General features: G+C 37.4%; 48 protein-coding genes and 1 riboswitch (1 of these 49 running past the window's edge). Of the genes, 43 read left to right on the plus strand and 5 right to left on the minus strand.

The window, feature by feature from the left end; translation table 11 throughout:
* Nucleotides 1-177 precede the first annotated feature (177 nt).
* The 4 genes from F8153_RS06505 to F8153_RS06520 all read left to right on the plus strand — a co-directional run bounded on the left by F8153_RS06505 (nucleotide 178) and on the right by F8153_RS06520 (nucleotide 6,249).
* Nucleotides 178-978, plus strand: a complete 801-nt coding sequence (locus tag F8153_RS06505; RefSeq protein ID WP_151865571.1) for a hypothetical protein — start codon at nucleotides 178-180, stop codon at nucleotides 976-978.
* Nucleotides 979-1,012: 34 nt separating this feature from the next.
* Nucleotides 1,013-3,985, plus strand: coding sequence for a diguanylate cyclase (locus F8153_RS06510; RefSeq protein ID WP_192929696.1), 2,973 nt, complete (start codon nucleotides 1,013-1,015; stop codon nucleotides 3,983-3,985).
* Between the two features lie 218 nt (nucleotides 3,986-4,203).
* The gene (locus F8153_RS06515) at nucleotides 4,204-4,614 is read left to right on the plus strand and encodes a hypothetical protein (RefSeq protein WP_151865573.1); all 411 of its coding nucleotides are present in this window, start codon (nucleotides 4,204-4,206) and stop codon (nucleotides 4,612-4,614) included.
* A 171-nt stretch (nucleotides 4,615-4,785) separates the two neighbouring features.
* A complete protein-coding gene (locus F8153_RS06520) occupies nucleotides 4,786-6,249 on the plus strand; it encodes a stalk domain-containing protein (protein WP_151865574.1) in 1,464 nt (487 codons plus the stop codon).
* Between the two features lie 85 nt (nucleotides 6,250-6,334).
* On the opposite strand, the gene F8153_RS06525 is transcribed toward F8153_RS06520, so the two are convergent.
* Nucleotides 6,335-6,796 (minus strand): hypothetical protein, encoded by a 462-nt coding sequence (locus F8153_RS06525; RefSeq protein ID WP_151865575.1) that lies wholly within the window; start codon nucleotides 6,794-6,796, stop codon nucleotides 6,335-6,337.
* 211 nt (nucleotides 6,797-7,007) lie between these two features.
* Between F8153_RS06525 and F8153_RS06530 the strand changes: the two genes are divergently transcribed.
* The 3 genes from F8153_RS06530 to F8153_RS06540 all read left to right on the plus strand — a co-directional run bounded on the left by F8153_RS06530 (nucleotide 7,008) and on the right by F8153_RS06540 (nucleotide 9,265).
* Nucleotides 7,008-8,270, plus strand: a complete 1,263-nt coding sequence (locus F8153_RS06530) for a tetratricopeptide repeat protein (protein ID WP_151865576.1) — start codon at nucleotides 7,008-7,010, stop codon at nucleotides 8,268-8,270.
* Nucleotides 8,271-8,428: 158 nt separating this feature from the next.
* Nucleotides 8,429-8,752 (plus strand): hypothetical protein, encoded by a 324-nt coding sequence (locus F8153_RS06535; RefSeq protein WP_151865577.1) that lies wholly within the window; start codon nucleotides 8,429-8,431, stop codon nucleotides 8,750-8,752.
* A 78-nt stretch (nucleotides 8,753-8,830) separates the two neighbouring features.
* The gene (locus tag F8153_RS06540) at nucleotides 8,831-9,265 is read left to right on the plus strand and encodes a hypothetical protein (protein WP_151865578.1); all 435 of its coding nucleotides are present in this window, start codon (nucleotides 8,831-8,833) and stop codon (nucleotides 9,263-9,265) included.
* An 84-nt stretch (nucleotides 9,266-9,349) separates the two neighbouring features.
* Here the strand turns inward: F8153_RS06540 and F8153_RS16540 are convergent, their stop codons facing one another.
* Together F8153_RS16540 and F8153_RS06555 are read right to left on the minus strand one after the other, a co-directional pair.
* Nucleotides 9,350-9,886: a peroxidase-related enzyme gene (locus F8153_RS16540; RefSeq protein WP_279237119.1), complete on the minus strand. Its 537-nt coding sequence runs from the start codon at nucleotides 9,884-9,886 to the stop codon at nucleotides 9,350-9,352.
* Between the two features lie 48 nt (nucleotides 9,887-9,934).
* Complete coding sequence (locus tag F8153_RS06555; protein ID WP_243136923.1) at nucleotides 9,935-10,282, minus strand: DsrE family protein; 348 nt, start codon at nucleotides 10,280-10,282, stop codon at nucleotides 9,935-9,937.
* Between the two features lie 122 nt (nucleotides 10,283-10,404).
* Between F8153_RS06555 and rbr the strand changes: the two genes are divergently transcribed.
* The 15 genes from rbr to F8153_RS06630 all read left to right on the plus strand — a co-directional run bounded on the left by rbr (nucleotide 10,405) and on the right by F8153_RS06630 (nucleotide 34,524).
* Nucleotides 10,405-10,989 (plus strand): rubrerythrin, encoded by a 585-nt coding sequence (gene rbr / locus F8153_RS06560; protein ID WP_151865580.1) that lies wholly within the window; start codon nucleotides 10,405-10,407, stop codon nucleotides 10,987-10,989.
* 198 nt (nucleotides 10,990-11,187) lie between these two features.
* The gene (locus F8153_RS06565) at nucleotides 11,188-12,513 is read left to right on the plus strand and encodes a B12-binding domain-containing radical SAM protein (RefSeq protein WP_151865581.1); all 1,326 of its coding nucleotides are present in this window, start codon (nucleotides 11,188-11,190) and stop codon (nucleotides 12,511-12,513) included.
* Nucleotides 12,494-13,849, plus strand: coding sequence for a B12-binding domain-containing radical SAM protein (locus F8153_RS06570; RefSeq protein ID WP_151865582.1), 1,356 nt, complete (start codon nucleotides 12,494-12,496; stop codon nucleotides 13,847-13,849). The genes F8153_RS06565 and F8153_RS06570 overlap by 20 nt, the downstream gene beginning before the upstream one ends.
* Nucleotides 13,842-14,552, plus strand: coding sequence for a hypothetical protein (locus tag F8153_RS06575; protein ID WP_151865583.1), 711 nt, complete (start codon nucleotides 13,842-13,844; stop codon nucleotides 14,550-14,552). Before F8153_RS06570 ends, F8153_RS06575 begins: the two co-directional genes overlap by 8 nt.
* Before the next feature lie 20 nt (nucleotides 14,553-14,572).
* Nucleotides 14,573-16,126: a GH3 family domain-containing protein gene (locus tag F8153_RS06580; RefSeq protein WP_151865584.1), complete on the plus strand. Its 1,554-nt coding sequence runs from the start codon at nucleotides 14,573-14,575 to the stop codon at nucleotides 16,124-16,126.
* Between the two features lie 38 nt (nucleotides 16,127-16,164).
* The gene (locus F8153_RS06585) at nucleotides 16,165-17,496 is read left to right on the plus strand and encodes a B12-binding domain-containing radical SAM protein (RefSeq protein WP_151865585.1); all 1,332 of its coding nucleotides are present in this window, start codon (nucleotides 16,165-16,167) and stop codon (nucleotides 17,494-17,496) included.
* Between the two features lie 99 nt (nucleotides 17,497-17,595).
* Nucleotides 17,596-18,927 carry a B12-binding domain-containing radical SAM protein gene (locus F8153_RS06590; RefSeq protein ID WP_151865586.1) on the plus strand — a complete coding sequence of 444 codons (1,332 nt, stop codon included), beginning with the start codon at nucleotides 17,596-17,598 and terminating at the stop codon, nucleotides 18,925-18,927.
* Nucleotides 18,911-19,981 carry a hypothetical protein gene (locus F8153_RS06595; protein ID WP_151865587.1) on the plus strand — a complete coding sequence of 357 codons (1,071 nt, stop codon included), beginning with the start codon at nucleotides 18,911-18,913 and terminating at the stop codon, nucleotides 19,979-19,981. The genes F8153_RS06590 and F8153_RS06595 overlap by 17 nt, the downstream gene beginning before the upstream one ends.
* A 290-nt stretch (nucleotides 19,982-20,271) precedes the next feature.
* Nucleotides 20,272-20,970 carry a pirin family protein gene (locus F8153_RS06600; RefSeq protein WP_151865588.1) on the plus strand — a complete coding sequence of 233 codons (699 nt, stop codon included), beginning with the start codon at nucleotides 20,272-20,274 and terminating at the stop codon, nucleotides 20,968-20,970.
* 106 nt (nucleotides 20,971-21,076) lie between these two features.
* A riboswitch (cyclic di-GMP riboswitch) is annotated at nucleotides 21,077-21,162 on the plus strand.
* A gap of 64 nt (nucleotides 21,163-21,226) precedes the next feature.
* The gene (locus F8153_RS06605; RefSeq protein ID WP_151865589.1) at nucleotides 21,227-22,636 is read left to right on the plus strand and encodes a GGDEF domain-containing protein; all 1,410 of its coding nucleotides are present in this window, start codon (nucleotides 21,227-21,229) and stop codon (nucleotides 22,634-22,636) included.
* A 163-nt stretch (nucleotides 22,637-22,799) separates the two neighbouring features.
* On the plus strand, nucleotides 22,800-24,176 hold the full coding sequence (locus tag F8153_RS06610) for an MATE family efflux transporter (RefSeq protein WP_151865590.1): 1,377 nt from the start codon (nucleotides 22,800-22,802) through the stop codon (nucleotides 24,174-24,176).
* Nucleotides 24,177-24,718: 542 nt separating this feature from the next.
* The gene (gene abc-f, locus F8153_RS06615; RefSeq protein ID WP_151865591.1) at nucleotides 24,719-26,608 is read left to right on the plus strand and encodes a ribosomal protection-like ABC-F family protein; all 1,890 of its coding nucleotides are present in this window, start codon (nucleotides 24,719-24,721) and stop codon (nucleotides 26,606-26,608) included.
* Nucleotides 26,609-26,731: 123 nt separating this feature from the next.
* Nucleotides 26,732-27,817: an NAD(P)/FAD-dependent oxidoreductase gene (locus F8153_RS06620; RefSeq protein ID WP_151865592.1), complete on the plus strand. Its 1,086-nt coding sequence runs from the start codon at nucleotides 26,732-26,734 to the stop codon at nucleotides 27,815-27,817.
* 164 nt (nucleotides 27,818-27,981) lie between these two features.
* Nucleotides 27,982-28,392: a HepT-like ribonuclease domain-containing protein gene (locus tag F8153_RS06625; protein ID WP_151865593.1), complete on the plus strand. Its 411-nt coding sequence runs from the start codon at nucleotides 27,982-27,984 to the stop codon at nucleotides 28,390-28,392.
* A gap of 297 nt (nucleotides 28,393-28,689) precedes the next feature.
* A complete protein-coding gene (locus F8153_RS06630) occupies nucleotides 28,690-34,524 on the plus strand; it encodes a DUF6359 domain-containing protein (RefSeq protein WP_151865594.1) in 5,835 nt (1,944 codons plus the stop codon).
* A gap of 76 nt (nucleotides 34,525-34,600) precedes the next feature.
* Here the strand turns inward: F8153_RS06630 and F8153_RS06635 are convergent, their stop codons facing one another.
* Nucleotides 34,601-35,896: a helix-turn-helix domain-containing protein gene (locus tag F8153_RS06635; protein WP_151865595.1), complete on the minus strand. Its 1,296-nt coding sequence runs from the start codon at nucleotides 35,894-35,896 to the stop codon at nucleotides 34,601-34,603.
* A gap of 137 nt (nucleotides 35,897-36,033) precedes the next feature.
* On the opposite strand from F8153_RS06635, the gene F8153_RS06640 reads away from it, so the two are divergent.
* The 3 genes from F8153_RS06640 to F8153_RS06650 all read left to right on the plus strand — a co-directional run bounded on the left by F8153_RS06640 (nucleotide 36,034) and on the right by F8153_RS06650 (nucleotide 40,852).
* Nucleotides 36,034-36,843, plus strand: a complete 810-nt coding sequence (locus tag F8153_RS06640; protein WP_151865596.1) for a GNAT family N-acetyltransferase — start codon at nucleotides 36,034-36,036, stop codon at nucleotides 36,841-36,843.
* A gap of 472 nt (nucleotides 36,844-37,315) precedes the next feature.
* Nucleotides 37,316-38,818 carry a glycerol kinase GlpK gene (gene glpK, locus F8153_RS06645; RefSeq protein WP_151865597.1) on the plus strand — a complete coding sequence of 501 codons (1,503 nt, stop codon included), beginning with the start codon at nucleotides 37,316-37,318 and terminating at the stop codon, nucleotides 38,816-38,818.
* Between the two features lie 378 nt (nucleotides 38,819-39,196).
* A complete protein-coding gene (locus F8153_RS06650; RefSeq protein WP_151865598.1) occupies nucleotides 39,197-40,852 on the plus strand; it encodes a PucR family transcriptional regulator in 1,656 nt (551 codons plus the stop codon).
* A 30-nt stretch (nucleotides 40,853-40,882) separates the two neighbouring features.
* On the opposite strand, the gene F8153_RS06655 is transcribed toward F8153_RS06650, so the two are convergent.
* On the minus strand, nucleotides 40,883-41,575 hold the full coding sequence (locus F8153_RS06655) for a cyclase family protein (protein ID WP_151865599.1): 693 nt from the start codon (nucleotides 41,573-41,575) through the stop codon (nucleotides 40,883-40,885).
* 399 nt (nucleotides 41,576-41,974) lie between these two features.
* On the opposite strand from F8153_RS06655, the gene F8153_RS06660 reads away from it, so the two are divergent.
* From F8153_RS06660 to F8153_RS16650, 18 genes are all read left to right on the plus strand, one after another.
* Nucleotides 41,975-43,555 carry a methyl-accepting chemotaxis protein gene (locus tag F8153_RS06660; protein WP_192929697.1) on the plus strand — a complete coding sequence of 527 codons (1,581 nt, stop codon included), beginning with the start codon at nucleotides 41,975-41,977 and terminating at the stop codon, nucleotides 43,553-43,555.
* Nucleotides 43,556-43,606: 51 nt separating this feature from the next.
* A complete protein-coding gene (gene ftcD / locus F8153_RS06665) occupies nucleotides 43,607-44,512 on the plus strand; it encodes a glutamate formimidoyltransferase (RefSeq protein ID WP_151865601.1) in 906 nt (301 codons plus the stop codon).
* A 60-nt stretch (nucleotides 44,513-44,572) separates the two neighbouring features.
* Nucleotides 44,573-45,988: a dihydroorotase gene (locus tag F8153_RS06670; protein ID WP_151865602.1), complete on the plus strand. Its 1,416-nt coding sequence runs from the start codon at nucleotides 44,573-44,575 to the stop codon at nucleotides 45,986-45,988.
* A gap of 31 nt (nucleotides 45,989-46,019) precedes the next feature.
* Nucleotides 46,020-46,622 carry a cysteine hydrolase family protein gene (locus F8153_RS06675; RefSeq protein WP_151865603.1) on the plus strand — a complete coding sequence of 201 codons (603 nt, stop codon included), beginning with the start codon at nucleotides 46,020-46,022 and terminating at the stop codon, nucleotides 46,620-46,622.
* A gap of 51 nt (nucleotides 46,623-46,673) precedes the next feature.
* Nucleotides 46,674-47,258 (plus strand): UbiX family flavin prenyltransferase, encoded by a 585-nt coding sequence (locus tag F8153_RS06680; protein WP_330577757.1) that lies wholly within the window; start codon nucleotides 46,674-46,676, stop codon nucleotides 47,256-47,258.
* 173 nt (nucleotides 47,259-47,431) lie between these two features.
* Nucleotides 47,432-48,787: a UbiD family decarboxylase gene (locus F8153_RS06685; RefSeq protein ID WP_151865604.1), complete on the plus strand. Its 1,356-nt coding sequence runs from the start codon at nucleotides 47,432-47,434 to the stop codon at nucleotides 48,785-48,787.
* 18 nt (nucleotides 48,788-48,805) lie between these two features.
* On the plus strand, nucleotides 48,806-49,072 hold the full coding sequence (locus F8153_RS06690; RefSeq protein ID WP_151865605.1) for a BMC domain-containing protein: 267 nt from the start codon (nucleotides 48,806-48,808) through the stop codon (nucleotides 49,070-49,072).
* Nucleotides 49,073-49,099: 27 nt separating this feature from the next.
* Entirely contained in the window at nucleotides 49,100-49,486 is a 387-nt protein-coding gene (locus F8153_RS06695; protein WP_151865606.1) for a hypothetical protein, read from the plus strand.
* A 25-nt stretch (nucleotides 49,487-49,511) separates the two neighbouring features.
* Nucleotides 49,512-49,889, plus strand: coding sequence for a BMC domain-containing protein (locus F8153_RS06700; RefSeq protein ID WP_151865607.1), 378 nt, complete (start codon nucleotides 49,512-49,514; stop codon nucleotides 49,887-49,889).
* Between the two features lie 38 nt (nucleotides 49,890-49,927).
* Nucleotides 49,928-50,203, plus strand: coding sequence for a BMC domain-containing protein (locus tag F8153_RS06705; protein ID WP_151865608.1), 276 nt, complete (start codon nucleotides 49,928-49,930; stop codon nucleotides 50,201-50,203).
* Nucleotides 50,204-50,249: 46 nt separating this feature from the next.
* Complete coding sequence (locus F8153_RS06710) at nucleotides 50,250-51,038, plus strand: hypothetical protein (protein ID WP_151865609.1); 789 nt, start codon at nucleotides 50,250-50,252, stop codon at nucleotides 51,036-51,038.
* Nucleotides 51,039-51,062: 24 nt separating this feature from the next.
* Nucleotides 51,063-51,347: a EutN/CcmL family microcompartment protein gene (locus tag F8153_RS06715; RefSeq protein ID WP_151865610.1), complete on the plus strand. Its 285-nt coding sequence runs from the start codon at nucleotides 51,063-51,065 to the stop codon at nucleotides 51,345-51,347.
* Between the two features lie 20 nt (nucleotides 51,348-51,367).
* Nucleotides 51,368-53,182 (plus strand): adenine deaminase, encoded by a 1,815-nt coding sequence (ade, locus tag F8153_RS06720; RefSeq protein ID WP_243136924.1) that lies wholly within the window; start codon nucleotides 51,368-51,370, stop codon nucleotides 53,180-53,182.
* Between the two features lie 111 nt (nucleotides 53,183-53,293).
* Entirely contained in the window at nucleotides 53,294-54,613 is a 1,320-nt protein-coding gene (locus tag F8153_RS06725; protein WP_243136925.1) for an NCS2 family permease, read from the plus strand.
* A gap of 186 nt (nucleotides 54,614-54,799) precedes the next feature.
* The gene (locus F8153_RS06730) at nucleotides 54,800-56,137 is read left to right on the plus strand and encodes a 5'-deoxyadenosine deaminase (protein WP_151865611.1); all 1,338 of its coding nucleotides are present in this window, start codon (nucleotides 54,800-54,802) and stop codon (nucleotides 56,135-56,137) included.
* A gap of 56 nt (nucleotides 56,138-56,193) precedes the next feature.
* Nucleotides 56,194-57,114, plus strand: coding sequence for an FAD binding domain-containing protein (locus F8153_RS06735; RefSeq protein ID WP_151865612.1), 921 nt, complete (start codon nucleotides 56,194-56,196; stop codon nucleotides 57,112-57,114).
* Between the two features lie 7 nt (nucleotides 57,115-57,121).
* A complete protein-coding gene (locus F8153_RS06740; protein WP_151865613.1) occupies nucleotides 57,122-57,598 on the plus strand; it encodes a (2Fe-2S)-binding protein in 477 nt (158 codons plus the stop codon).
* Nucleotides 57,598-57,671, plus strand: partial view of a xanthine dehydrogenase family protein molybdopterin-binding subunit gene (locus F8153_RS16650; RefSeq protein ID WP_151865614.1) — the 5' end (the start) only. Its footprint extends 1,189 nt past the window's final position; only the first 74 of its 1,263 coding nucleotides appear in the window; the start codon lies at nucleotides 57,598-57,600; its stop codon lies off the right edge, out of view. Before F8153_RS06740 ends, F8153_RS16650 begins: the two co-directional genes overlap by 1 nt.

A 57,671-nucleotide genomic window follows, 5' to 3' on the forward strand; every position in this document is an offset into this window, starting at 1 on the left:
TTATTTGGTGTAAAACTCGGGAAGTTTAGATGGAGTAAAATTATATAAACTGTTATAAATGGCAGATTATTCTTTATTTATTGTAAAAATTGCTATATTATAGAAGATATGGTGTGAATAATAAGTAATATCTTGTTGACTTTAAAGAAAATTAATTTGATAAGGAGCTACTCTAAGATGAATAATTTAAAATTAAATGATTTGAAACCTGGAGATGTCTTGCTTTGTAGAGGAGAGGGTTGGGTATCTGATTTAATAGCTTTGTTAGATGGAGGACCTTATAGTCATACTGCGTTATATGTAGGTAGTAATGATGGTAAACATTATGTGATTCAGGCAACAGGGCAGGGCATAAGGAGGGATGAGATAACCATACTACAACAAGAAACCTTTACAGATGTTTTTAGGTTTAATAAGAACAATCATAAGCTTGGAGATGAGGATTACCCATATCAACCCTTAGGGTCAAATGCAGAAGAATATGCCTCTGAAGGCATTAAATATGCCTATGACCACTTAATTTTATTGGCAATTTTAGCAGTAACCCGTGATATACCCCTTGATTACATGACAAAAAAGATTCTGAGAAATATAATTGACAATGCAGCAAGCTACCTATTTAAGCTATTAGATAAGGGAAAAACTCCTATGGTATGTTCAGAATTGGTTTATAGATGCTTTAGCGAAGCAGATGATCATAAAAAATATCAGCTTTCTATTACAGGTCTTAAGCTACCAGATTATTCATTAGATTCCCTAGAGGGGAAGACTGAGACTTATAAAAGCAAGGAGCTTAGTGCTGAGGATTTGGAATTAATGAATGCCAAGGAAGCCTTTATAGAATTATGGACTAAGGCGAAGGGATTGAATGGGCAAAACCCAACCTTTATCGGAGATCCCGTAGCAGCTTGTATATCTCCTAAGGATCTATTTCATTCAAAGGATTTAGAAATTGCCGGTAGGCTTAACTATGAATAGAGGAGCTTTAATATTTTTAGTGCAGTGAGGAAAGGTGAAGAATAAAGTGGGTAAGATTAAGATTTTGAAGGGACTAGAAAAGTATACCATCTATATAATACTACTGATTGGAATGATAAGTGTAGTGGCTGTCATTTTACTAATGAACAGTAGTCATAGTCTATACAAAATGCCTAAGGTTGAAAAAGGAGTAGTAGATTTAAATGAATGGTCCTACCAGGATGATGGTATTATTAAGCTGAATGGTCAGTGGGAGTTTTACTATGATCAGCTATTAGCCTACCATGACTTTTATACTAAAGAACCTTTGAAACCTTCGGGCTACATTGATATGCCCAGAAGCTGGGATGGCTATAAAATAGATGGAAAAGAGATTAATAAGATGGGTTATGGGACCTATAAATTAAGGGTTATAAACAGTAGTGTTGAAAACCTAGCAATACGTCTCCCCTATAGGTTTACTGACTATACAATTATGATTGATGATGAAATAATTGCAACTAAAGAACCAGCAGATAGAATAGTGCTAGAAACAAAAAATGTATTCTTTAAGCCCAGTTCAAGGAACTTTGATATTATAATTCAGGTTCCCAGTCAGGCCTTTTTTGATGGGGGCACCCATCTTCCCATATATATAGGCAGTCAAGAAGCTCTTATAAATAAAGAGAAGAAGGACTTGATAAAGGATATGCTATTTTTTGCTAGTTTAATAATAATGGGTTTATACCATGTTGCATTATATGCTTTTCTAAGGCGGATGAAGTATATTCTCTATTTTGGTCTTTTATGTATAGCCGTTGCTCTCCGATCCATACATGTTCATGAGGCTCTACTAATCAACAACTTTATGCCCCTAAGCTTTCAAACCTTTTATTATTTCAATGTAGCAAGCCTTTTACTAATTATTATACTCTTTGGAAGCTTTATCAGCGGTCTTTATCCTTTAGAATCATCAAAAAAAGTTCTAAAAGCATTCCAAGGTTACTCCATACTGATGATTATCATAACATTGGTTTTTCCATACCCAGTGTATGGCTATTTTAGAGGTCTAAACAACATAGTATTAATCGCGTGTGCAGTTTACTATCTTAGCGTAATGTTAAAGGCAGCCTTCCGTAACCGTGAAGGTGCTAATATCATGGTATTCGCAATGGCCTTCATGCTGGTTTCAGTGTTAAATGACGTTCTATATGTGAGTAATATGAAAATCTTCTCTTATCTTTATGGAATGACCACCTATAGTATTGTAATTTTTATTTTTGCTTTAGCAATTATACTTTCTAAAATATATGCGGATACATTTATTTCTGTAGACAATCTTTCTAAAAAGCTTATGTCCCTAGATAAAATTAAGGATGAATTTTTAGCCAATACTTCCCATGAGCTAAGAACGCCTCTAAATGGGATAATTGGAATCACAGAATCTCTAATTGAAGGAGCTGCTGGAGAGATTACTGATGAAGTGCATAAAAACCTTTCTATTGTAGCTGCCAGTAGTAAGCGATTAAGTAATCTTGTTAACAGTATTCTGGATTATTCAAAGCTTAAACATAAGGATATAAACCTAGACCTAAGGCCTATAAATCTTCACCAGCTGGTAGATCTCATTCTAACAGTTTTTAAGATGACAAAAGATAACAACAACATAAGCTTAAAAAATAAAGTGCCCAAAGGTTTACCTTATGTTTTAGCGGACGATGGTAGACTTCAGCAGATTCTATACAATTTAATTGGAAATGCAATAAAGTTTACTGATGAAGGCGAGGTTTCTGTAAGTGCCAGGCTTCACCACAATCTCATTGAAGTATCCATAGAAGATACTGGAATAGGTATAGAAGAATCTAAGATAGAAGACATATTTCATTCCTACGAGCAAATTGATACTTCAATTTCAAAACAGCAAATAGGAACAGGCATAGGTTTAAGTATTACTAAAAATCTTGTAGAAATTCAGGGAGGAAGCATTAGATGTCATTCTACAGTTCGAAAAGGATCAAGCTTTATATTTACCCTGCCTATAAGTAGCCATAAACATTCACCTACTACAGAAGAGGGTTTTAAAGTTATTGAGAAGCAGCTGGATTATCAACAGGCTTCAGCCAGCTTAGACAATCTTCAATTGAACAATAATAAGCCTACAATTTTAGTGGTGGATGACGAACAAATAAATATACAAGTATTGGTTAATCAATTATCCCTGCATAATTACTACGTGGTTACTGCCACAAATGGAGAGGATGCCCTAGAGCTTGTTGATGAAATAGATTTTGACCTTGTTATACTCGATGCCATGATGCCTAAAATGTCGGGTTATGAGGTTGCTAAAAAAATAAGGGAAAGGTTTTCACTTATAGAATTACCTATACTCATTCTTACAGCCAACAATCAACTAAGTAATATATGTTTAGCATTTGACTGCGGCACCAACGATTATGTGACGAAGCCCTTTGAAAAACAAGAATTGTTGGCTAGAATTGATACCTTAATTACAATGAAAAATGCAGTAGAACAGTCTATTAAAGATCCTCTAACGGATATTTACAATAGAAAGCATTTATTTGCTTTGGCAGAATTAATTTTTGAAGACCATAGACGAGACAGTAAAAGCATGGCAGTAATTATGATTGATATAGACAATTTTAAGCTTATAAATGATACCTATGGCCATGTAGAGGGAGATAATATACTAATAGAAATTGTGTCTAGATGTAAAAAAGTGATAAGGGATACAGATTTGTTTGGTCGATATGGTGGAGAAGAATTTTTGATAGTATTACCCAATATAGCTATGGATGAAGCAATAGCATTAGCTGAAAGAATAAAACAGTCTATTAGTAGTAAACCAGTTATCAGTGATGAGGGCTTAGAAATAGAGGTAACCATAAGTACAGGAATCGCAATTAATAAGCCCATATACCAAAATCTACATGAAATGTATAAGGATGTGGATAGAGCATTGTACAAGGCAAAATTAAATGGTAAAAACAGGGTTGAAGTAGCAATGTAGCTATAAAAAGAAAGGTGTTATCATTACATAAATAGGAGATACTCAACATTCTCAGTTGTAAAATACTTGATATTTGTATAAAATAAATATTTTAATAAAGACCCAGTAGTTTATAAGAAAAATTGGCTACTGGCCTTTGTTATGATGAAGTAATGGGTTATAGTGGGACAGTAACCCTGTCCCCTTGTCCCTTAATTAAAATCGAAAGAGGTGCTAGTATGAATACAATAAGCTCAGAAGCCTTTAATCAATGTTTAAAATACTGCGAAAGTAAGGAATTGGATTCAACCAATTACGGAACATTTATTAGATCCTTGGTGTATACCATGATAACAGAACAACCAGTTGAAATTATCGACAATGACGCTAATGCCACAATTAAAGCCAGAATTAAATTCTTTTCCATTGACTATACAGAGGGTCAAGAGGGAGTTTCTGATGTTTTGAATATTGAGTATACCATAGAGGGGGAAGAGGAAAAGAAACTCTTAAAATTTGAGAAGATTGGAAGGGTAGATGTAGTTCAGGATAAGAAGAGCAGCAGCAAAAGTTTCTTTAGATACTATATAAATAAAAATGGTGGTTATCGGTTTACCTTTAATAGAAGAATTTCTAAGGCAGTCCTTTAGTCCAATTATTTCATTGTTGTTACACTATTTTACAATTATGATATTTTGGTTACAGTTCGGCTAAAAGGGGAATATATCAACAGTTTTGGAAATAATGTACCTATATAGCTTGAGAAGTATAGGCTTGTTTTACTAAACTATATAGTAATCATTATTAAGGAGAGTGTTGATATGAAAAAATTTAAAGATGGCCTTAAACCATTGGCTATTTACATGTTAGCAATTCTAGTACTAATATCAGCTTTTTCATTTCCTGTTGGTGCCTACGGAAGTGATGATATTCAATTAGCAAGGCTAGAATATATAGCTCTGCTGGCATCAAATGACAAATATGTTTGTGCAGAGGATGGTGGAGGAAGAGAGGTTGTAGTAAATAGAGATAAAATCGGAAGCTGGGAAACCTTTGAAATCATTTTAGTAGAGGGAAGTACAGTAGCTTTTAAAACCAACAACGGTAGGTATCTTAATCTAGAAGACGAAGATGACGGTGAAATTGATGCTAGAGCTACTAAAATAGGTGATGGTACTAAGTTTACCGTCTATTATCTAGGGGATAATAAAGTAGCCCTTAAAGCAAGTAACGGAAAATATGTTGCCTTAGATGATGATGAACTGGAGGCCCACCACAGTAGAGTTAAAAGTAATTCTACCTTCCAGTTAGTTCGGCTTCAGGATAAGGATGAGGATATTTGTACTCTAGCAGCAACCCAAAGGGACAATGGGATTTTATTTAATTGGACCAAACCCGGAAAAACCAAGGATCTTATAGGCTACAATCTTTATAGGGGAACAGCATCAGGTAAGCAGTCAAAGACGCCTATAACGGATTTTCCCATAGAGGGAACCTCCTATTTAGATAAAAATATTGATCTGGATAAAACTTATTATTATATACTGCGTCCTGTTTACAAAGATAAAGTCCTTGGTTCAGCCTCCAATGAGGTAGAGATCATAGTAAACTCTCAGATAACCTTAAGGGCTGAAGCAGTGGAAAATGGTATTGCATTAGATTGGCATAAACCCGATTATAGTAGTAATATCATTGGATATTATCTTTATAGAGGAACAAAATCTGGGAAACAATCTGCAACACCCATTACTGATTTCCCTATAGAAAAAACCAGCTACACAGATAAAAATATTGAAGATGACACCACCTATTATTATATCTTAAGAGCTGTATATAAAGATAAAACCTTAGGAGTTCCTTCAAATGAGGTTAAGGTGAAATCCAACAAGAGTTATGGAACTATTGTGCTGGAAATTGGAAGTAGGTATATGTATGTGGATGGACAACGAAGGGAAATAGATCCAGGTAAGAGAACAGAACCCATTATTAAGAACGGTAGAACCTTCCTTCCAATAAGGGCTGTGATAGAAGCTATGGGTGGAAGTATAGAATGGGAATCAAGGCAACAAAAGGTCACCATATATTATAAGAAGAATGAGATAGAGCTATGGATTGGAAATAAAAATGCAAGAGTTAATGGTACAAGAAAAATTACTGATGTGGCACCCTATATTTCCGATAGCAATCGAACCATGCTACCATTAAGATTCATCGTGGAAAACTTGGGTTGCGAGGCGGATTGGGATGGAGTTCATAAGAGGGTGACTATTACCATAAGAGACTAAACCCTTGGCTTTAGAAATAGGAAAGCCATTGTAATAGGTATTTTTAACCATTACAATGGCTTTTTGTTGTGTTCTTATATCTAATTTATAGAGGTATTGTATTCAGCTCAGATAAAAAATACTCCTTGTTTTCTGGTTTTGAAATTTCTTTTGATGCCCCCAATGCTAATTCATAGTTTTTTTTCATTAAGTCAAGGTTACTTCCAATAAAATATGCGCGAGTAATTGCTTCATAGGCAAAGGCTAAGTCAAAATCTCCAATATTGTTATCGATACATAGCTTTAAGGAATGCTGGGCATGAAATAATGCACTTTCTGCCATATTAAGCAATGAGTAAACCCTTGAAATTTGCCATTCACCCCTTGCCAATTCAAGGGGAGTACCTATTACTTCCCAATGGTATCGAGAAGCATGGGCTGTGTGGACCATTTTTATGTTTTCTTCAGTCCTTCGATCCTTCTTGTCAATAAGATCCCAAGTAGCATTAAAGCTTTCAACGGCTTGTTTTTTGTGCCATTCGTTTAAGGATAAATTTTTCTCTTCCATATCGGATCCTCCTTACATAATAACCATTTAGCAGGCAAGTTAAAATTATAAGCTCTTTTATTGATGAGTATAATAAAAAAACTTATATAATTCAAGGGACACAGAGGGACATCTTAAGGTTTTATTGACATGAAGGTATGAATTATGGGAAACTTGAGGTATTCAATTAAAATTATTCATAGTTTTATCTCTTATATAGGCGGGTGGAAAAATGCAAGCTAAAGGGAATATAGCTATAAACACACATTTTCTAAATAAAAGAATCATAGAGCTAGCTTTAAAAAGAAGCTGGATCGCTAAAAAATTGGGGGTAGATCCTAAAACGGTTACTCGCTGGACAACTGGGAAGGTGAAACGAGTTTCTATTGAGAGGGTAGAAAGCTTAGCTAAGATATTAGAGTGTAGGGTAGAAGATATTGTAGACAAAGAGGACATTTATGTTTTAGGCACAGATCATGAAAAAGATCATGCTATAGAAAGTATTATATCCAAAGACTTATTACTCCTCTTATCTCCAACAGGAAACTGGGAGTTAATAGAGAACATTATAAAATCAGCTATAAGTCCCAATACAAATAAAAAGGATATCGGTAAGCTGTATAATTGGCTATCTATTACAAAATGGCGGTTGGGAGACTATGAAACTGGTTTAATCTTTGCAAATAAAGCATTAGAGGTTGGACAGGAGTTGGAGGACAAAGGAGTATATTTTAAAGGGTTATTCAATAAGGCTACCATCTTTTCTATGATTGGGAAAAATGCCTTAGCCCTGCAACTCTTCCAAGAATGCTTAAGTATGAAGGAGTACTTTTGTACATCTAGCGATGTAGCCTCTTTATACACAAATCTTTCAATGGTATACAGAGACTTTGGAAACTTTACTGAAGGACTCAAGCATCAAAAAAAGGCTATTGAATTGTTTTCAAAGGACAATAAATACTATAACCTCTCCATTGCCTACCAATGTCTTGGATTTATTTATACTGAGATAGGGGCCTTTCCAAAGGCTATAGAAATCTATGATCAGGCTATAAGATGTGCCGAAAGGTCAAGCTATGAGAAGGGCATTATGATTATTTCCCTTTATAAGCTTGATCCATTGGTATTGAGTAATAAACTTACTACAATAAACCCAGAGGTAGAAGGTACTATAGATGTTTTTTTAAAGGGGGACTATGCTGACCCATTTTGCTATGAGTTTATTGCAAGGTATTACCGTTTCTTTTCTAATACACAAAGGGCTTTGGAGGTAATTCATACAGGGATATCAAAAAGTAACAACAGTCCGATGGTACAAGCCAGCCTATGGCATGAAGCGGCTCGGATTGCCCTTGTAGAGAAGGACTTTGAAAAGGAAAGACTATACAGAGAGAATGGTAATGAACTGTATTCAAAGCTACAGTTATATAATAGAGTTCATAAAGACGAGATAAAAGAGTATGGTGAGGTATTCTCTCATCATAAAACGGATTAAAGACTACTAACTTTTACTAATTGTTTTTGATTCATGGATTTTGTTAATAGGACCTATAACCTACCTATTTTCCCCTTTGTATTAAATAAAATAATTGCTTTATACTAAGTATAATATTAAGCAAAAGATGCAAAGGAAATTGGAGGGAGGGAATGAAATTGGATAAGAGAATAAAAGATAAGGATAAGGGCAATGAAATACTAAAAGACGCCATAATAAGTGAAATAAGAGATCAATTAGTTGATGAAGCGATAGAAAAGGAAAAAACCATCTCAGTTGATATTGAAAAATTGAAACTAGATAATAAAGTGGAAGAAGGTAGTGATGGCGATAGTAAGCCATTGGAAGAAGAAATAACCGATGAGGAAAAGGAAATAGCAGAAAAGGAAAATGCTAAGAAGATCAAGCTGATTGAGGAGGATCTGAATCATAAAAAGATTAAAGAAATTAAAGATGTAGATGAGTTGGAAATAAACCTATAGAAAATGATTTTATCACCTTTTTATTCAATGTCCATATTATAGTACTGCAAAAGGGGACTTTGAAAGGAGGTGAATGTAATGGCTGAAATAATCGATGCTAGAGGCAGATACTCCTTAGATTTTCTAATGATACCAAGGGAGCATATTGGAAAATTTAATGAATTTATGGAGGAGTTCGGGGATGTATCAGATTATGATCTCTACAAACAAATTTTAGATACCAAATCTAAAGTATCCGCTAATGTATTAAATCAGCACATGAAAAATCTAGATGCTTTATCTAGTATGACTGGATTTGTTACCGATTCTACAAAGGGCAGAATAGAATTGGTTAAGAGGGTATTGAATACGGATACAGGCTCATCTAAACCTAAATCGCATGTGGAAAACCAATTTTGGGGTGGAAGTAGCCTATTGCTATGGTTTCTTATTTTAGCAGCTATATGGCGAAGGCCCTTCTTTGGTGGACCAGGTTTTGGCGGAGGTTTCTTAGGCAGAGGCCCCTTCTTCTAGATAGAATAAAATAGCAACTTTAAAATATGAATCCACCTATTTTTATAGGTGGATTCAATATTTAGAAAGCAATCGTTTTATTCATTAATCCTCCAGTACTACCCCAAGACCGTCGGCGATTCGATTAACATAATTGAAATATGCAACCACTTGATTTATGTCAAAAATATCCCGGTCACTAAAGCCTGCTTTTCTTAAACCTTCAACGTCTCTTTCTTTAATGCTATAGGGTTCTTTAGTGAGCTTTTGGGCGTAAAAAAGCATTAGCTTTTCTTCCTTAGAGATATTAGCCTTTGCAAAATCCTTGGCAATTTCATTCATTAGTTCATCTTCATTTGAAGCCAACCGGAGAGACTCTCCGTGGTGTATAGTTCAGTACTCACAACTATTGGAGCTGGATACTACTACGGCAATCATCTCCCTTTGAGCTCTAGATAGGTCTGAGTCACCAAACATAATATTTTCATAAAGATTAAGATGGGCCTCCATAACCTCCGGGCGTACGCTATGGACCTTTAAAATATTAGCCACCCTACCTTTGGTTCTAGTTCCTATACGATCATATAATTCCTTAAGTTTTCCTTCTGCTTCCTGTACTTCTACTTCCTTTATCCAAGCCATACAATCACTCCTATTCATTTGGTACCACCATGCTGGAATTTAATAATGTTATATGGTTATTACCTTCCAATCTTCTTTTAACAGCTCTGTTAAAGGCTCACCCATATACTTCACTTCTATTCCAAGGCCCTCTAGTTTTTCTGAAACCTTATATCCATCGGCACAAGCCCTACAGGCTACAACCTCAACTCCCAATTCCAGCATTTTTTTAATATGATCCTGTAGTTGAACATCTTGGCTTAGGAGCTTTGCGGAGGGTCCCCAGACAATGAAGGTCACATCCTCCCACCAATTTCTGATTTTGGCATTAATCACATACATAAATGCCATATTAAGGGCTACTTCACGATCTTGGCTGGTCCAAAGGACGGCTAGCCGATTGTTTAATATTTCCAAAGTTATCCACCTCCATTTCGTGACTCTATTCAATTTAATTATAGCTCAAATAAGGAGGAATATCATGTGTTATGTCGAATTTGTCCCATGGCCTAAAATTAATCACATAAGGAGGAAAAACTATGAAATCATTAAAGGGAACAAAAACAGCAGAAAACTTGATGAAGGCATTTGCAGGAGAATCACAAGCACGAAACCGTTATACCTATTATGCCTCTATAGCAAAAAAAGAGGGTTATGTTCAAATACAGAACTTATTTCTTGAAACAGCTGATAACGAAAGAGAGCATGCAAAAAGGTTTTTTAAATTTTTCAATGAAAGCATGCAGGGGGAAATGGTTGAAATCACTGCTGCATTCCCCGTTGGTTTGGGAGATACAAAAGCAAATTTAAAAGCAGCAGCAGATGGTGAAAACGAGGAGTGGGTAGAGCTTTATCCAGCCTTTGCTGATGTTGCTGACGAAGAAGGTTTTCCTGAGATTGCGGTAATCTTCAGAAAAATCGCAGAGGTAGAAAAACATCATGAGAAGAGATATAGAAAGCTATTAGAAAACCTTGAAAATAATAGAGTATTTGAAAAGGAAGCAGCAGTTGAATGGAAATGCAATAACTGTGGCTACATACATAGGGGTGCAAAGGCAGTTCAGCTATGTCCAGCATGTGCTCATCCACAGGGGCACTTTGAAGTCTTTGTAGAAACCTACTAGGGTCTAATATCATAATTATATAGAATAATATAGGAAGATTATGTGAAGCTAGCTTGAAATTTTAAGCTAGCTTTTATAGTGGGCCAATAAATACCCCATCCTACCCTCCGTTTAAAATAGTTGTAAAATAGTGTATAATAAAGAGATAAATTTGTCGAAAACCACAAGCTTAATATAAAGCTGTATAGGGAGATTACAATGAAAATTACGATAATTAAAGTAGGGATGTTTGAAGGTAAAGGTTATGATGCCCTTAAGCCTTTAATATTTCCGATTATTGCTGAGTTAACCCCTAAAAACATAGAATTAGAATTCTTAGATGATCGAGTGGAGACCTTACCAGAATCTCTGAATTCTAATATAATTGCCCTTTCCTTTGACACCTTTTCCGCCAAAAGAGCCTATATATTAGCTAGAAGGTACAAAAGACCAAACAACATCATTGTCTTAGGAGGTTTTCATGCCAGTTTGCTAAAGGAGGAAGCCAAAGCCTATGGCGACGTAATTATAGTAGGGGATGCAGAGGATACGTGGCCCAGACTCATTGAGGATGCCCTAAAGGGGACTCTTCAGCCAGAGTATAGATCCTCCTCAGGCTGTACCCTTGGGTATATAGATTTCAATCATCCAGCCTTTGGAGGGAAAAAGTATCAAAGGCTAGGAGTGGTTCAATTTTCTAGGGGTTGTAAGTTCGGGTGTGACTTTTGCTCAATAAAAGCACTGTACCCAGGTAAGGTCCGACAAAAGGAGATTAATCTCATTATAGAAGAAATCAAAACCATTAAAGAAAAGATTCTTTTTTTTGTAGACGATAACCTATTTTTAGATGAAGAAACAGCCATTGCCCTATTTAGAGCTATAAAGCCACTGAAGAAAAAGTGGGCTTGTCAAATTAGTATGGATGTGGCAATGAATAATAAGCTTTTAAAGCTTATGAGGGAAAGTGGATGCGTCATGGTACTTATAGGCTTTGAATCCCTCAACAAAAACAATCTTACCACCATGAAGAAATCCGCTAATTTAGCCATGGATAATTACCAAGAGGCAATTGACAATATCTATAACCATGGTCTATTGATTTATGCCACCTTTGTTTTAGGTTATGATGAGGATACAATAGATAGCTTTGAGGAGATACTAGCTTTTGCAATGAACCATCGCTTTACAGTGGCAAATTTCAACCCACTGATTCCGATGCCTGGAACCCCCCTATATAGCCGACTGGAGGGAGAAGGGCGATTAATTCATGAGAAATGGTGGTTAAGTAATTCTTATTGTTATGGAGATACAGCCTACATACCAAGGGAGCTTGCTCCAGAAGCCCTAATGGAAGGCTGCAAATCCCTACGTTATAGGTTTTATGGTTTTAAAAATATAATAAAGCGTTTGTTTGCCAATAGATTACACCTAAGGCCTTATAACTTTTTTTTATACTTGGCCCTAAACATCATCTCCAATAGGGAGATCCACAGAAAGCAAGGCAGACTACTGGGGGGAATAATAGATGAAGTTAGTACTGATTAAGCCCAATATAGGGAGAAGAGAACATAGCCTATATGTAGATGAAGGTAGGATGGAACCTCTTCAACTGGGAATTTTAGCAGCCTTAACGCCAAGGGATGTTGAAATTGTTATGTATGACGATCGAATGGAGGAAATACCCTATGATGAAGGGGCAGACCTGGTGGCCATAACAGTAGAAACCTTTACTGCAAGGCGGGGTTATGAAATTAGTAAAGCCTATAGGGAAAGGGGAATACCCACCGTCATGGGGGGGATGCATGTTATGCTATTGCCTGAAGAGGTAAAGAACCATGCCGATAGTATCATGATAGGAGACGCAGAAAACTTATGGCCCCAACTTATAGAGGATTTTAAAAGGGGTCAATTAAAGAAGGAATATCGGGGAGAACAACCCCTAATCCCCCAAAAATCTATTATTACCAGAAGGGATATTTTTGAAGGGAAGGGCTACTTACCCATCACATTATTACAATTTTCTAGGGGGTGTAAATACCATTGTAATTTCTGTGCTTCAACAGCCTATTTTAAGGGAAACCATTATTGTCGGGATGTACAGGATGTGGTTCGGGAAATTAAAAGCCAAAAAAGAAAGCTGCTGTTTTTCGTAGATGACAATATTGTTGCAGATTTTGAAAAGGCCAAGGCTCTTTTTACAGCACTAATACCCTTGAAGGTTAAGTGGGTAAGTCAGGGTAGTATGGATATGCTAGAGGATCAAGAGCTTATGGAGCTAATGGTAAAGAGCGGCTGTTTAGGCTTAGTAATAGGCTTTGAATCCATTAATGAAGAGAATTTAGAGTACGCAGCTAAGGGTGCCAATAGAAAAAGGGCATTAGATCATTATAAAAAAGAGATTCAGGAGCTTAGAAAGTGGGGATTACAGACCTGGGCTGCCTTTACTCTAGGCTATGATGGGGATACTAAGGAAAGTATTATTGAAACCTGTAAATTTGCAATAGAGAACAAGTTTTGCTTTGCAGCCTTTAATATTTTAATGCCCTATCCCAATACACCTTTGTATGCTAAGCTTCAAGAGGAAGGCAGACTCCTTTATGGTGGCAACTGGTGGCTACATGAGGATTATCGATTCAATCATGCTGCCTTTATTCCCCAAAACCTCTCACCAGAGGACTTAACGGAGGTTTCCTTTTGGTGCAGAAGGGCCTTTAATTCACCCTGGTCAATATTTAAAAGGGCTCTAGAGCCCCATACAAATTTACGGAACCCTTATAGGTTCTTCACCTATTTAATATATAATCCACTTTTTAGGAAGGAAGTCTTCAAAAAACAGAGTATGCGCTTTGGACTAAAGGAGGCGGAAAAAATCAATGGCTAAAGAGATCAAGGGAAGCATAGTAGAAGTCTATACATTAACCAATGAGGATATAGAAATGATGTATCGGCTTATGGATACCTTCTATGACAATATGACGAGGGAAAACTTTTTAAGGGATTTGAAACAAAAAGATTATTCTATTGTATTAAGGGATGAAGATCACAAAATATGGGGCTTTTCCACCCAGCAAATCCTTCACATTCCCTTGAAAGATCAAGTTATTCATGGGGTCTTTTCTGGAGATACCATTATTCATAAGGACTACTGGGGTAGTATGGAGCTCTTTATTGTCTTTGCGAGGTTCTTTTTTGAGTTTGAAGAGAAATATCAGGACTTTTATTGGTTTTTAATTTGCAAGGGCTACAAAACCTATCGTATGCTACCAACCTTTTATAAAACATTTTATCCCAATTATAAAGAGGACACCCCACAAGATATTCAGGCTATTATGGATGCCTTTGGGAGGTACTATAGCCCAGAGGAATACGACGAAGCAACCGGGGTGCTTTGCTATAAGGGAGTTAAGGACAAGCTAAAGGAAAATGTTGCCGACGTAAGTGAAGAGAGGTTAAGGGATAAAAATATCGCCTTCTTTGTTGAAAAAAACCCTGACTATACAAAGGGTAATGATATTGTTTGTATAACAAAGCTTAGTAAGTCTAATCTGAAGCCTCGGATGAGAAGATTTTTGCTAGGATACTAAGGTATAGATGGGTTGATGAAATGAAAAGATTAAAAACATTTGTATATTATTGTATCAATACCCTCTGTTGTCTTCTATATAGAGGAGAATATAAAAGGTTCCAAGCCATAAAGGATGTTCATGAACTTCAAGAAGAAAAGCTTAAGGAAATTCTAAAGGCCCATGCTGAAACGGTATATGGAGAAAAATACAATTTTAAAAGCATAGATGGGATAGAAGCCTATCAAGAAAAAGTCCCAATAAGTGATTACGAAGCCTTTAGACCCTATATTGATGTAATGGCAGAAGAGGAAGGGTGCTTTCTAACAGCTGAGGAAGTAATAGCCTTTGAGCCCACCAGTGGCTCTACAAAAGCCGCCAAGCTTATCCCCTATACCAAGGGTCTTAAGGAAGAATTTCAAAGGGGGATTAAGCCATGGATCTACAATTTGAATACCTCCTATCCAGAAATTAGATGGGGTAAAAGTTATTGGTCCATCACCCCTGCCACTAGTGAAAGACAATATACTAAAAGGGGGATTCCCATTGGTTTCGAAGAGGATAGTGAGTATTTTGGGAAGTTAGAAAAGTATCTGATGGAAAAGATTTTTGTAAATCCAAAGGATATTCAAAAAGAAAGAGATATGAACAGATTTTATGAAAGGACCCTAGTGGAGCTTTTAAAAACCAAGGATCTTACCATGATTTCTATATGGAATCCTACCTATTTGCTGCTTTTGCTAGATTATCTAGAGAAGAATAAAGAAGGCCTTCTAAAGAAGTTAAGTGAAGGAAGACAAAGGGAAATCTATGAAGGTATTTATAATAAAGACTATAAAAAAATATGGCCAAAGCTCAAGGTTATAAGTTGTTGGTGTGATGCTTATGCTGCTCCCTACGCAGAGGCTTTAAAGAAGCTCTTTCCCAATGGGATAATTCAGCCTAAGGGCTTAATATCCACAGAAAGCTTTGTTTCCTTTCCACTGGTTGGTGAGAAGGGGGCAGTGTTAAGTGTCCATTCTCATTTTTTTGAATTTATTGAGCTGGCCACAAATAAAATTTTGTTAATTCAAGACCTAAAGGTTGGAAGGGAATATGAAGTAGTTGTAACAACCAGTGGGGGTCTTTATCGTTATCGTAGCTACGATGTGGTAGAGGTGGTTGGCTGGTGGAAGTCTTTACCCCTCCTGATCTTTAAAGGTAAAAATGATCGGGTTAGTGATCGATTTGGTGAAAAGCTCCATGAAGCCTTTGTAAGAGAGGTTGTTGAAGAACAATCTCCAAAGGCCACCTTTTATATGGTGGCTCCCCAAGGAGATTACTATGTCCTTTATATAAAGGCCCATCAGCTTCCATCCGCCAGTAAAATTGATGAAGAGTTAAGAAAGAGCTTTCATTATGATTACTGTAGAAAGCTGGGGCAGCTTAAAGAGCTTAAGGTATTTGCTTTAACAGGAGATCCCCAAAAGGAGTATATAGAAGGCTGTTTAAAAGCAGGCCAAAGGCTAGGAGACATTAAGCCTACCTATCTTTCCACAAGGGAAGATTGGCCTAATTTTTTTCAGGGCTATCTTGACGTAAACCAGGAAAAATAGCAAACTTTAAATAAAATACAAGAATTATGGAGGCCAAAATGAAGATAGCGTTATTAGCCCCAGCAGGGGCCATGCATAGGTATAATGGTAGTTTTGGTAAGTCGTTGCATTATGCACCCCTCACCTTAACCACCCTGGCTGCCCTTGTACCAGAAGACATTGAAGCAGAGGTGGTAATTTTTGATGAAACAGCAGATGAAATCCCTCTGGATTTAGAGGCAGACTTAGTGGGAATTACCTGTATTACAGGGACGGCACCAAGATGCTATGCCTATGCCGATTATTTTAGAAAAAAGGGCATGAAGGTCTTCTTAGGAGGTGTGCATCCATCTCTTTTGCCCCATGAGGCAAAAGCCCATGCAGATGTGGTTTTGACAGGCTTTGCAGAGTTTACCTTTCCCCAAATGCTGAGGGATTTTATAAAGGGAGAGCTGAAGCCCTTTTATCATCAAGACTGTAACTTTACAATAGCTAATAGACCCATGCCAAGACGTGATTTATTAAATAAAAAAAGATATATCACCATTAATACGGTAGAAGCCGTTAGGGGCTGTAGTTACCCCTGTACCTTTTGTGCTTATCCTTCAGCCTTTGGAACCAACGTCTATAATCGTCCTATTCAGGAGGTAGTTAAAGAGGTGGAGGCCCTAAGGGCAAAGATTGTGGTTTTCCCTGATGTCAATTTAATTGCTGATAAAGCCTATGCTAAGGAGCTTTTTAAGGCCTTAATCCCCCTGAAGATTTCCTGGTTAGGTCTGGTGACCTCCTATATTGGTGTAGATGAGGAACTTATTAGAATTTTTGCAAAGAGTGGTTGTAAGGGTGTTCTTATAGGCTTTGAGTCCATTTGGCAATCCTCACAGCAATATATTAATAAAGGAGTTAATCAGGTGCAAAGCTATGGTGAGCTTATAAAAAAATTACATGCCCATGGAATCTTGGTTCAGGGCTGCTTTGCCTTTGGTGGAGATGACGAAGACAAGTCTGTTTTTGAAAAAACTGCAGAGATGATTACTAAAATAAAAATTGATTTACCTAGATACAGCATTTTAACCCCCTTTCCCAATACACAGCTTTACAGGGATCTTCATAAATCAGGTAGAATTATTGAAGATCATTGGGCTATGTATGATGTGGAGCATGTGGTTTTCAAACCTGCTAAGATGACAGTAGAAGATCTAGAAGAAGGAATTGTCTGGGCATGGAAGCACACCTATAGTTTAAAGGATATTGCTAAACGCTTGGCTCCCTTCAACCATAGTCCGTGGATGTCTATTCCTCTAAACTTAGGATATAGGAAATATGCTGAAAAATTTAAGCATTTTACTCGGGATATTATGTGCGATAATTCTGATATCCCAATACTATAAAACTAATTTTTATTATTAACTTCGCAATATTTCTCTTTATTTAAGAATCTAGGTGTTTAAGTTAGTGCTATAGATAAGAAGAGTCAAAGGAGATAAAAGATGAAGCTAACATTTATATTGCCAGCTATAGGCAAAAAACTTGGAGAAAAATATATAGGAACTTGGAAGATGGAGCCCTTAACAATAGCCGTGTTAAAAAGTCTGACCCCCAGTGATATTGAAACGGTTTTTTATGATGACCGTGTAGAGCTGATTGATTATGATGATCCAACAGATTTGGTGGTTATTACAGTGGAAACCTATACTGCAAGGCGTAGCTACGAGATCAGCAAGGCCTTTAGAGAGCGGGGGGCTAAGGTGATCCTTGGGGGTTACCACACCACACTAATGCCGGAGGAGGCTATGGAGCATGCCGATGCCATAATGATGGGCAATGCGGAGGATGTATGGCAAGGAATGCTAGCGGATTTTCAAAGAAATCAGTTAAAGAAATCCTATACAGGACAGGTTTCCTTTAGCCCTCTATTACCAGATAAGTCTATTTTTCAAGGGAAAAGTTATCTCCCGGTTTCCCTGGTGGAGACCGGTAGGGGATGCTTTAATCAATGTAATTTTTGTGCAATAGCAGGCTATTATAACTGTCAATATTATGCCAGACCCCATGAACATATCATCAGAGATATTCAACAATCCAAACACAAATATCATTTTTTAGTGGATGATAATTTGGTGGCCAATAAGAAAAATGCCCTAGAGATTTTTGAGAAAATTACACCCTTGGGGATTAAATGGGCTGGACAAGGAACCCTCAGCATGGCCAAGGATGAAGCCCTCCTAAAGGCCATGAAAAAAAGTGGCTGTGAAATTATTCTAATAGGCTTTGAAAGCTTAGAGGAAGAAAATCTTAGGCAGATGAATAAGCCTGTAAATCTCATTATGGAGGAGCGGGATCAGCTAGTTAAGCGGATCCATAACGCAGGCATAGGAATTTATGCCACCTTTGTATTTGGTTACGACTATGATACTGAAGATACCATCGAAAAGGCCCTCCGATTCTCTGAAAAGCATAAGTTTTATACGGCAGCCTTTAACCATCTTTTGCCCTTTCCAGGAACAAGCCACTATCAATACTTGAAGGACGAAAAAAGACTATTGGTGGATAAATGGTGGCTACAGGAGGACTACAATTATGGAGAACTGGCCTTTAAACCGAAAAACATGTCACCAGAAAGGCTTAGTAAGCTCTGTAGAGATGCAAGAAAGGATTTTGCCAATGGTAAAAACCTACTAAGGAGGGGCTTTGCCTCCATGGCAAGAACCAGTCCCCTTTTATGGTTCCTCTTCTGGACAATGAACTTAAGCATTGGGGGAGAGATAGACGAAAAAATGAATGTACCCATAGGGAGGAATTTAGATGAACTTCCCAAATGATAAATATCAGTTGGTTTTAGCTGAAGAAAAGGATTTAGCCGAAATAAAGTCCATTTTTGAAGATGGGCAATTTGACGGTGGAATAGCCGTTCAATATTTAAGAAATCCTAATCCCATTACTTCCTTTGAAAGGGAAGGAGACAAGGTGTTTTTCTTAGTCCTAAAGGATAATATTCATCAGAAACTAATGGGCTTGGGGGCTTGTATCGTGCGGAGGGTTTATAAGGGGGGGGAAGTCTTAAGGATGGGGTATTTAGCAGGTCTTAAGCTTTTACCGGAATATCAGAAAAAGCTTCTTTTTATCCCCCATATCTACCAGCAGCTTTATGAGGCAACCAAAGATCATGTAGATTTCTATTTCACCACTATATTAAAGGATAATGTAGCGGCCCAGACTATGCTGGAAAAGCCCAGAAAAGTCATGCCCCTATACCAGTATTTGGGTGACTATAGAGTGTATTTTTGTAAGGCAGGGATAAAAAAGACCATAGAAAGAGATGATCAGTATAGTGTTAGACGTTGCAGCAAAGAGGAGATAAAAACCTTTTATTTAGAGGAAGCCCATAAGGCTGATTTATCCCTTGAGGCCATAGATGCCTATGATTTAAAAAATGCCACCTATTATGGGTTGTTTAAAGATAATAGTATAGTAGGCTGTGGCTATGTGCTAAATCAACAGGACTATAAGCAGTATGTTGTTAAGAAATATAATGGTGTTTATAAGCTTCTTTCTAAGCTTCCAACCAGATTACTTGGTTATCCTTCTTTGCCAGCCATTAATGAAACAGCCAATTGTGGCAGCGCAGGAATATGGGTAAAGGATCATGATGCATTCCTGGCCCATAAGCTGTGGCAATTTATTCGGCAGAATTCAAAAGAACTGGATTTTCTCATGATAGGCTTTTATGAGAAGCATCCCCTTAGGGCCTATTTTGAAAAAACAAAGCACATTCAATATGATAGTCGATGTTATATTGTAGACTGGCAGCGTAATAGAAAGGTTTATGAGGAGCTTCAAGGGAAAAATCTCTACATCGATGTGGCCTTTTTATAGGTTTCCTTGGATAGAGGGGCTCAAGTTTCATTAAGATTTGTGGTTGCTAAGTTCAACTAGGGGGCCATTGGAATCTATCAAAAATTAGAATTTAAGAAAATTGATGAATTATTTGGGATGTAAATGGGGAAAAGATACTAAATTAATAGTATCTTTTTTCTATCGAGAAATATCTATATATTCTCTTTCTTTCTTTGAATAATTCTTTATTAATAAGCAGAATGGGTATCTTATATTATAGATTAGACTTTAAATAGATCCCATAAAGAAATAAGTAAGGAGGAAGAGAAATGTTAAAAAAGATAGAGAGTAGTAGCTTGGGTAAAAACAATTTAGATTGGCTAAAAGCATCCTTTCATTTTTCCTTTGGAGATTATCATAATCCAGAGCGGATGGGCTTCGGGGTATTGAGGGTCTTAAATGACGATTTAATAGGTGGTAATAAAGGTTTTGACACCCATCCCCATAGAGATATGGAGATTATAACCTATGTCATTGAAGGAAAGCTAACCCATGAGGATAGTATGGGGAACAGTGGCTCAATTGAACGGGGACATGTTCAATATATGAGTGCCGGAACTGGAGTATACCATAGCGAGTATAACAACGAGGATGAAACTATTAGAAGCCTTCAAATATGGATTATTCCAGATGAAAAGGGTCACACCCCCAATTATGGAGATTACAAATTTCCATGGGAATTAAGAAAAAATAAATGGCTTCATATGATTTCTAGTCACAGAGGTGACGCTCCAATAAAAATTAATCAAGATGCAAATTTCTATGTAACTGAATTGCAAAAAGGAAAAGAAACGAAGTTTTCGGTAGGACCCAATAGACAGGCTTATCTTCTTCAGATAGAAGGGATTACTGATATAAACTCGATTAGCTTAAGTACCAGGGATGCGCTGGAGATCGTTGAAGAAGAACTAGTTATTAAAGCTAAAGAAACATCTCATATATTAGTGATAGAAATGGCTAAGCCCTAGGGTATGAAAACTGTAGCAAACGATCACTTTTTAGATGACTTTTCAAAATATTTGTGATACTATATAATAAGAATAGTGCTATAGCACTAGAGACATATCTAAACCAAATCAAAAAAGGCAAACTTATCGAAAGGTAAGGACGCAAAGCCAAGGGCCTAAGATAATGATTTATTAAGGTAGCCGGTTGCTAAGTTATGTAACTAAGCCCTTTTTTTGAAAGGGTTTTTTTATTTCATATCTAAAGGGTGATGATAAAATGTTAAAATCTAAGTTTCGGAAACTAAGGATATTAATAAAAAATAAAACCATACAAGTTTCAATCTTACTATCAGTTATAATCATTGGATTATTAGTAGGAATAGCTTCCCATAGAATCAAAGAATCTCTCACTTCCCAGATGCTAAAGGAAAACTATAAAATCGTAAAACAAGTTAATAATGGGATTCATTTATTCTATTCTTTTGATAAAGAAAAGACTATAAAGAATATTAAAAGCATAGGACAATGGGTTCTTTATAATATTGATGAAATGGATAATGAAAAGCTGTACTTATTGGCTGACACCTTTAATGTAGCTGAAATTAACATTATTGATGAGTCAGGAGTAATCACCAGCTCTAGTGATTTTACTAAAGTAGGAGAAGCTTTAAGTCACAATTCAATTCACAAGCTAGCTAATAGCTTGGACTCTTTAATAATTGAAAATACGGAAAAGGAAGAAGGAACTGGAAGGTATATTAAAAGGGGCTATATTAAAAATTTTACAGGTGGATACATCCAAGTAAGTGTTGAAAGAAATTTTTCTGAATTGCATCTTTATAGTTATCAAATGATTCTTGATGAATTAGTGAAGGATGGTAAGGTGATTTACGGACTATTTGTAAATACAGATTTAGTTGCCACCGCCCATAGTAATATTGATCATATAGGAGAAGAGATTGATAATAAAGGTAGTAGATTGGCTGCAATAGATGGGATGACCTATGCAACGGAGTACTACAACGAAGATAAAGATTATTTCACCTATGAAATATTCTTCCCTGTAAGGATTGATGAAGAATTAATTGGAGCCATTATTTTAGGTGCATCTATGAAGAGGGTTTATAATTTGATTTTTGGTCATATTTTAACAATTATAATAGTGGGAGTAATAATATTAGCTTTGATAATTATTCTAATTGTAAAGCTGTCTAACTATAAGGAATATGCAATTAAAGATACCTTAACGGGAGCATATTCAAGACTATTTTTAGAAAAGTGGCTATCCACCAGTGAAAAAGAAAATAGAAAAGAGGAAAATACACTAGTTGTTATGATAGATATTGACAATTTTAAGGTTATTAATGATACCTATGGTCATTCTGCAGGCGACTTAGCCTTGATTGAGCTGACTAATTTACTGAAGGCATCCCTAAGGAAGGGAGATTTTGTAGTTCGATATGGAGGAGATGAGTTTATATTAATACTTAAGAATTGCAAAAAAGATGTAGCTGAGAAAATCATGGAGCGGATAGAAGAGAGAGTAGCTTTAATAAATATAAAGGGTCAGGATATGGAGATCGGCTTATCCTATGGTATTGAAGAACTAAAGCGTAAAAAAGACTTTGTAGAGTATTTTAATGCTGTAGATGAAAGAATGTATTATTCAAAAAATGATAAAAAATGATAAATAACCAACTATAGTATTGTTGAAGAACCTCTAAATTTTAATAAAATTTAGGGGTTTTATTAACCATAGTTCTAGCGGGAGGTATGTTAGATTTTGTTTTAAATTACATAGTTAATAGGTTATAATCATATTGTAGAAAGATATGGGTAGGGGGAAGGATATGGAACAACAAGCATCATTAGAGCTGCAGGAGGGGAGCATTTCAAAAAATTTAGTTTCTCTTGCTGCACCAACAATATTAGGGTATACCTTTCAAATGTTTTATGATTTAGTAGATATGATGTGGATAGGGAGAATTTCTGCTGAAGCAGTAGCTGGAGTTACAATATTCACAACGATGTTTTGGATTGTAAATGTTTTAAATGAAATCATAGGCACCAGCTCTATTTCTTTGATTTCCCAGAGCTATGGACGGAGGGATGAGGATAGAACAAGTCTATGTGTAGAGCAAACCTTAACCTTTAAGGCGCTGGTTGCAATTATTGCGATGATTATTTTCTCCATTATCTTGAGGCCCTTGCTAAGTTTCTTTACCAAGGACCCTGTAGTTTCGGAAGCAGCCTTGAGCTATGGGTATATAAGAGTTTTCTTCTTACCCATTATGTTTTCCTCCTATACGGTGAACACTGCCTTTAGGTGTGTAGGTGATGCAAAAAAACCCATGATTATTATGGTAATAGCCGCGGTATTAAATATTATATTAGATCCAATTTTAATGTTTGATGTTGTTCCTGGAACATCCATTCCCGGATTTGGTTTAGGTGTATTTGGTGCGGCATTAGCGACAGTGATTTCCATTACTGTAACCTTTATAGTTGGATTTGCATTTATACTATCCAATAAAACTAGGGTAAAGATCAAGGTTAAGAGGCTATTTAAACTCAATTTAGAAATTGATAAGAAGCTTATAACAATTGGTCTTCCCAATGGAGTGGAAGCCCTTTTAAGAAATCTAGTAGGGATTTTTACCCTAAAGTTTATTACCTATTATGGTACAGAAACGGTGGCCGCCATGGGCATCGGCAATAGACTAATTGGTTTCGCTTTTATGCCTCTGTTAGGGCTATCTATGGCCAGTAGTACAATTGTAGGCCAATCCCTGGGTTATGAAAATTTAAAGAGGGCAAAGGCAACAGCTAGAACTGCAACCCTATTTGGATCAAGCCTTATGATGCTGGTAAGTATTATTGTACTTATATTTCCTCAACACATTATGGGAATTTTCATTAGTGATTCCCCGGAGGGTATTGAAATCGGAAAAACCATGATGAGGATTATTTTCCCAGGGTTGATATTGGCAGGGGTATTGATGGGCCATGGAAGTGTATTTTCAGGTTCTGGATACAATGCTCCCTATCTTTTTGCCAGTGTTGCCGGTAGGTGGTGTGTTCAAATCCCTTTAATGTATATAATCGTTAATATGCTAAAGCTACAGGTAGAGTGGGTATGGGTAACCTTTTTAATTGCTGAGTTTGTGGAGGTTCTAGTTATATTATATTTTTACAAACAGGGAAAATGGGAACTTAATAGGGTTTAATCGTAAATAAATTGGATATTATAATTGTAATTAAAGTATACTTGTTATCATATTTACTAGATGCTACCTCTAATGAAAATTAATCATTTCTAAGAGGGAAAGGTAATAGTTGCCAATATGAAAATCATGGTATATAATGAATTAGTAGAGAAAAAGCCATGGGAGTGTTAACAATGAAAAAAATAACTGCAAGCCCATTGGCACGCTGTCTTGGAATTTGCTCCGTACATTGACCAACAATGCATAAAGGCGATCCTTTGTCCGGAGCTTTAATAACCAGTAGCCGTGTCAAAGCAAAATTGGAAATCTGAAGTTTTCAACCTATTTTTGCATATTAGTATAGGTTTATTTCCTATTTCTTTGAAACCGCTAATGAGAAGGTTATTTTAGTATACACTTTTTTGGTATGCTTATTAAGCCGTGGACGATAAGGCTAGTCTGCGGCTTTTTCAATGGATATATCTATTGAGGAGGCCCCTGTGCTGGTGGTCTTTTTTGTTGCCAAAATAATGTATAGGAGATATCCAAGGAGGTTGTAAATAATGAGTTTAATAACTTTTAACAATATATATAAGGAATACGTAGGAAATGTAGTTTTAAACAATGTGAGTTTAAGTATCCATAAAGGAGAAAGGCTTGCTTTAGTAGGGGAAAATGGGGCTGGAAAAACCACTTTATTAAGGATTGCCATGAAGCTTGAAGAGGCTGATGGTGGCGAAATCATCATTGGAAAAAACACTAAGGTAGGATATTTAAGCCAAAGCATGGGGGAGATCCTATGTGAGTCACCCAATAATACCGCTGTATCCTATGAAAAAGTGGTTATACTAGAAAAGAAAATCAGAAGTATTGAAGAAAAAATGGCAAGCATAAAGGCCGAAGATCAGCTTCAAGACGCCATGAGGGAATATACAAGATTGATAGAAATCTATGAGGCTATCGATGGCTATACAATAGAAACAAAAATAAAAACCATATTATTGGGTTTAGGTTTAAGACAACAGGCTTTGGAAATACCCATCGATAAGCTTAGTGGTGGAGAAAGGATGCGAGTGGCCTTAGCTAGGATTCTATTAGAGGAACCGGATCTATTAATTCTAGATGAGCCCACCAACCATTTAGATATCAAAGCTGTTGAGTGGTTGGAGAACTTTTTAAAAACCTTTAAGGGTGGGGTTTTAATAGTATCCCATGATCGATACTTTCTAGATCAAATGGCTACACGGGTGGCTGAGCTCCATAGGGGAAGTATCATAGAGAGAAGTGGCAATTACACATCCTATATGAACCAAAAGGAGATTAGAAGGGAATTCGTACTAAACGAGAAAAAACGCCTTCAAAGAGAAATAAGAGAAACCGATGAGCTAGTGCAAAGTCTTATGAGCATGAGAAAGATCAAGCAAGCTAGAAGTCGACAGAAGGAAAAGGCTAGATTGCAGGCAGAGCTTAATAAGCAGCAAAATTCTAGTGTATCAGAGCATCTGAAAAAGTCGACACGACCACTATTAAGCTTTAATCAGGCTAGACATATCAGTGCCAACATTGCCTGGGCCAATAATTTATATAAGAGCTTTGAAAGTGTGGTTCTATTCAACAATGCAAGCTTTCAAATCCATGGAGGAGAAAAAATTGGAATCATTGGGCCCAATGGATGTGGAAAAACAACCCTATTAAATATCCTTCTGGGAAAGGATAAGGACTTTAAGGGAGAAGCTAAACTGGGCAACTGGGTTAAATATGGTTATGTGGGACAGGAAATTACCTTTGAGGATGAAGAAAGGTCTGTTATTCAAGAAATTATTCATCATAAGGAGCAAACCGAGAAGGAAGCTAAGGACTATATGGCTAAATATCAGTTTTTTGGTGATGAAGTTCATAAAAGTATTTCTGTTCTTAGTGGAGGAGAAAGGGTTAGGGTATACTTGGCCACCTTAATGTTAAATGAACCCTATTGCCTTATTATGGATGAGCCAACCAATCATTTGGATATGGCAGCAAGGGATGCGTTGGAGGCAGCCCTCCTAAGGTTTAAGGGGACGGTGATTGCAATCTCCCACGATCGTTATTTTCTGAATAAATGCGTTACCCGCATCCTCGAAATTTCTGATGGGAGGGTTCACTCGTATTTAGGGAACTACGAAGGTTACAAAGCTGAAAAGTCTAAAAATGAGACTGCTATAAATCATTCAAATGAAGAAAAAGCAAAGTCATCTACCAGAAATAAACCTGTTATAGATAAAAAGTCAGCCAATACTGAATCTATTAATTCCTTGGAGGAAAAAATAACTGTTTTAGAAGAGAGGATAAAGGAAGTTGAGAAATCCTTTGGCCCCGAAGCTGCGGTGGAGGTTTATAAAGAGTATCACCAGTTATCTACAGGGTTGAAGGAACTCTATGGCTTATGGGAGAAGGCCATTTCTAAGGGATATTAACTTGGGATCTATGGATGGTATAAACCGATGGTAATTTTAACCTTGTTAAAAAATCAAGTGAATTTTTCAAGATGCTTTTACAATTTCCTTTCTTGTAAATACTATCTCTAGGGAGGTGTATTTATGAAAATCGCCATAATGGGTGCTGGACTTTCTGGGCTGGCATGCGGAATAACCTTGGAGAAGCATGGGATGAGTCCAACCATTTTTGAAAGAAGAGGAGTTGTGGGTGACCGCTTTGTAAATGGAGAAATTATGCTGTCGATTCTAAATAGACCAATTAATAATAGTATTGGCTACCTATCAGAAGAGTATGGAATACATTTAAAGCCAACAGGAAACATTAAGGAGCTTAGGATTTTTTCGGAAAATAAAGAAGCTTCCATTAAGGGGCAGCTTGGATTTTCCAATATAAGGGGAAGGGATGAGGATTCCTATGAGATGCAACTATATAAGCAATTTAGAGGAAATGTGGTCTTCAATTCAAGATACACCTATGAGGAACTGTTACAGGACTTTACCCATGTAATTCTAGCTACGGGAGACGCAGCAGATGCTAAAAAAATTCAGAATTACAAGGAGGAGTTAACAGTAACCATAAGGGGTGTAATGGTGGAGGGAGACTTTGACCGATATAAGGCAGCTGCTTGGCTTGATAATAATTTTGCCCCCCAGGGTTATGGGTATTGTATCCCCATCTCGGAAGAAGAGGCCAATATTGTAATTGCCTATCCTGATTATCCTCACAATAAAGAGATGGATATTAATCAATTATGGAGTAATTTCTATGATAGAGCTTGTAGAGATTTAAAGCAAGATTTAAGAATTACTGATAAGTTTGAGATCACACGTTATATCATTGGAATGTGTCAGTACCCCCGCATTGGCAACACTTTTTTTGTAGGTAATAACTTCGGTTCAATTATGCCATTTTTAGGCTTTGGACAATTTGCCGCCATCCTTACTGGAGTCTATGGGGCTAAGGATATTTTAGGTCAGGGGAAATATGAAGAATTAACCAATCATTTACGAAAGTCCTATAATAACTCTCTGGTTCTTAGAAGAAGCCTCGAGAAGTTGAATAATCAAAAGCTAGACTTATTGGTTGGAAGTATGAATAACAGAGTAGTTGAACGAATTTTTAATACAAAACATGCGGATCCTTTGAGGTATTTAGCGTATCTTCTAAGACCCTTGTCGAGAAAATGAAATATCTGTTGAAATAGAGTTGGAGTTGACTATCAACTCCTTTTTTATTTTACAAAAATAAACAAAATTACAAAAAATAATACAAAATGTTAAATGAAGGGTTTAGAATATTTTTGTTGAATATTAATATCAAAACCATATAAATCTAATGGAGGGAAGAACAATTGAAAATTTTACTAAATAATCTAGATAAACTTGAGGAATATGCAGAAATACTATCAACGGCAGCATCTTATACAAAAATGGATTTTCTTGAAACTCCCTTAGTTTATGGAGGTGCAGAACGATTTATCTTAATGGGTTATCAAAATATCCTTGAAAGCTGTTATTTGGTAATTCAGGATAGTAATCATAAAAGTCCATTAAATCAACTAGATATTGTATCGGTGCTGGAGGATAAAAGAGTTATTCCACCTTGGCTAAGCAGTAATCTAAAAGAAAGAATTAAATATATATATACATTGGAATATGACTTATTAAGGCACATTAGTAAAGATGAGTTATATATTCTTCTAGAGAACTATGTCAGTGATTTTAGAAACTTTAAGAAATATGTACTTGAATATATCAAATAATCAAAACCGCTAATAGAGATTGTGTGAATAATTAACAATAGAAATTCTAGGCAATTGTTAAATGTTACAAAATTATTAAAGGCATAGGTTAGTGATGCATGAAAGAGTATATAAAAAGGGCTTGCCTAGTAAATTTAAATACAAGCATAAATATTATGACAAGAAGCTTTAGTTTAGAAGAAATATACTACACTAAGGTTTTTCTTATAAAAACCATTAATAAGGAGGTGGAAGTAGGTAGATAAAATAATTAGGTTTTTGCATATTGTAAAGTAGAAAAGAAGGGGTGAAGAAACAATGGGAAGAAAGATTTTTAGGGGATGGAGCTTAATATTAATTTTTGCTCTAGTTATAAGTAGCGTTTTTTCCTTTGCAAAAGTGGACTATGTATTAGGTGAGGAAAATCCAATTACTGTTGCAGAAGCAATTGTAAATAATACTGGGACGAAATCTGTGGTTGGTTACATTGTGGGAACAGTGACAACTGGCCCAACTTATCAACGTGAAGGACCCTTTACTGTTTATACAAACTTAGCTATTGCAGATAGTCCAGAGGAGACAGATGCCTCAAAGATTCTGCCAGTTCAATTGCCTAGTGGTTCCATAAGAACAGAGCTGAACTTGGTGGATAATCCACAAAATCTAGGCAAAAAAATTGTTATCAATGGAAGTCTAGAAGCTTACTTTGGTGTCTCAGGGCTGAAATCGCCTACAGGCTATCAGTGGGTTCCAGAGGAAGGTGGGGTTCTGTCAATTAGTCACACACCAGTAGCTACTGCTAGGGAAGGTGAAGATATACCTATTAATTTCACTGTTGCCAATGAAACAGGCAGTGTAACAGGAGCGGTATATCATAAATATACAAATGAAATAACTTATAATTTTATTAATACAACTGGAAGTGCTATTATACCAGCAGCTGAGGTTGTAGAAGGAGAAATAGAATACTACATAGAGGTCCAGGATGATAATGATATAGTCAGGAGTCCTGAAACAGGTGCTCATATTATCACCATTCAACCGCAACTGGTAGTCAGTACCATAGCGGAAATAAAGGGATTACCAGTAGGTACTGAGATGGCTGTTGAAGGTATTGTAACCACAAATCCAGGGAGCTTTGGAGGAAAAGGCTTTTACCTACAGGATTCAACGGCTGGAGTCTACTCTTTCCACTTTTCAAATGATTTTGGAGTTGAAAGAGGAAACCTCATAAGGCTGGTTGGAACAACCTCAGAATATAATGGAGGGTTTCAAATATCACCAACGGCTGTTGAAATCCTAAGTACCAGTACTGTTGAACCAACTGCTAGGGAGATTGCTATTTCAGATATCGGTCTAAATAATGAAGGACAGTTGGTGACAGTGAATGCTGTAACGGTAACCAGCTTTGATTCCGACAACTACAAAACTGCAATGCTAACCATTACAGATGGTATCAATACAGGCATTATCAAATTAGACAATAGAACTGGATACAATTCTGACCAGCTGGCTGCTAAGGTTACTGTTGGTGATGAGCTGGATGTTGTTGGTGTAGTAGGGTATCAGAGTAACGAATATAGAGTTTTATTACGTGATTTAGATGATGTAACAGTTCTTGGGGCATCTACTGTAGCTCCAGTAGTTGCTACACCCGAGGCGGGAGCAGTTACAGCTGGCACTCAGGTTACATTGACCACTGCTACTGAAGGTGCAGCTATTCTATATACAACTGGAGCTGGAGACCCAGATACAGAATATACACAACCAATCGTTATAAATGAAGCCACTACAATTAAGGCTATGGCAACAAAAGAAGGTTTGAATAATAGTAGTATTAGTACCTTTGCTTATACAATGAGAGAAGAGGGAGTTTTACCTATATTAGAGGTTAAAAAGCTTCCATTAAACTCTACTGCAGAGTTAAGGGGAGTTGTAACAGCCTTAACGGGTAGCAGTAATAGAGAGGCCTATATTCAAGATGAAATGGCTGGTCTTCAAATTAACCTACCTGATATAGCAACTAAAGTAAAGGTAGGAGATATAATTAAGGCTTCTGGTCAATTGCAGGAATATAGGGGAGAACTACAATTTGTTCCAGCTAGTCTAGAGGATGTTATTGTTGAAAGCGGCAATAATCCATTGCCACAAGTAATGGATGTATCCTTAAAACAGGTTTCTCAAGCTAATGGAAGGATTTCAGTAGATACAGCCCTGATTAATTATCAAGGTAATGAGGGGACAATCACTGTAAGGGGTGTTATTACTGATGTGTTGCCAAATGGTCAATATGCAATGGAGATTGCAGACCAAGTCGATCCTACAAGGGTTATGTCTGTAGCCTTGCCGGCAGAATATAGAGAGGAATTTAGTCCCTATAGCAATCCATCGGCTGTTGGTAGAATAGTTCTGGTAACAGGCCAAGAAAAGAACTATTTTAACAAGCCTGCCATTAGACAAGTAAGTAGCTATGATCCCAATACTGGAATTTCGACCAAAGGAGAGTTCCATGTAGGTTATGATATAGAAGGCATGATGGTTGCTACAGAAGCCTTTGAAGTAGTTTCTAAGGATGGCTATGGCTTTATAGGAAAGACAGGTGAAGTCGAAGCTTATATTTACACCGGTAGAGCTACCAATTTCAATCTATCAGAAATAGAGATTGGTGATTGGTACTCAGCTAAAGGAATAGTAGCCTATTACAACCGCCCTCAATTAAAGCTCATTGACGGTGGGGATTTAAAGGCTGAACTTCCTCCAAATGGAAAAGATCCAAGTAATCCTTTGGTGTTAGATGCTAAACCAGGTAACTTTGTATCAACCTTTAATCAAAGCCCCTTGATATCTGCAAGACTAGAGGCTACAGCAGCTGCTATTGATTTCAACAATGTAAGACTTCTGTTTAATGGGATAAGGGTCGAGCATACATTAGATGCTTCAACAGGCATCATATCTTATCAAACAGCAAATCTAGATTATGGTGAGCATGATGTAGTTATTTATGTACCTGATGTTGAGGGTAGAATGAAGGAGTTTAACTGGTTCTTTAGGGTTGAAAAGGAAAATCCTAATTATAATTTCTACTATGGAATACCCCATGCCCATACAGCCTATTCTGATGGAGCAGGTACTCCTAATGAGGCCTATGAGTATGCAAAGACTAATAATCTAGATTGGTTATTTATAACCGATCATTCCAATTGGTTGGATGGAGTAACAGAGGGTAACTATGAGTATGATCCAGTTGCCAATGAGTATGTTGAAGTGGTAGGCTCCCAATGGCACTCAACAAGACTAGAAGCTGAAGCCATTAATGAAAAATATGCCGGTGAATTCTTAGCAATAAGGGGCTTTGAAATGACCTCCAGTATTTGGGGTCACACCAATAGCATTAATAGTGATACCTATGTTGAAGCAAAAAAACAAATGGTACCATTAAGTGAATACTATGACTGGGTAACAGATGTATCAACAAGATCAGGGGCTAAAGTATTTAATGCCTTTAACCATCCCAATTGGCCCGACGATTCCTTTAATAATCTAGCCTATGTAGCAAGTCTGGATAGATACTTTAACGGTATAGAGGTAGGAAATGGGGCACCCCCATATAGCTACGCTAGAGCAGAAGGTCACTACTTTAAAGCCCTGGATAATGGCTGGAGATTAGGAGCCTTAAATGGTCAGGATAACCATGCTAAAAACTGGGGAGATCCAGATTCCTTAACGGTCGTAATAGCTGAATCATTAGATACAGATACGCTAATCGATGCAATGAATGCAAGAAGGATGTATTCTACAGAGACAAGGACTTTAGAACTGACGGTGAAGGGTAACGGACATTGGATGGGGAGCGTTCTTGATGTAAATGCAGGTGATGAAATTAATTTAGATATCCTTGCAGAGGATTCGATGGTTAAGATAGATAAACTACAATTAATAACAAATGGTGGTAATATCCTAGATGAAAAGGTATTTAGTGGTGGAACCAACAGTGCTGCATGGAATTTAACTCTAAATGCCAGTGGAGGGGCCCAATGGTTTGTTGTTAAGGTAATTCACTCCAATGGAGGATGGGGCCATGCATCACCTATATTCACTGCTGCTGGAGAAAATGATGTTAAGCTAACCAATATTACTGTAAATCCAAATCCTACTCTGCCAGGATTCAATACTGAGGTTGAAGCCACAGTTTCAAATATGGGGTTACGGGCTGTTGACGGCATTGAGGTCAATTTCTATGCTAACAGCATCAGTAGCGAAAACTTAATAGATGTTGTAGCCTTAGATGGAAAATTGGACCCAGGAGCCAGTACAAAGCTAAGCACAACATGGCTACCCGTCACCCATGGAGAACAAAGAGTTTTTGCAGTTTTAACCCCTATAAGTGGCGTAACCACAGTAACTGAGATATCCACAAATGTTAAGGTGGTAAAGCCCATAGGTAAAAAGATCCTCTTTGACGGTGGTCATAATAATGCAGATGTACCTGGAACAGTTGTTAAGATAATAGAAATGCTTAGATTATATGGCTATGAGGCAGTAATCAATACCAAAAAATATACTCCAGAGCTATTAGAAAATGTAGACGTACTAATCATTAATACACCATTAAATGCTGATAATGGATTTACCGAAGCAGAAGAAGAGGCAATTGCTGCTTGGGTTAATGCAGGTGGAGCAATAATGATGGCATCAAAATCCAATTATAATCAAGATAGTACAATATTAAACAGCTTGATGACTGAAATCGGTTCCACCATCAGATTCAATAATGATAATATCTACGAGCCAGAGGGTTCTAGCAAGTATACTGGTGGTATGGTTTGGTCCATTATCATGGAGAACTTACCATCTACCCCTAGTGGATTAAATGAGAACATGGAGGCTATAAGAATATTTAGTGGATGCTCCTTAGTAACAGAGGTTAATGGTGGGTTTGGACCATTGGTTAATAATCCAGAAACGGGCTTGGAAATATTACTATACGCCAACGATACCTCCTACAATGCCTTGGCTGGATCAAATGCTTACATTTATAACGAAGAGGGCCAGCTTAATGGAGATACAATTCCTGTTATTGCAACTGAAAGAGTTGGTAACGGTAGGCTGGTTGCAGCGGGTAGACACTTCTATTCAGACTTTGAAATTGGTAACAATGTAAGTAATACAGTATTAACCCTACAGACAATAGATTGGCTTGCTGGTTATGACAGGGTTAGAACCATTACTGATATTAGAGAAAATGCCGTGGTGGGGGATGTTGTTACTGTAAGGGGTATTGTTACAGCACCTACAAATCATTTCTTTGATGTTGTTTACATTCAGGATGAAACCTCTGGCGTAGCCATATATGGTTCGCAGCTTCATGATAACCTACCTATTGGAACAGAAATTATCGCAACCGGTAAGGTAACTTACTTTGAAGGTGAATTGGAATTAGCCTTTGAAAATTATGATTATGAGGTACTGTATATAGGACCGATAGAACCGGTAATTCCAACAAAAGTTTCTACAAATGAAGCAATGGCCGCCGGAGTAGAAGGTAAGTTGGTAACCACAGAGGGTATCATTGTTAACTATAACGAAGTAGATGGTAATTTTTCAATAGATGATGGAAGCGGAGAGGCTTTTGTTCAAATTGATGGATATCTAAACTTAGGTATGGATAGATTTAAATTAGGAGATCGGGTTTCTGTAACGGGTGTTGTCTCCCATGGGTCTGTTGGACCAAGAATTAGGGTTAGATTCTATGATGACCTGGAGTTGGCTGAAGAAATTATAACTCCTACTATTCAATTGGAGGGAGTTATAGCTAATAAAACAAACTTCCAACCAAAATCCACTATACCCTTTAAGTTTAGTATTCTTAATGTAGATGGAGTGCCAGAAGCTATGGATGATGTAACGGTAAAAATCTATGATGGAGACAATTTAATTGTAATCTTTGAAGAGGGAAGAGGTCCTAATAGGATCCACAGAGCTGGTAAACCAGGGCAGTACAAGGTAAATATCCATACCAATTCTTTGAAAATACAGGAAGGGGAATATACAATCGTTATAGAATTTAACTACGATGATGAAAGGATTAGTCTCCACGCTGTAGATATAACAATAGGCAAAAATAAGGATGAGCAAAAGGGTAAAAATAAATAATGAAGGCATAAAACTCTAAAGATGGAAGCTCTTCAGTTAACTCTGAAGAGCTTTCAAACTTGAAAATTATTTTGACTTAAATTACAGAATCCTCCTCATCAAGGTGAGAAAGATAATTAATAGATAAATTATAATACTTCTTTGCTTCTATAGGATCAATATCAATTAGAATATCTGCCAATAGCTTGGAATACTTGACGATGAAGTGTATTTCACCTAATTCTATGTACCCATTGATGGCTAAAGCAAGATATTTTATAGCTATGCTATTTTCTCCCTTCAATCTGTACAATTTCCCTAGCTGACTATACAGCTTATAGCAGGGAGCTAAATTATCTGCCCTTTGAAGAGCCTCAAGATGCTTTAATGCAAAGGCCTCTGCCTCAATCAGCTGGTTGGCATCTACAAGCACTAGAACTTTATCGGCTATATTGGCATTTATACCAAACTCATTATTGATTTTGCTGGCAATGTCTCTACTCTTCTTTAATAATTTTAATCCATCCTTTATTCTTCCCTCGGCAGCCACCACAAGACCGAGAATATTATTGACTTCACAGCTTATAATTTCGTAATTTAGAGACTTATTGATAGCGATCGCCTTCGAGATATGGACCTTCGAAGTAATATAGTCTCCAATCATATAGCTACAGTAACCTATACGAACATGACAGTCTAGTAGGGTATCGGTTATGTACTGCATCTGGCAATGGTGGATATTTTTTTTAAAGGCCTTAAGGGCCCTTTTAAATCTACCAGTATTTGAGTAGGCTGTACCTATATTTAGATAAGCCTTAGCCTGTAAAGAAGGTATATTTAAATGGTTTTCTTCAATTACCCTTAAGGAGCGTTTAAACTCTCCAATAGATCGTTCATAATGGTTTAAGCTAAAATAACTGAGGCCTAGAAAACTGTAGCCTTCGGCCAAGGCCTCTAATAAAGATAAATCCTCCATGGGAGAAAGGGACTTTTGAAGGATCTCAATGGCCTCTAAATATCTTTCTGATGAATATAAAGATTTCCCTAGATAGAACATTGATAAACAATAAAAGGAGCTTTGGCTTCTAGAATACCTAGTGACAATATCTTCAAAGACCTTTAGGGCTTTAGGGTACTGTTTTTGCAAATAATAATTCTCTCCTTTTATGAAGGCCCTTTGTATTTCACTAGTGGCTTCATTAGCCTCATCTAAAAAATAAGAAATGGGAGCATCTAATCGCTGGGATATTAAAGTTAAAACCTTCATTGAGGGCTCTACAATACCTTTTTCAATTTGACTTATATATCCCTTAGTGAATTCTTGACCCCCAAGCTGTTGTTGAGTTAAGCCGGCTTCCCTTCTTTTTGCTTTAATTCTCTCGCCTATATTCATTTATATCCCTCCTGATGATATCAGAAATTATCCACCATAATGTTTAATTATATTAAACTTTATATTGACCAATGTATAACTATATTATACAATAAAATTGAGTTAAAATATAGAAAATATTACTAGGGGGTTGCTATATGAGTCATAGAGATGTATTTAAAAGGGCTGAGGGGATGAAATATAAGTTTTTATTTCATTCTCAAGAGCATGGAGATGAGTTCTTCAATAACTCGAAAAACATCATTATTGATGATGAAGAAGTTCTCCTTTTTCTAGAGGTTGATGAGAGCATCAATGTATATTGGGCTGGAAGTTCTTTCAAAACCATTGCAGATGCCTTTGGTAAGTTGGAAGAAAGGCTTCCAAAGGGAACAACTGTGAAGATAAATGCAGGAGAAGATCAATATACGAAGGGTTTAGCTGTAGAGACTATTAATTCCTTTACTAAAGTGGGTTGTGAATTGGAATTTCATCGTATGGGTATGCGAACCCAAAATCTTGAGGGGGTAAACGCTGATACCAGTGGGTTGGAGGAGGCTTCATTAGAGGACAGTAAAGCTATTTTTAGAATTATTGCCACTGCTTTGGGGGATGAAAAATTTGGAATGGATGCTGAAGAATTTAAGGAGTACATTCAAAAGGAAGGCAACCATGTTTTTATAATTAAATCAGCCTCGGAGATTGCTGGAATAGTATTTGCCAGTATTTATAAAAGTAGGGATAGAAAAACTGTATTCATTAGGGGTCTTGCAGTTGACGAAGCTCATCGAGGTAAGGGTTACTCAAAAAGCCTATTATATAAGGCCTTTCAATGGGCAAAGGAAAACGGAGCAACTGATTCTATGCTATGGGTGGAGAAGGATAATGATGTAGCAATTAATCTGTATGAGAAGTTTGGTTATTCCCCCTATGGTGATGAGGAGCTAATTTTTACTTATACAATTTAGTTATGAAAAGAGAATCTCTAAATAGATTCTCTCAGACCATCGAAAAAGTATAAAACTACAATTAAACACCTATATTCTTAGATAATGAGAAATCTGCGGAGATAAGAATAAAAGAACGAGAAAATTACAGAATAGTATTTTCAATGTTTGAGCCGAAGGTGAGTTTTGAAAATACCTGTAATTTTTAAGTTCATCCTGCCTTTTGACCAAGAGCCAATTTTTCAGTTTTAAAATATAGGGGTTTTTCGATAACCTCAGAGAATCTCTAAATAGATTCTCTTTTTATTTGCCTTTTTATAAATGATAGAAAGGAAAAATATCATCTGAATAGAAGATATAAAATAGATTCATAAGAAAATATTGAGGAGGCTTTATTGGGGAATATAAAACCATAGAGAGTTGATTATATCATCAGATTTATTGAATGATTATGGGAATACCTGAAGGATAAACCGTAAGGAGGAGAATGGATATGAAAAAATATATAATGGCTCTAGACCAAGGAACCACCAGTTCGAGGGCTATCATATTTGATCATGATAGTAATATGGTAGCCGTTGCTCAAAAGGAGTTTCCACAAATCTATCCTAAGGCAGGTTGGGTGGAACATGATCCAATGGTGATTTGGGGTACCCAAAGTGGTGTTGCAAGGGAGGCTTTGGAAAAGGCAGGAATTAAGCCTCATGAAATTGCCGCTATTGGAATTACCAATCAGCGAGAAACAACAGTTGTATGGGAAAGAGGAACGGGAAGACCCATCTGTAATGCCATAGTTTGGCAGTGTCGTAGGTCCGCTGCTATTTGTGATGATTTAAAGGCTAGAGGTCTAGAGGATTATATTCATCATCAAACCGGACTGGTAATAGATGCGTATTTCTCCGGTACAAAGATTAAATGGATACTTGACAATATTGAAGGAGCCCGTGAAAAGGCAGAAAAGGGTGAATTGTTGTTTGGAAATATTGATACATGGCTAATTTGGAATTTAACAAGAGGAAAGGTGCATATAACAGACTATTCCAATGCATCACGAACAATGCTATATAATATTAAAGAGCTTAAATGGGATGAAAAGATCCTTAAGGAGTTGAATATACCTCCTTCTATGTTACCAGATGTTAAACCATCAAGCTATGTATATGGCTATACAGATCACGAAACCTTCGGTGGAGCAGATATTCCAATCTCTGGTGCTGCTGGGGATCAACAGGCAGCTTTATTTGGTCAAGCCTGCTTTCAATCGGGAATGGCTAAGAATACCTATGGTACCGGCTGTTTTATGCTAATGAATACAGGAGAGAGGTTTGTTCCATCTAAAAATGGGCTCTTAACCACTATAGCCTGGGGGGTTGATGGAAGGGTTGAATATGCATTGGAGGGCAGTATTTTTGTTGCTGGGGCTTCTGTTCAATGGCTGAGGGATGAGTTGAAGATTGTTAGATCGGCTGAAGAAACAGAAGATTTTGCCACTAGGGTTGAGGATTCCAACGGAGTTTATGTTGTGCCTGCCTTTGTAGGGATGGGGGCTCCCTATTGGGACATGTATGCAAGGGGTACAATAGTTGGCTTAACTAGGGGTGCTAAAGCTGAGCACTTAGTTCGTGCTACCCTAGAATCCATTGCATATCAAACTCGAGATGTTTTGGAGGCTATGGAGGAGGATTCTGGTATTAACCTTAAAGCTTTAAAGGTGGATGGTGGTGCCGTTGAAAATAACTTTTTAATGCAGTTTCAAGCAGATATATTAAATGTACCGGTGGATAGACCACAAATAACAGAAACAACAGCCTTGGGGGCAGCTTATTTAGCGGGTTTAGCAGTTGGGTTTTGGGCAGATAAATCAGAAATTATGAAGAAATGGACGGTTGATAGAAGCTTCAAACCCTCTATGGAGGAAGGAAAACGAGAAAAACTATATAAAGACTGGAAACGGGCAGTTGAACGTTCCCTCAAGTGGGAAGAGATGGAGGAATAATTTACATATAACTTAAAAGAATGAATAAGATAATAAAGAAAATGTTATTGTCAGAGACTTGGAGAGCCATATAAGATACCCAATTAATAAGGGGTTGTTTTGTATGGTTTTTTTATGTTCATTTAAATGAGAGAGTAGATCTACTAATTACAACTGTAGAGAAACTACAAAAGAAATTTTTAATAATTGCCATCCTGTAATATAATAAAGTACAATAGAAAGTGAAGATATTAATAGAATGACTGATGTTTAATAAGATTTACCACTAATTATCATATTATTTTATGTTGATATAAGGTGAGTAGTTATTGTATATTTTATATAAGAGTCTAAAAAAATTTCGAGTGAGCCTTATGGCCAACTGAAGGAGCTGGTAGGATGAAAAGGCAAAATGGAATAACCGTGGATGACATCATGAAATTAAAATGTATGGAAAATTGCAAAGTGATTGCTGGGGCCAATGGTCTTAATAATCCCGTTGCAAAGGTTAACATGACTGTGGATCCGGATATTCTAGCATGGCTAGATGCAGGAGAATTCTTATTAACAACTGCTTATTCCTTTAAGACTGAAGATATAGAGGTTCAAAAGAACCTTATAACCCATTGCGCCCAGAAAGGGGTGGCAGGCATAGGTATAAAGGTATATCCTTATGTAGAGGCTCTTCCTGAAGAAATAATCGAAACAGCCAACCAATTGAATTTTCCAATAGTTGATATATATCATGAGACTCCCTTGTCGGATATAACTTCCGACATCTTTAAGGAAATTTTTAATAAGCAGGCCTCCCTTCTTCAAAGGTTAGAGAAAATCCATGAGCAACTGATGCATGTTGTTCTTAGTGGAGGAGAGATTAAGGATGTAGTAAGGGTGGTTCATGAAAATCTGCAAAATCCAATACTGGTTAAGATAGAGCATCAAGAAGAAGTGACTATGGGGCTTAATGAGTATATCAAAGACACAAGTGCTTCCTTGTTAAGTAATTATACCCGATTTTACGATAGTATGGAGAATAAGGTTAAGGAAAGGAAGTTCAATGAGACAATTGAGCTTATAAATGGTCAACGGGTAAGGCGTATGGTTATGCCAATCATTGTTAAAAACAATGTCTATGGACATATATTCTCTTGGGCCCTTAAAACTCCCTTGGGAGGCTTCGACCTATCGGTATTGGAGACTGCTTCAACAACTATTGCTTTAGAGGTATTAAAACAGCTTTCTATAAGAGATGTTGAAAATCGCCATAGGGCTGAATTTATGGAGGATCTTTTATCCTTAGATATGAATCGAAAGGAAAAGGCCCTTGAAAAGGCAACTGTGTTTAAGTTGGGATACGATCAAAAATATGCAATGATCTTGATACAGCTGGAGAACATAGGAGACACAATGATTGAAGATATTCTGCAAAAGGTTGCTCTAATCAATAATGATATAGATCGATTGTCGACTGAATTAAAGCTAAACTCCTTTATTGTTAGCAAAACCGACGGTATCTATATAATGCTTTCCTTTAATAATGAAAAGAGCCCCTACAATATTATTCCTGAATTCTGCAATAAATTGGAAAAGCTATTGAGTTTAAGATTAAAAAAGGATGAATATAAAATTGGTATCGGTCGATTATATAATGGGTTATCAAAGGTTTACAAAAGCTATATTGATGCTTCCAAGGCTATAGTAAGTGGTGGCTTAATTGGTGAGGAGAATGTTGTTTATTTCGAAAAACTGGGAATCTACAAAATCCTATGCCAGGATGTTTTAAAGGAGGAGCTGGAAAAGTTCTATTCGGTAACCCTAGAGCCTTTAGTGGAGTATGATAGAAAGAAATCAACAGAGCTGGTTAAAACCTTAGAATCTTATTATTTTAACAATGGTAATCTTAAAAAGCTATCGGATGATTTATATACCCACTACAATACAACCCTGTACCGTCTTCAAAGGATTCAGGATATTACTGGAATGCAGTTGGATAATCATAAGGATCGTTTGAATTTGGAAATTGCCTTAAAAATTAAAAGAATATTAAAAAAATAAGCCCAGATGGGCTTATTTTAGGTTATGATTTTATTCTTCTAGTAAGGCAACTGCTCTTATGGGAGATCCAGAGCCTCCTCTAATTTTCAAAGGTAGACCAAAATATAAGAATCTCTTATTTACCAAAAGATGAAGATTTAAAAGATTTTCCGTGTTGGTTATGTCATATTCACCACATACTAAGTGACCGGAGAAGTTGATATCATCTGGATGATCAATGGCAGGTGCATCCACCCCGATATTAACCACACCAGCTTCTGCTAACCATTTAGCTGCTGCATAGCTTAAACCGGTATAGGTGGTTTGCCATTTGTCAGTACCATAATGACGATCATGATGGCCGGTATACATAAGTAAAATATCGCCCTTTTCTATTTTTAAACCAGACTTGGCAACGGCTTGCTCTAAATCTTTGGGTTCAATATAGCGAGTAGGGGGTATGTGGGAGAGATCGATGCAAATTGCGCTTCCCCAGAAATACTCCAAAGGCATATTTTCAATAGTAGCACCAGAGGGCTTATATTCCCAAACAGCATCGCAATGGGTGCCACCATGCTCGCTTATAAGCAAATTTCTAGCTGAAAAGCCTAAAGCCTTACTACCAGTTGTCTGCATATTCTCCTCGTGGGTCATATTGGTCATAATAAAGGTAGGTTGATGCATGGGGAATACAGACATTCCTTGAAAAATTTCCTGTGATAAATCGATTAGCTTTAATGGCATTTTCTATTCTCCCTTCTTAATTTTATTTCTCTGGGATAAGTAAATTAATTATAAAGGTAGCTTGGGGTCAAGAATAATATTATTATACATTTTTTTTTATAGAATTCCTACTAAATATATTACCCGTCTTTCATTACTTAAAACTAAATAATAATTGTTATACATCCTTTGAAGTTAGTAATTAGAATGCGTGAATATAAATGGTGCTAAAAAAAACAAAAGAACAGTTTTTTAAAAAATTATAAAAACTATACAAAGGCAATGGGGATATTAAGAAAGTAATCCTATGAATTTTATGTACAAACTACAAAGTATTTTTTTGATTTTTGTGATAACTTATAAGAGTGTAGATTAATTATGAAAACGTATACAACTAAACAGTGGATAAGGGGGAGTTGGATGAAGGGGTCAAGAGCAAAGGTTCTATTTTTTGTTGTATTGATATCTGCTTTAATAACATCTCTAGTGATTTACGGGTCGAAGGCAATTTCTGGGATAATACCACTAGTATTGCTTGGTGGGGCAGTATTGTTGGGAACTACCTCAATATTATATCAGGTTTTTTTAAAACCCTTGAATAAAATTCAAGAATACATTCAAAAAATAAATCAGAATGACCTAATGTTTGAGGTTAAGGATGAAAACCTAGGGATATATAATGGAATAGTTGAAGATTTTAAAACCATGATATCCAACATGAAGAAGAATTTCAGGCAGGAGGTCCATATTGCAACAGAGATTGCAGAGGTTACCGGTCAGCTAAATGTTGTATCTAATGAATCTACCGAAACCATGTCAGCAATAGCCGCTTCTACAGAGATAACCTGTAAAAGAGGTGAAGAGCAATTTGCAATGCTGAATGAAATTGCAAAGGAAAATATGGGGATGATGGAAACCCTTAATAAAGTTAGTGCAGAAATGAATGGTACTACTGCCTTTACAACTGAAACCATCAGGGAAGCCCAAAGGGGAATAAATGCTACTGCTATAATTAAAGAAAAGATGGAAGAAATTAAAAAAGCTGTTGAAGAAACTGCCCAAAGAGTTGATAAGCTTAAAGGGGATTCCACTAAAATGGGAAGTATGATGGAGCTGATTGGTGATATAACAGAGCAAACCAACCTACTGGCATTAAATGCCTCTATAGAAGCAGCCAGGGCTGGAGAGCATGGAAGGGGCTTTATGGTTGTAGCTCAAGAGGTATCTAAGCTTTCACAGGATACTAAAGGAGTTTCAACAGAGATTGAAGAGATCCTTACAGTTCTACAAAAGGAAGTAGCCCTAATAGGCGAATGGATGAAGAAGGAAAAGCTTCAGGTGGAGGAAAGCTATAGATTAATAAATGAAACAGTAGAGGATTTTTATAAGGTTAATAATGCATTACAGTTAAGTGTTGACAAGGTTGAAAATATGAATAAAAGCATCATCAAGGTTAACGAACGAGGCAATAGCTTTGCAAAAAACATCGAGGATGCAGCAGCCTTCTCAAAGGAGATTTCAGCCCAGATGCAGCACTCCACAGCAGAGGTTCTTATGCAGGATGAAAGGCTTCTTAATCTTAAAACCATTACAAGCAAGCTATATGAGAATGCAGACAATATGCAGCAGTATATTACCAGTCAGGTAATGGAGGGTAAAATGCTGAAGGCAGTTAACTACATTAAAAATACCACAATAAATACCCCATTAAATCATCAAAGGGTTTCAGATCTACTAAAGGAAACTGGAATGGACGCTATTTATATTACCGACAACAAGGGTGTAGTATCCTATTGTAATAATCAAGATACCATAGGATTAAACCTATATGAGGTTGACAAGAGCTTCAGTGCCCTAAGGGAAGGAAAGGCTAAATACGTAGCAACTCCGGTGAAGAAAAGAGTAGAGGATGGTAGGCTTTTTAAATTCCTTGCCATCATAGATGAAAAAGGAATTATATACCAGGTGGGACTTTCGATAGAATCCTTATTAAAGTTTTAAATTTGAGAAAGATATTTTTATATACATATAAATTAAGGAGGAATAATCATCATGAAAGAAAAACAATATGTATTAGCTGTGCCAAACTTCAGTGACGGAAGAAGAAAAGAGGTTATAGAAGCTGTGGTTGAGCCCTTTAGAAATGCTGAGGGAGTTACTCTAGTTAGCTATGAACCAGAGCATGATTTCAACAGAACAGTAGTTACCGTGATCGGTGAGCCAGAGCCTTTAAAAGAAGCATTGCTACAAATGGCAGGCAAGTGCTATGAATTAATCAACATGGAGGAGCAAGAAGGAAGTCATCCGAGGATTGGTGCCCATGATACAATTCCGCTATTCCCCTTCAAAAACATCACCCTTGAAGAGTGTACTGCCTTGGCTGAAGAAATTGGAAAAGAAGTTTATGCAAGATACCAAGTTCCAGTATATTTCTCAGGACAAAATGCTCGAAATGAAGATAGAAAGGCTTTATCTTTCATTAGAAAGGGTCAATATGAAGGGTTAAAAAAGGTAGCCCATACCGATGAAAGAAAACCGGATATAGGACCAGCTGCCCTTCACCCAACAGCAGGTGCAACTATTGTTAGTGCAGATAGTGAAGGTTTAACAGCTTATAATGTTTTCTTAGCCACAGAAGATTTAAATATTGCTAAAGCCATTGCTAAAGGAGTTAGAGGACCAAGTGGTGGATTCTCAACAATCAGAGCAGTGGGAATCAAGTTCCCAGAGAGATCTGGTGTGGTTGTATCAATGAATATGTTTGACTGTGGAGCAACTCCTTTATATAGAGCCTTTAATTTTGTGAAACAAGAAGCAGCAAGATATGGGGTTATTGTAACAGGGTCAGAAATTGTTGGGCCAATAAAACTGGACTATGTCTTGAATTCTTTTGAATATTACTTAGGCTTAGAGAACTTCAGAAAAGATCAAATTCTTGAAACACACCTAATGAAATAAATAATAGTTTTTTTATATAACTAATATATCAATCAAAATTAATTAAAGGGGGACAAATTTATGAAGTATGATGTTGTTTTAAAAAATGCTAGAATTCCTCAGGGAAATGAAACTGTAGTAACACATATTCTGGTAAAGGATGAAAAAATCGCAGGTTTTGTTACTGACTTAGAAGGTATAGAATATGGAAGAGAAATCGATGCAGAGGGACATTTAACCCTTCCAGGCTGCTTTGACTCTCATACCCACTTTATGGATCCTGGCTTTACCCATAGAGAAACCTTCTTAACAGGATCATCCTCTGCTGCAGCTGGTGGATTAACCATGATTATGGATATGCCCTGCTGCTCAAAGCCTTCAGTAAGAGGTGTAGAAGAGCTAGAGCACAAGCTGAATGCCATTAAGGATCAAGCGGTTATTGACTATGCTATGTGGGGTGGAGTAACTGGCGAAGACATTAGAGCTGGTAAGAAGCAAATTGTAAAAGAACAAGCTGATTACGGTGTATGCGCCTTTAAAGTTTATATGACTCCTTCAGTACCTACCTATGAAAGGGTAACGGATCCTGAAATGCTTGAAGCCTTTAGATGGGTTGCAGAAACTGGAGTTCCAGTAGGAATCCATGCTGAAAACTTTGCGATGTGCGATTATTTTGTGAAGAAGTTCCAAAAGGAAGGTAGAACCGATGGTCCAGCTTGGGCAGAAGCAAGATGCGTAGAAGCTGAGCAGGCAGCCATTGAACTAGGAATTAACTTTGCTGAATCTACTGGTGCAAGACTTCACATTGTTCATATGAGTGCAGGAGTTGGTGCAAGATTGATAGGAGCTGCTAAAAAGAGGGGATTAAGTGTTACATCAGAAACCTGCCCTCACTATTTAATGCTTAACTATCAAGATGCAATGACCGAGCATAGACAATTTGCAAAAATCGCACCACCTTTAAGAACTAAGAAGGATAATGAAGAGCTTTGGGAAGGGTTAAGGAATGGAAGCGTAGACTTCATGGCTACAGACCACGCTCCATATGAAATTGCAACTGAGAAGGAAGGTCCAGGAATGGATATATGGTCAGCCTTCCCAGGTATCCCAGGTGTTGAAACTTTAGTTCCGATAGTAGTTAGTGAAGGGTATAACAAGGGAAGATTATCCTTAAGCAGACTTGTTGAAGTGCTTAGTACAGCACCTGCAAGACAATATGGTTTATATCCTAAAAAGGGTGCCACTATGATCGGTTCTGATGCAGATTTCACCATCATTGATTTAGAAAAAGAATGGACCATCGATCAAAAGGAAACCTATTCTATGGCTAAATACAATCCATTGCACGGAATTAAGCTAAAGGGTAAGCCAGTTAAAACGATTGTACGTGGAACCTTAGTATATGACGATAAGGAAGGTATTGTTGTTGAGCCAGGTTTTGGTCAATTTGTAAGACGTCAAAGAATAGAAAAGCTTGAAAGAACAATAACATACTAATTAGAGAACTATGAAAAATGGAGGAAAGAAAATGCCAAGACACGCGATATTAGTAATAGACATGTTAAACGACTTTGTAGGAGTTAAGGCTCCATTAAGATGCCCAGGTGGAGAAGAAATCGTTGCTGATCTACAAAAGCTATTTAAATGGGTAAGAAGCAGAAATAACGACGATGTTCAATTAGTTCATATTCAAGAAGCCCATAGAAAAAATGATGCAGACTTTAGAGTAAGACCCGTTCATGCTGTTAAGGGTTCTTGGGGTTCAGACTTCATCCCTGAGCTATATCCAGAGGGTGAAGAATATATTGTACAAAAAAGAAGACATAGTGCCTTTGCCCACACTGACTTAGATTTATTCTTACGTGAAGAAGCAATTGATACAGTAGTTGTTACGGGTGTTTGGACAAATGTATGCGTAAGAAGCTCTGCTACCGATGCTTTAGCAAATGCATACAAGGTAATCACCTTAAGTGATGCCTGCGCTTCTAAAACGGAAGAGATGCATTTAAATGGATTAAAGGACCTAAGTATATTCACCAAGATTATGACAGTTGATGAATATATTCAAGCTTGGGAAAAAGGTGAAGATCCATGGCTTGGCGGCGGAGACGCTGAAAATAAAGTAGAATAGTTTTAGCTAGAACCTGCCTATCCAATAAGATAGGCGGGTTCTAATGATAGTATGCCAACACTAGAAAGTGGTGAGGAGATGCGGATAGTTGTAGGAATATCTGGAGGAAGCTGTGGGATTTATGGTGTGGGACTCTTAAAGGTTTTACAGGAGCTTAATATAGAAACCCATCTTGTAGTTTCTACAATGGGGGAATATGTTGTTAAGCACGAATGTGGTATGGACTTAGATGAGCTAAAAGGCCTTGCAACCCATTATCACAATAATAAAGACCTTGCTGCACCAATATCCAGTGGATCCTTTAAAACCAACGGAATGATTATTATACCCTCCTCAATGAGAACCTTAGCAGCAGTAGCAAATGGTATTTCTGATAATCTACTGACAAGGGCAGCCGATGTAACGATAAAAGAGAGTAGAAGGCTTGTAATCGTCCCTCGGGAGACACCATTAAGCGTAATTCATTTAGAAAACATGCTAAAGCTCGCTAAGATGGGGGTTAGGATAATGCCAGCAGCACCAGGCTTTTACCATCAACCAGAAACCATTGAAGAGATTGTAAGCATTATAGTTGGACGAGCCCTAGACCAACTGGATATAGAGCATAATTTACTAAAAAGATGGGGCGGAGTTTAAAACGCACAACGGGGACGGTTCTTATTGGGCAATATAAACAACTCAAAAAGCAATAATATAGGTATAATTAAGAATTAAGAATATAAGACCGAAATTTGCAACTGCAAATATCCTCAACAATTCAACAATTCAACATTCAATATAATAGATTCTTATCAGAAAGGAGGGGCTAGATGGAAAGACAAATGCTGAGGGCTGCTTTAGATAAGTTAAAAAGAAAGGGCGTACTTCTAGAATGTAATAAGGAAGTAGACCCAAAGTTTGAGCTAGGAGCAGTCTTAAAACACTTTAGTAACGAGGTACCAATCCTATTCAAAAAGGTTAAAGGTAGTAAAATACCGGTTGTTGGGGCTATGTTTGGTGAAAGAAAAATCTATTATGATATGCTGGGAATCACCCATGAGGAAAGAATCTTTAAAATGATGGATGCTATAGCCAATCCAAAGCCAACAAAGCTATTGACAAAGGGCCCAGTAATGGAGAACATCATTACAAAAAATATCGATTTGCCTAAAATGTTTCCGATTCCAACCTTCCATGAAGAAGATTCTTCAAGCTACATAACAGCTGGCCTTGTAGTGATAAAGGATCCAGAAACCGGTCAAAGACATGTGTCTGTTAGAAGGCTTCAGATTAATGGCGGAAATGAAATGAGCGTACTGGTGGCATCGCCCCTTGCAAACAAGCAATATTTAGAGATGGAAAAGTTAAACAAACCACTGGAGATTGCTGTCGTTTTAGGGTATGATTATAGTATATTGTTAGCGTCTCAAATAAGCAGTGAAACCTATGGTGTAGATAAATATGAAGTGGATAGCGCCCTGCGGGGAGAACCATTGGAGCTTGTTAAGTGTCATAGCATAGATTTAGAGGTTCCAGCCCACGCAGAAATTGTATTTGAAGGTATTATGCCTCCCCATCGACGAGTTACTGAAGGCCCCTTTGGGGAGTTAATGGGATACTACGGCAATGTTGGTCCCCATCCAGTTATGGAGGTTAAAGCCATCATGCACCGTAACAACCCAATCTTTCAAACTGCCTTCCCTTCAAGGGAGGAGCATTTATCTAATGGGCTAATTAGAGAAATAGAGTTATACTCTGCTTTAAAGACCATGGTGGATGTAAAGGATGTCAATGTAACTGTATCTGGAGGCTGTAGATTCCATGCCTTTGCAGCTATAAACAAGCGAAATGCTGGAGATGGTAAAAGTGCCATTATAGCCGCACTAGCCAGCAGTAAGGATGTAAAGCACGTAGTAATCGTAGATAACGATGTAGATATATTTAGTCATGATGATATGGAATGGGCAATAGCATCAAGAGTGCAGGCATCAAGAGATTTAGTGGTTATACCTGGCGCCTTAGGGTCAGGACTGGAACCATCCCATGGATTGAATGGCGTAACCGACAAAATCGGTATAGATGCTACTAAACCACTAGGTGACGCTGGTAAAAAATTTGAAAGAGCAAAAATTCCTGGATTTGAAAAAATCGATATTGAAAAATATCTTCCAGGAATCAAATTATAGTAAGGGTGGTAATGGACAATGAAGCAAGCCTTAGGTTTTGTTGAAACTCGAAGTCTTGTTGCAGCAATTGAAGCAGCTGATGCCATGGTTAAGTCTGCAAATGTAAGAATCGTTGAATTTAACTATGTAGGATCAGGTGTAGTGGCAGTAGTTGTAGCAGGAGAGGTTGCTGCAGTGCAAGCAGCTGTAGCAAGTGGAGCTGAATCAGCAGCTCAAGTATCAGAGGTTATTTCCACTAACGTAATTGCAAGACCCCACGATGAGGTGGACAAGCTTTTAGATTAAAGTAAATTTTAGATGGTGGTGATAGGTTTGGCAAATCCATTGACAAGGGTCATAATGAATAATATTGCTGGAAAATCCATTCCCAATCATAAAGGTACCAGCAATGAAATAACTACCAGCTTAAAGGATCATGAAGAGCAATTGTTAAAGGGCATCATTAACAAAAATAAAAGAGTTGATAATATTAGGGATAAGAGCTATTCCACCAATAGACCACAACAGGTACATTTAACTTCTCTTACAGAGCTTGCTTCTAAATCCAGCAAGAATCCAGAGATGCTAGAAGATCCAGGGAAGGAAGGATTTACTCCTCCGGTTAAAAATGACGTCATGGTGAAAAAGCACGTAATTGCAGGGAATCACGTAGACCTGCTATCCCTTGGCTCCATGGCAAAAAAAGGTTCTATAAAGTAATGAACTCTTAATAGGAGGTGTGTAAATGAAGGCAGCATTAGGATTAATAGAAGCCATTGGTCTAACATCAGCCGTAGCAGCTTTGGACGCAGCCAGTAAGGCCGCCGATGTTAAGCTTGTAGGTTATGAAAAGGTAATAGGGGTTGATAAGGTTGTAAGTGTTACAATTCAGATTGCAGGTGAGGTAGCAGCCGTTAAGGCCGGTGTTGAGGCTGGTGTAGCTGCAGCCAATAAAATAGGCAGAATTGTATCAAGCCATGTAATTCCAAGACCCCATGAAGAGGTTGAGATGCTTATTAAAATCTTTGAGCAAAACTTAAAGGATAAAAAGGCTCCAGCATCAAACCCAGAGGTGGCAGAAAAACCCCAGGGTAAAACTAAAAAACAAGAAGCCAATAAATAAAAAGTCTAATAAAGATAAAAAATAAGGAGGATTTTAATATGAGTCAAGCATTAGGTTTGGTAGAAACTAAAGGTTTAGTAGGAGCAGTTGAGGCAGCAGATGCAATGGTAAAAGCTGCAAATGTTACAATCGTTGGATACGAAAAAATCGGTTTTGGTTTGGTAACTGTAATGGTAAGAGGAGATGTTGGAGCAGTAAAGGCAGCAACAGACGCTGGAGCAGAAGCAGCTAGAGCAGTAGGAGAGCTTTATTCTGTACATGTAATCCCAAGACCACACTCAGAAGTAGAAAGAGTTCTATTAAAGGGTGAATAATCTCTACAATCTCTATAGGTAGATACTCCATATGAGGGGGTAAAGCATGAGTCGATATAATCAGACCCAAAGAATCATAGAGCACCTAATACTAAGAAGCAATAGTTCCATAAGTAATCAGGGAGGCACCAAGCATTTGATGGTTGCATTAACTGGTACCAATATCAGCAGAGATCAGGTTTTTAATGATTTATCTTCCTTAAGCAAGGAAGGCTTTACCTATGATATTGTTCTTTCGGATAGCGGAGAAGAAATCAATGATATCAGTGAAATTCGCCGTTACTTAAATCCAAAGGAACTCTATACAGAAAAGCTTCCCCTAGCTAGAGAAGGATATCTGGAGGGTATTGATGGCTTTCTAGTGCCTTTAATAACTCAAAACACTGCTATTAAGCTATCCCTTGGTATACAGGATCAGTTGGTGCCTAGAATGCTATGGCAGGCTCTATGGCAGGATAAGCCTGTATGGATGAACTTCAAAGATCTATTACAATATAAAGGTCTAGCAACCAATAACCCCCATTTAATTGAAAAGCTGAAGGGAACAATTGCTGAATTAAAGAAGATGGGTGTTAGAGCCTACGAATTTCCTTTTAATATGGGGGAAGTCAAAAAGGTATTAAACTTTAATAAGAATAATACGGGGGACATGAAAGGATCAAACAATCCTAAGGTTGAGTTTAAAGGCAATGAAGAACGCAGGGTAATAACAGAGAGTGACATCTTGACTTCTAAGCCTTCCAATGGTGAAATAATGATTCCAGCAGGAGCTATTATTACACCCCTAGCTAAGGATACAGCAAAGGCACTGGGGCTTAAAATAGTTAGAAAGTAAACCCCGTCTAAAGGAGAGGGTACAATGCATATTGGCAGAGTCATTGGAACGATAGTGGCTACGAGAAAGGATGAAAGGCTTGTAGGGAGTAAGCTAATGCTTACCCAGCCTTTAAATATTGATGAAGTGCCTGTAGGTGATCCACTAATTGCAGTAGATACCGTTGGGGCTGGAATCGGAGAATTAGTTATTTATGCTAAGGGTACAGCCGCTAGACATGCTGCAGAAAAGCTTCAATCCCCAATCGACGCAGCTATTGTAGGAATTATAGACAATATAGATGTTTATCGTGATTTAATTAAAAAATAAATAAGGAGGGGAGTAATAAATTGTTAGACGTTAAATGTATAAAAACAGCTATGGAGTATAGAGAGCTGATAGATATACTAATGTCAGATAAGCACTTTGCTGATGTAGTATTATATCAAGGAAACGTTGTTAATGTACTAACTAGAGAAATCTATAGAGCAGATATCGCCTTTAAAGGAAAATATATTCTAATGGTTGGAGATGCAGAAAAGCTTATTGGACCGGATACGATTGTTGTAGATGTTCAAGGTAAGTATCTATCTCCTGGTTTTATCGACTCCCATATGCACTTCGAAAGTAGTATGTTAACGATTACAGAGTTCTCGAGGCTATCCATACCCTCAGGAACAACAACCCTTGTGGCGGATCCCCATGAAATTGGGAATGCCTTAGGACCAATAGGAATCAAAGCCATGGCTGAAGAAGCCAGTGTTGTTCCAAACCATGTACATTTGGTGGTGCCAGCCCTAACTCCAGATTCCCCGGATTTAGAGACAGCAGGCTATGACATTACCTCCAAGGATATGAAGGAAATTTTAGGCTATCCAAATGTTATTGGTATAGGAGAGCTACAGGGCTTTAGTAATGCCAAGCACGTTTATAGAAATACACCTGAAGTAATTACAGATTTATTAGCCTCCACCATATATGCTAGAAGTATTGGTAAAATGGTGGATGGAAATGCTCCTGAGCTTTTTGGGAATGAACTGGCAGCCCATATTATCTCCACAGCGGGTGAGTGCTCATGTCATGAGACCACTACAAAGGCAGAGTGTGTAGAAAAGCTACGTCAAGGCGTATATGTATTTATGCGGGAAGGATCCACCCAAAGGAATATGGCAGAATGTATTAGAGCCGTTACTGAAGAGGGTTTTGATTCAAGACGATGCATTTTAGCAACTGATGATATGGTGGCAGAGGATTTAGAAAAGCTAGGCCACATGAATGAAATTGTTAAGAGAACCATCAATGAAGGTGTTAATCCAGTCGAAGCTATTCAAATGGTAACCATAAATCCTGCAACATACTTTGGATTAAAAGACAGGGGAATATTGGCTCCAGGTAAGCTGGCTGATGTAGCCATCATAAGTGACATTAATAATATGGTAGTAGATGCTGTTTTCCTTGAAGGAAAGCTTGTGGCATCTCAGGGTAAGCTACTAATTGATCTGCCTACCTATACCTATCCAGATGAGGTTAAGCATTCTGTAAAGCGTAACCCAGTTACTGAAGAGGAGTTAAAGATTCCTGCCAATGGTAGCGAAGCAACAGTAAGATGTATTGGGTTAATTCCAGATCAAAACCTTTCAGATGATCATGAGGTGAGAGTAAAGGTTCAGCAAGGAGCAGTTCAAGCTGATGTAAGACAGGATGCCCTTTATATTGTTTGTGTTGAAAGGTATGGCAGAAACGGCAGTATCGGAAAGGCTTTAGTTAAGGGCTTTGGTTTAGAGCAAGGAGCCTTTGCAGAAAGTGTTGCCCACGATACCCATAATATTATGGCCGTTGGCACCAATCTAAAGGATATGGCAGCTGCGATAAACCATGTTATTGAAATGGGTGGCGGTTTAGCAGTAGCCAAAGGTGGAAGAGTGATTGATGATTTAAGACTTCCAGTTGGTGGCTTAATAACCGATGAGCTAACCGGACCAGAGGTAAGCTTAAAGATTGCTTCCATTGAAAAAACCGTTAAAGATCAATTAGGTGGTAAGGTTCATGCGCCATTTATGCATTTATCCTTCTTAGCTTTATCAACAAGTCCTAAGTGGAAAATTACCGATCAAGGCTTAATTGATGTTAACAACTTTGAAATTCTACCTCCTGTTGTAGAATAGGAGGCTATGAAAGGGGGACAGTCATAAACTTTACAGCTTTAGGTGGCACAAAAAAAGAAAGGTTGTATTAGCTTCAAAAAACATATACCAAAAATATGAGGGGGTTTTTTTGTGAGTTTAAGAACCGAAAGTAGTTTCTTAGAAAGAAGGTTTAAGTTAAGTGAACACAAAACCAATGTAAAAACAGAAATCCTTGCTGGTATTACAACTTTCATGACAATGGCGTATATCTTAATTGTAAACCCATTGATTCTGTCTGATGCAGGAATGGATTTTGGTGCAGTTTTCACTGCTACTGCACTTTCATCAATTGTCGCAATTTTAGTAATGGCTTTTTATGCTAATTATCCCTTTGCTTTAGCACCTGGTATGGGATTAAATGCATTTTTTGCCTACACAGTTGTTCTGCAAATGGGTTATTCTTGGGAATTTGCCCTTACAGCAGTTTTAATTGAAGGTATAATTTTTATACTAATGTCTTTTGTTAATGTAAGGGAAGCAATTATTAACTCTATTCCAATCAATCTTAAGCATGCAGTATCCGTTGGAATTGGATTATTTATTGCATTCATAGGATTAACTGGTGCTGGAGTAGTTAAAACAGGAAATGGAACCATTGTTGCCTTAGGAGACTTAACAGCAGCAGCTCCTTTACTAGCCCTTTTAGGTATTGTTATTACAGGATTCCTATTGGCTAAAAAGGTAAAGGGTGCTCTTCTATTCGGTATCCTTGCTACTACCATCATAGGTATACCAATGGGAGTAACCCAATGGCCAGGTTGGAATCTTATAAGTGCTCCTCCTTCATTATCACCAATATTCTTCAAATTTGATTTTGCCAATATATTCACCTTTGATATGCTAGTTGTTGTATTTACCTTCTTATTTGTAGATGTGTTTGACACAGTTGGTACATTAATAGGTGTATCATCAAAGGCAAATATGCTAGATAAAGAAGGTAAACTTCCAAGGGCAAAGCAAGCTTTATTTGCTGATGCTATAGGAACAACAGTAGGTGCTTGTTTAGGAACCAGTACAGTTACAACCTATGTTGAAAGTGCTTCTGGAGTTGCAGAAGGTGGAAGAACTGGTTTAACAGCCCTTTCAACTGGAGCCATGTTTGCAATAGCTCTATTCCTTTCACCGCTATTCATCATGATCCCTTCAGCAGCAACTGCACCAGCATTGGTATTAGTAGGTCTATTCATGATGTCACCTATCAAGAATATAGATCTTGATGATTTTACAGAAGCCATTCCAGCCTTCCTAACAATCATCATGATGCCTTTAGGCTACAGTATTGCTGATGGTATAGTATTTGGTATCGTTTCATATGTATTATTAAAGCTTTTCACTGGTAAAGGTGGTAAAGTATCTCCAATACTATATATATTAGCTGTGCTATTTGTCTTAAAATTCCTTGTTCACTAATAGTGGATTATAGGCCATAGGAAGTTAAGGAATAATTTATAGCTCCCATTCCCTTGGGATGGGAGCTAACTTATATCCATAATTTATGAGTAGCTATCAAGCTGGTATTGATACTTGCTTGATAGGTGCCCATAAGGCAGCTTAAAGACTTATATTGAAGGAAGCAAAATTTAGGAGGCTAATACGATGAATAAAATATTAATTAAAAATGCACTTATAGTTACTATGAATAATAGGAGGGATATATTCAAAGGCGACATCTTAATTGAGGGAGATAGAATTAAGGAAATGTCCCCTAAGTTAGAGATGGAGGCCGATACGGTTATAGATGCCACCGGCAAAACGGTTATACCTGGTATGATACAAACCCATATTCACTTAACCCAAACCCTTTACAGAGGTCAAGCAGATGATCTAGAGCTTTTAGACTGGTTAAAACAGAGGGTATGGCCATTGGAGGGATCCCATACAGCAGAGTCTAATTATGTTTCTGCAAAGTTAGGAATTGCTGAGCTTATTAAGGGAGGAACAACCTCTATAATTGATATGGGGACAGTAAACCACTCTGATTCAATTTTTGAAGCCATTGAAGAAAGTGGGTTTAGAGCAATATCTGGTAAGTGTATGATGGACTACGGAATTGGTGTTCCAGACACCCTAATGGAGGATACCAATGAATCTATCAAGGAAAGTGAAAGGCTGCTGAAAAAGTGGCATGGTAAGGCAAACAACAGAATCCAATATGCTTTTGCACCAAGGTTTGTGGTATCTTGTACCGAAGAGCTTTTAGTGAAGGTAAGGGATTTGAGTAAGGAATATGGTGTGATGGTTCATACCCATGCTTCTGAAAATAGAGGAGAAATTGAATTGGTTCAAAGGGATAGAGGCATGAGAAATGTACTATATCTCGACAAACTGGGAATGACTGGTGATCAGCTGATTCTTGCCCATTGTATCTGGTTGGATGACGAGGAAATGAAGATTTTAGCAGCAACTGGTACGAAGATTTCCCACTGTCCAAACTCTAATTTAAAGCTTGCATCAGGGATTGCAAAAATACCAGAGTTATTGGAGATGAATGCTTCTGTATCAATTGCAGCCGATGGAGCTCCTTGCAATAATAACCTTGACATCTTTAAGGAGATGAGAAGTGCAGCCCTGATTCAAAAAGCAAGATTATTAAGCCCAACTGTAATGCCAGCCCATAAGGTATTTGAGTTAGCAACCATCGGTGGAGCTCAAGCAATGGGAATGGAAAAGGAACTTGGAAGTCTAGAAGTAGGTAAAAAGGCAGATATAGTTATTCTAGATTTAAATAAAATCCACTGCAGTCCTTCCGATGAGGTGGATGTTGTATCGAGAATTGTTTATTCAGCTGATGCCTGTGATGTTGACACTACAATAATTGACGGAAAAATTGTAATGAAAAATCGGGAGCTTTTAACCTTGTCGGAGAAGGAAATTATGGAGGACTCCAACAGACTGGTAAAACAGCAAATTCAATTGGCCAATGTAAAAAAATAATGTTTGATAAGGGGGAGAGGATACTTCCCCCCTTTCATATAGAGGAGTGAAAAGTAATGGATATAAAAAACGTATTCCAAGCAAAAGATGTACCTGAGGCTATTAACTTATTAGATCAATACGGGGAAGCTGCAAAGGTTATTGCTGGAGGTACAGACATTATAATTGCTTTAAGAGAAAATCACGTTAAGGTATCGGTTTTAGTTGACATATCATCCATTAAAGAGCTAAAGGAAATAAAGACTTCAGATGATTGGGTTGAAATGGGGGCGGCTGTTACCTTTACAGAGGTGATGGATTATTTTAAGGGTCATAAGGAATACTCAGGTTTAATTGAAGCTGCTTCATTAGTAGGATCACCCCAAATAAGAAATGCAGCTACTATTGGCGGGAATATATGTAACGCCTCACCAGCGGCCGACTTTGTACCACCTTTACTGGCTTTAGACGCAGTTCTTACAGTAGAAGGTAAAGAAGGTAAAAGAGAAGTTCGATTAGAGGATTTCCTTTTAGACAAGGGTAGGGTAGATTTAAACAAAGGAGAGCTTCTTACTACCATTAAATTTATAAGGCTTCGGAAGGGTCAAACTGTGACCTTTAGTAAGCTAGGCTTAAGAAAGGCTCTAGCCATATCAAGACTTTCTACAGCGGTTTATTTGGAAATAGATGATGACGAAAAGTGTGCAGAGGTGAGAGTTGCCAGTGGGTCCATCGGAAAGCATGGCCTTAGAGAAAGGGTTGCAGAAGAATCCCTAAAGGGAAAGAATTTAGATAAAGCTGCTATAGATGAAGCCTCAAAGGTTTTAAGTAACGAAGTAGAAAAAAGACTTGCTGGCCGTTCCAGCTGTGAGTTTAAAAAGGACGCAGTAGAGGGAATATTCCTGAAGGCAGTAGAAAAGGCAATGGTGCACAACGGGGACGGTTCTTATTGTGCAATGGGCACTCAATATTATCCCAGAGCAGCGGGAAAGGAATGATAATAAAATGAAAACCATAAATGTAAAGATCAACGGTGAAAATTACACCCGTGAAATTAACGAAGATATGAGATTACTGGATTTTATTAGAGATGAGCTAAAGCTCTATGGTACAAAAGAAGGCTGTGGTGAAGGTGAATGTGGTGCCTGCACTGTGATAATGGATGGAGTAACAGTGAACTCTTGTATGGTGATGGCCTTTCAAGCTAATAACAAGGAAATATTAACAATAGAAGGTATGGAGGATGAAAAGGGTCTTCATCCTATTCAACAAGCTTTTTTAGATGAAGGAGCAGTTCAATGTGGTTTTTGCATACCAGGGATGGTACTGTCAGCTAAAGCCCTCTTAGACAAAAATCCAAAGCCTTCACGAAAGGAAATTAAAGAAGGTATATCTGGAAACCTATGCAGATGTACAGGTTATAACAAAATCGTGGATAGTATCGAAAAGGCTTCCCAATATTTAGAGGGGGAGGATCAATAATGAAGAAAAATCTAGAGGTTGTAGGAAAAAGCGTCATCAGAGTGGATGGATTTTCAAAGGTTACCGGCAAGGC

It is taken from the genome of Alkaliphilus serpentinus (genome assembly GCF_009017255.1).
In the GTDB taxonomy this organism is placed as follows: Bacteria; Bacillota; Clostridia; order Peptostreptococcales; family Natronincolaceae; genus Alkaliphilus_D; species Alkaliphilus_D serpentinus.

Excerpts from the sequence above, each read along its gene's own strand:
- F8153_RS06575 (WP_151865583.1), top strand. The coding sequence starts at position 13,842 with ATGGCTAAAGAGATCAAGGGAAGCATAGTAGAAGTCTATACATTAACC.
- abc-f (WP_151865591.1), top strand. The coding sequence starts at position 24,719 with ATGAGTTTAATAACTTTTAACAATATATATAAGGAATACGTAGGAAAT.
- F8153_RS06650 (WP_151865598.1), top strand. The coding sequence starts at position 39,197 with ATGAAAAGGCAAAATGGAATAACCGTGGATGACATCATGAAATTAAAA.
- F8153_RS06620 (WP_151865592.1), top strand. The coding sequence starts at position 26,732 with ATGAAAATCGCCATAATGGGTGCTGGACTTTCTGGGCTGGCATGCGGA.
- F8153_RS06675 (WP_151865603.1), top strand. The coding sequence starts at position 46,020 with ATGCCAAGACACGCGATATTAGTAATAGACATGTTAAACGACTTTGTA.
- F8153_RS06610 (WP_151865590.1), top strand. The coding sequence starts at position 22,800 with ATGGAACAACAAGCATCATTAGAGCTGCAGGAGGGGAGCATTTCAAAA.
- F8153_RS06655 (WP_151865599.1), bottom strand. The coding sequence starts at position 41,575 with ATGCCATTAAAGCTAATCGATTTATCACAGGAAATTTTTCAAGGAATG.
- F8153_RS06595 (WP_151865587.1), top strand. The coding sequence starts at position 18,911 with ATGAACTTCCCAAATGATAAATATCAGTTGGTTTTAGCTGAAGAAAAG.
- F8153_RS06740 (WP_151865613.1), top strand. The coding sequence starts at position 57,122 with ATGAAAACCATAAATGTAAAGATCAACGGTGAAAATTACACCCGTGAA.
- F8153_RS06710 (WP_151865609.1), top strand. The coding sequence starts at position 50,250 with ATGAGTCGATATAATCAGACCCAAAGAATCATAGAGCACCTAATACTA.
- F8153_RS06730 (WP_151865611.1), top strand. The coding sequence starts at position 54,800 with ATGAATAAAATATTAATTAAAAATGCACTTATAGTTACTATGAATAAT.
- F8153_RS06715 (WP_151865610.1), top strand. The coding sequence starts at position 51,063 with ATGCATATTGGCAGAGTCATTGGAACGATAGTGGCTACGAGAAAGGAT.
- F8153_RS06735 (WP_151865612.1), top strand. The coding sequence starts at position 56,194 with ATGGATATAAAAAACGTATTCCAAGCAAAAGATGTACCTGAGGCTATT.
- F8153_RS06565 (WP_151865581.1), top strand. The coding sequence starts at position 11,188 with ATGAAAATTACGATAATTAAAGTAGGGATGTTTGAAGGTAAAGGTTAT.
- F8153_RS06690 (WP_151865605.1), top strand. The coding sequence starts at position 48,806 with ATGAAGCAAGCCTTAGGTTTTGTTGAAACTCGAAGTCTTGTTGCAGCA.
- F8153_RS06530 (WP_151865576.1), top strand. The coding sequence starts at position 7,008 with ATGCAAGCTAAAGGGAATATAGCTATAAACACACATTTTCTAAATAAA.
- F8153_RS06635 (WP_151865595.1), bottom strand. The coding sequence starts at position 35,896 with ATGAATATAGGCGAGAGAATTAAAGCAAAAAGAAGGGAAGCCGGCTTA.
- F8153_RS06600 (WP_151865588.1), top strand. The coding sequence starts at position 20,272 with ATGTTAAAAAAGATAGAGAGTAGTAGCTTGGGTAAAAACAATTTAGAT.
- F8153_RS06585 (WP_151865585.1), top strand. The coding sequence starts at position 16,165 with ATGAAGATAGCGTTATTAGCCCCAGCAGGGGCCATGCATAGGTATAAT.
- glpK (WP_151865597.1), top strand. The coding sequence starts at position 37,316 with ATGAAAAAATATATAATGGCTCTAGACCAAGGAACCACCAGTTCGAGG.
- F8153_RS06680 (WP_330577757.1), top strand. The coding sequence starts at position 46,674 with ATGCCAACACTAGAAAGTGGTGAGGAGATGCGGATAGTTGTAGGAATA.
- rbr (WP_151865580.1), top strand. The coding sequence starts at position 10,405 with ATGAAATCATTAAAGGGAACAAAAACAGCAGAAAACTTGATGAAGGCA.
- F8153_RS06525 (WP_151865575.1), bottom strand. The coding sequence starts at position 6,796 with ATGGAAGAGAAAAATTTATCCTTAAACGAATGGCACAAAAAACAAGCC.
- F8153_RS06540 (WP_151865578.1), top strand. The coding sequence starts at position 8,831 with ATGGCTGAAATAATCGATGCTAGAGGCAGATACTCCTTAGATTTTCTA.
- F8153_RS06520 (WP_151865574.1), top strand. The coding sequence starts at position 4,786 with ATGAAAAAATTTAAAGATGGCCTTAAACCATTGGCTATTTACATGTTA.
- F8153_RS06660 (WP_192929697.1), top strand. The coding sequence starts at position 41,975 with ATGAAGGGGTCAAGAGCAAAGGTTCTATTTTTTGTTGTATTGATATCT.
- F8153_RS06640 (WP_151865596.1), top strand. The coding sequence starts at position 36,034 with ATGAGTCATAGAGATGTATTTAAAAGGGCTGAGGGGATGAAATATAAG.
- F8153_RS06590 (WP_151865586.1), top strand. The coding sequence starts at position 17,596 with ATGAAGCTAACATTTATATTGCCAGCTATAGGCAAAAAACTTGGAGAA.
- F8153_RS06705 (WP_151865608.1), top strand. The coding sequence starts at position 49,928 with ATGAGTCAAGCATTAGGTTTGGTAGAAACTAAAGGTTTAGTAGGAGCA.
- F8153_RS06700 (WP_151865607.1), top strand. The coding sequence starts at position 49,512 with ATGAAGGCAGCATTAGGATTAATAGAAGCCATTGGTCTAACATCAGCC.
- F8153_RS06505 (WP_151865571.1), top strand. The coding sequence starts at position 178 with ATGAATAATTTAAAATTAAATGATTTGAAACCTGGAGATGTCTTGCTT.
- F8153_RS06670 (WP_151865602.1), top strand. The coding sequence starts at position 44,573 with ATGAAGTATGATGTTGTTTTAAAAAATGCTAGAATTCCTCAGGGAAAT.
- F8153_RS06580 (WP_151865584.1), top strand. The coding sequence starts at position 14,573 with ATGAAAAGATTAAAAACATTTGTATATTATTGTATCAATACCCTCTGT.
- F8153_RS06605 (WP_151865589.1), top strand. The coding sequence starts at position 21,227 with ATGTTAAAATCTAAGTTTCGGAAACTAAGGATATTAATAAAAAATAAA.
- F8153_RS06515 (WP_151865573.1), top strand. The coding sequence starts at position 4,204 with ATGAATACAATAAGCTCAGAAGCCTTTAATCAATGTTTAAAATACTGC.
- F8153_RS06630 (WP_151865594.1), top strand. The coding sequence starts at position 28,690 with ATGGGAAGAAAGATTTTTAGGGGATGGAGCTTAATATTAATTTTTGCT.
- F8153_RS06685 (WP_151865604.1), top strand. The coding sequence starts at position 47,432 with ATGGAAAGACAAATGCTGAGGGCTGCTTTAGATAAGTTAAAAAGAAAG.
- F8153_RS06570 (WP_151865582.1), top strand. The coding sequence starts at position 12,494 with ATGAAGTTAGTACTGATTAAGCCCAATATAGGGAGAAGAGAACATAGC.
- ftcD (WP_151865601.1), top strand. The coding sequence starts at position 43,607 with ATGAAAGAAAAACAATATGTATTAGCTGTGCCAAACTTCAGTGACGGA.